A 56342-nucleotide genomic window follows, 5' to 3' on the forward strand; every position below is an offset into this window, starting at 1 on the left:
AGATGTAGAGGGACAAGGTACTACCAATAAAGAAACGGGACGAATGGAAATGGATTCGTCTAGACGTAAGAAAAAGAAGATGTAACCAAAACGTTGTATTACATATTACTACAAAAATAAAGCCCGCTTAATAAGCGGGTTTTTACTATTCAGTTACACAACAAGTTATAAAATATAGTAATGTAACAACACTTGCAATACCAAAAATCCAGTCCATCCTAACGAATCCACCTTTCAATTATGTATAGTATCCCTATTTTATCAAATATTGAGGATTTTATGAACTTTAATTTTACGAAGGATTTTATCTTCCTAAAATGCGGTGATTTTGATGAATTTCCGTACTGGGCATTTATCCTTATTTTTTTGCATTTTCTTAATTTCATAGTAAAATTTTTTGCTAGTTTGTGTTAAAATGGCGTTAAGGGTAAATGTGTTGAAAGGGCGTTTTCGTTATGAAAAAATGGTTACGAAAAGCATTAGTCGTTTCATTTTCCGTTTTAACTCTTGGTTTGGTAGCGCCACCACCGGCTCTCACTATGCAGCAGGCGGATGCCGATAAGCCAAGCAAGTTAAATTCAATTAATGATCTAAATGCTGAGTCGAAGCTATATTCCAATTTTGAATCTGATTATGGATATGACAGTAGAAACTTTGTTACATATGCGATGTCACAGGCTGAGACAAAATCCTTCGAGAAATTTGGGAGTAAAATAGGGCCTGTTATTGAAGATGAATTCCGTAGTGCAATTTTGCCTAAAATTGAAAGTGTAATTGAATTATTAGCCGAGCAATATCCAACTGAACAACTTGACCATCTTGAGATTTCAGAGCAACCGTCTGGAGGAAATGGGGAAAAGATTTTCCATATTTTCGATAAAACGTCAGGAAAGGATATTATCCGTTTCCATGTACGAAAGGATCATCCACCACAGGATGGCTATTGGTTTAACTTCCACTATCATACACATCATGATGGATTCCAAACACATCATGCATTAGGTGATATTTATTGGAATAAAAATACTCCGCCGAAATGGCTAAGTTAATAAAAGAGGAAAGGCAATCCAGGAGTGACGATTCGCTCTTATGGATTGTTTTTTTTGTCCGTATTTTATCTTCTTGAAGAACTTACCACTCCTAGTCTAGCAGACTCATATTTCCAAATCTGATATACTATTATTACAAACTAAAAGAAGAGTGCGCTTTAGCATCACGATTTTATTCATAGATTAAGGAGAGCATTCTTATGCAAAAAACGCTTATTCTTACGCTTCTATTTGTCCTAGTAGGCTTTACCTATCATCCTGGTGAAGCGTCTCCTCATGGGGTTCCACTAAAAGATTATCAATCTCTCACACTATATGTTGAAACATCGAATCTTAATAACTACGAAACATTAAAAAATATTATCTTATTACCTGAAACTAAATTTAATGAGTCTGCTGCAGCAAAAATGATTGAGCGTGTGAACCAAATTGACGAACTTATTTTGCAAGGATTGGTTGACAAAGGTGTTGTGCTAAAGCTGTTTACAGGGAATTTAACGGACGAGCCTACGGCAGCCTATTTGAAAGGGGAAAAGCCGCGTGGCTATAGTGAAAATGGACCGACTTGGGACGATGTGCCGGGAATTGGTGGCTCAGAAGTTGTACTAGCTAAAATCGGATCAAGTGAAAAAGGAAAAGGCCACGGGTCCATTAATTTAGAGTTGCATGAATTGGCCCATTCAATTGACAAATTTGTATTTGGTTCGATTAGTGAAGATCCCTATTTTTTAAGTATTTGGAATAGGGAAGTCAACCAATTATTCCCGAATCGTAGCTATTTTAGCGATTATCCTGAAGAATATTTCGCGGAAAGCTTCGCAATGTACTATTTTTCCGATCAGACAAGAGAACAATTAAAACTAGCAGCACCAATGACGCATCAGCTTTTTAATGAATTAAGCAAAACTCAGCAATGAATTCAATTGCTATTTGTAGTAATATAGTAGAATGAAGTTCATGCAAGGAGTGAATCTATTGAAACATGGTGAAAATGAGTACCTAAATCTATTAAAGCATGTTCTTGAAAAAGGTACGAAAAAAATGGACCGAACAGGGACAGGAACGGTTTCTGTGTTTGGCTATCAAATGCGTTTTAATTTAAGTGAGGGCTTCCCTTTGCTTACAACGAAGAGAGTTCCATTTCGTTTAATCGCGAGTGAACTGCTTTGGTTTATTAAAGGTGACACGAATATCAGATATCTACTGAAAAATAACAATAATATCTGGAACGAGTGGGCTTTTAAAAATTGGATCGAGAGCGATGAATACACAGGTCCAGATATGATGGATTTTGGTAACAGAAGTCTGGTAGACACTCAATTTAATGAGTTGTATAAAGCTGAAATGGACAAGTTTAAAACTCGTATTTTAGAGGATGATGAGTTTGCTTCTAAATATGGAGAACTTGGTCCAGTTTATGGGAAGCAATGGAGAGCATGGGAATCATCACGTGGAGAAACCATTGACCAGTTGAAAAATGTCATTAACCAAATTAAAAATAACCCAGATAGCAGACGTCATCTTGTCGTCGGATATAATCCGGGTGATGTTGAATTCATGGCACTACCGCCTTGTCACAGTCTGTTTCAATTTTATGTGGCCGATGGGAAATTGAGTTGTCAGTTGTATCAGAGATCAGGCGATTTATTTTTGGGAATTCCCTTTAACATCGCAAGTTATGCACTTTTAACTCATCTAATTGCATTTGAATGTGGATTAGAGGTAGGGGATTTCATCCATACGATTGGGGATGCCCATATTTACACAAATCACATCGAGCAGGTAAATTTACAGTTAAGTCGTGACCCACGTCCGTTTCCGACAGTAAAATTAAATCCTGCAGTTAAATCTGTCTTTGACTTTGAAATGGATGACATCGAAATCGTGGGATATGAACCACATCCATCCATTAAGGCACCCGTTGCCGTATAAAGCTATAAAGTTATAAAGCATTCCTATTTTAAAGTTCCTAGGGTATAATTTATCCTAGGACTTTTTAGTAAGGAGAATAAATATGATTTCATTACTAGTTGCAATGGATAGAAACCAATTAATCGGTAAGGACAATGATCTACCATGGCGTTTACCTGCAGATTTAGCTTATTTTAAAAGAGTAACGATGGGGCATCCCATTATCATGGGACGTAAAACATTCGATTCAATCGGACGACCCCTTCCAGGACGTGAAAATATCATCGTAACCCGTGACACTTCGTACGAGGCAGAAGGCTGTAAAGTGATTCATTCCATTGAGGAAATTGTAAGTATGAATCAACAAACTGACCAGGAGCTATTTGTTATCGGAGGAGCGGAAATTTTTAAAGAAATCCTACCACACTCAGACCGTCTGTACATAACTGAAATCAATGAGGAATTTAAGGGAGATACCTACTTCCCAACTTTTGATAAATCCAAGTGGAAGGTTATTTCAGAAGAACAAGGCATCAAGGACGAGAAAAATCCTTATGATTATACGTTTTTGGTATATGAAAAAATCCCGCAGAATTAAATTTGCGGGATTTTTTTTATGAGATAAATGGAACATCTACGACATAAAATAGTATGCTAAAAAACATTGCGGCACTTCCTGCTAACACAAACAAATGCCAAATTGCATGGTTATACGGTAGCTTCCTCCAGACATAGAAGACAGCTCCAACTGTATACAGGATTCCACCAGTTAATAACAACATAAAGCCGTTAAACCCGATGCTTTCATATAAAGGCTTAATGCCAACGATGATCAACCACCCCATCAGAATATAGAAAACGGTTGAGAGGATCATAAACTTTTCAACAAAGAAGACTTTAAACACGACCCCAACAATCGCTAGTCCCCATACAATTCCGAAAAGGGTCCAGCCTAACCAGCCTCCTATCGAAACAAGAACAAAGGGGGTATATGTTCCAGCTATTAATAAATAGATCGCTGAGTGATCTAATATCGCGAACACCTTTTTAGCTTTCGGGTGTGTGATGCTGTGTAAAAGCGTTGAGAATAAATACAGCAGTATCATGGATGCTCCGAAAATAGAGAAGCTAACAACATGCCAGACATCCCCATACTTCACCGCAAATATGATTAGCATGACGAGGGCAGGAATACTTAATAAAACCCCGAGACCATGTGTGATGGCATTTGCAATTTCTTCTTTTAATGTTTCTTGTCGAAATGTCATATTTATCACCTCTTGTTACATTTCTTTCTCCAATCATACTGCTAATAAAAAAAGAATACAAATGACATTCGTAATATATTACCCCGTTATTTGTTAAAAAAAGTATTGATAACAAATGGTGGCGGTTTCATTTCAAAAAGTAATACAATATTTAGAAAATTTTACTCCAGATAGGCTAATTCATGTTATAATGAACAAATTAAATCTTCATTACTGTACAGTGTTGTTGTAGAAATAGCGAAGTGAAAGGGGATATGGGACACGTGGCAAACGAGGTAAAACAAAAACTAGATGGGATCCATGTAGAGGATATCATAAAAGCAAATCAAACATTGAAGGATGTAATAATCCATACACCTTTACAAAGAAATGAATTGCTATCTGAACGTTACGAATGTAACTTATTGATAAAACGAGAGGATTTACAAATTGTCCGTTCTTTTAAAATTAGAGGAGCCTATAACCGGATTAAAAATCTTACCGAGCTGGAGTTGAAAAATGGAGTTGTTTGTGCGAGTGCTGGAAACCATGCACAAGGCGTAGCTTTTTCCTGCTTTGCGTTAAAAATTCAAGGTAAAATCTTTATGCCTTCCACGACACCAAGACAAAAAGTTTCTCAAGTAGAGGCTTTTGGACGGGATTATGTAGAGATTATTTTAACAGGTGATACATTCGACGATTCTTATGAAGAAGCGGTAGCATGCTGTGAAAGAGAAAACCGTACATTTATCCATCCATTTAATGATGCCGATGTCATGGCAGGTCAAGGAACAGTAGCTGTAGAAATTTTAAATGATTGTGCAGAACCAGTTGATTATGTATTTGCTGCAATCGGTGGGGGCGGACTTATTTCAGGAATTTCAACATATATGAAGAGCATCTCTCCTGAAACAAAGATTATTGGTGTTGAGCCTGAAGGTGCAACAAGTATGAAGACCTCAATTGCCAACGGGGTGGTTACCACATTGCCCAAAATTGATAAATTTGTTGATGGTGCAGCCGTTAAAACGGTGGGTGAAAATACATTTGAAATCAGTAAAAAGCTTGTTGACGATATTATTCCGGTGCCTGAGGGAAAGGTATGTACAACTATTTTGGACCTTTACAATGAAAATGCCATCGTCGCTGAACCAGCAGGTGCATTATCGATTGCAGCACTTGATATGTACAAAGATCAGATTAAGGGAAAAACAGTTGTCTGTGTACTAAGTGGTGGTAACAATGATATCAGCAGAATGCAGGAAATAAAAGAACGTTCGATGCTCTATGAAGGCCTACAATGCTATTTCATTGTGAACTTTCCACAAAGAGCAGGTGCATTGCGGGAGTTCTTGCTTGATGTACTTGGACCGACTGATGACATTACTCGTTTTGAATACACCAAGAAAAATAACAAGGATAATGGACCTGCATTAGTTGGGATTGAATTAAAAGCTAAGGATGACTACCAAGCACTAGTAAACCGAATGGAGAAAAAAGGGTTCCCATTCCGTGAGTTAAATAAAGAAAATACATTATTTAATTTGTTGATTTAAATTCAATAATTCTACATTTTTAGACAAAGACGAAATGCTTGTTTTCATGTATAATATAAGAAACGGGTGAAAAAGGACTGATAGTTTGCTATTCAAAAGCCTAGAGTTCAAAAATAGTTATGGACATAAGGTAAAAGTAATTGAAATTCCAGTATTAGAGGAAGGCAACACATATCGCTTTATGCTCGATTTTCGCTTACAAGCATTTTTGTCGAAAATCATGACGAAATCAGGTCCAAGTCAAATCTATTCGTTTCGGGAATATTTGAAGACAGTGCTAAAATGGACTGATTATGAACAGATTTTTAAACTAGATTTTTTAAAACATAATGCATAGTTTTAGAATGAGCTGATTTAAAATCTAATACGTCTTGGCGTATTTGCGCCCAGATTTTTTCGAGCATGCTCGAAAAGCTTCCTTTGAAAATCTGTGGCATCCGCCGGAGGCTCAACTTTATTCAATTATTACTTACAAAATTGAATATTAAACATGCATACGTCCCCACTTTCAGAGTGGGGTCTTCTTTTGAATAAAGTTGAACTAAAATCGGCTCTTTTTTTTCTGGTTAGGTATAAATTGTAAGCAACTCCCCGTTAAAATTTGGATAAACTATTTTTATAATAGCTGTACCAGACGTAGGAAGTGAACGTATGACAAAGGTAAAAATCGTAACAGATTCTACAGCAGATTTATCAGAGGAACTAGTAAAAGAACTAGGAATCGAAGTTGTTCCCTTATCAATCACGATTGATGGAGAAACGTTTCTAGACAAGGTGGACATCACTCAACAAGAATTTTTAGCGAGAATGAAGCAATCTGTCGAATTGCCAAAGAGCTCTCAGCCAGCAGTTGGGCATTTCGTAGAGCTTTATGATCAATTAGGTAGTGATGGCAGCGAAGTTATCTCCATCCACATGACAGGTGGGATGAGCGGTACAGTTACTTCTGCTGAGAATGCTGCTAATATAAGCGAATCGAATGTAACCGTGATTGATTCCATGTACATTTCAAGGGCTTTAGCTTTTCAAGTTATTGAAGCTGCAAAAATGGCAAAAGCGGGACAAACGAAAGAGCAGATCGTGAAACGAATCAATGAAATTAGGGAAAACTCAACTTTGTTTGTAACCGTTGATACTTTAGAAAACCTTGTAAAAGGTGGCCGGATTGGAAAAGGTAAGGCATTTATTGGTTCTTTACTGAACATCAAACCAATTGCTTCCTTACAGGATGGGGTCTATACTCCCGTTTCTAAAGTAAGAAGCCATGCACAAATTGTGAAATACCTAAGTAAGAAATTTGCTGAGGATGTAAGTAATAAAACGATAAAAGGTGTGGCAATTGCTCAAGTTGATGCAATAGAACTTGCAACTAATTTAAAAGAGGCCATTAAGAAGCTGACTGGGTATGAAAATGTGGATATCGTCGAAACCACTCCAGTGATCAGCACCCACACTGGCCCAGGTGCAATTGGGTTTATGTATTACGCGGAATAGTACAAAGAAGACGTGTGAAATTTCACACGTCTTTTTTAGATTTCAGGCTGTGGAGTTGGTGTTGGGTTAGCATAGCCTTCTTTATATGTTTCATCAATCATAGCTCGAATTTCACTTGGTGATTTCCCATTTGAATATTCAAGCACGGCTGTAGCTGCGATTTCTAAGCAAACGTTACACTTTGTACCGTGGTCGTCCCATACAACTGCATCGCCTTTATTCTCATGAACAAAGCAATCATAATTATCGCGATGTCCAACAGAATCAGCACAACCACAATAGCAAGGCATTGTTTCGAGTAAATCTTTGTGCATTGCTGCAGCTGTATATATTGTCACTAATTCCTCTGACTTATCATCTAAAAAGGACGGCATTACATCAATTGAGGCAGTTTCCTCACGGATATCACCGATTACATGGTCTTCACCTTGGGATTCATGACTATCTCCATTTTGGGAGCAACCAACCATTCCAAACATGAGGATAAGCATGAGAAGGACAGATAATTTTTTCATTCCAAACAACCTTTCCAATGTCTATGTAAGCCCATTTTAACATAATCCATGTCCTTAAAATATCTGTTCACCGTTTTGTCAAAGAAAAAAGGATATCGAAATCGATATCCTTACTCTTCTTCAGATTCTTCTTCTGATAAGTCTAATTTTTCTCCACCAATCGAGATGTAAGAGAAAATATCTAAATCTGGCTTTGCTTTTGCCATACCTTGAATGTATGGTGTGATCGTGTCTTTAAAATCCTTACTTACACCTAATTCCTCACAGTGTCCATAGACATACATTTTTTTATCATCAAAGAAAAACGAGATATAGCCAAGTGCTTTTTTATCTTGATTGACTATGTTTAGTATTTGACATTCTTCCTTGATAACCTCTGGAGAAACAAAAATTTGCAAAGCTCAACCTCTCCTTTATCATATTAGGTAAACTGAAGTTTTTTGAACAGGGAATCATTTGTTTCTTTATTAGGTTTCTTCTTTTTAACATGAATTAGGAGCATACATAAAAGCCCAACTACAAGTGTTAAGGATGCAGTTGTTAAAAACATACCGGCTCTTGACCAATTCATTAACCAACCGTAAATAGGTGGACCAATGGCCACTCCCAAGAAGCGAACAGACCCATAAAGAGAAGTAACAAATCCTCGCTTTTCTGATGATACAGAGCCCGTTATAAAGCTGTTTATACAAGGTAATACAAGCCCAGTTCCAATACTGCTGATTGCCAAAACGGCAATAAACGGAATCAAGCTCTCAAAAAAGACTAATAATGCAAACGATACAGTCATGAGTATAAGTCCAATGATGATAAGCTTTTTCATCAAAGGCATCTTTTTACCAATTTTACTACCTGTAATATACGATGTTGTTGTCATGCATAATAATGGAATTGCTAATATGGCTCCTTTAAGTACACCATCAGTATCATACGTTTTTTCTAATACATCAGATAAGTAAAAGAGAATCCCAAAAAGCGTGAATAAGCAGGTTGCTCCAGCTAAATATGCCGTGAATAACCATCTACCTTCATGTTTAAACACCGAAAACAATCCGCGCACATATTTTTTAAGTGGGGGTGGTTCTTTCTTTTGCTTTTTCTCTTTAACAAAGAATATCGTGAGAAATACGGAAATTAAGCAAAAAATAGGGAAAGCAAAAAAGGCAGCATACCAAAATAGCAACGCTAGAAGGGAACCGATAATAGGTGATATAACCTTCCCAAAGCCATTTGAAGCCTCCACGAGTCCTAAAACTCGGCTTTGTTTTCCCCCTTTAAATAAATCTCCAGTAAGCGCCATTGCGATAGGTGCTGTTCCTGCCGCACCGATACCCTGCATAAGCCTACCAGCCATGATCCAAAAATACGGATTAGAAAACCACGCGGCTGCAGCACCAGCAAGCAATCCACCTGTACCGTAAAGAATTAATGCAGGTATAATCACCGCTTTCCTAGAAAAACGATCTGAGAAATAGCCAAGTAATGGGATTGAAATCGCCGCTGCAACTGAGAATGTTGTGATTACAAGACTCACCTGAAATTGGCTGATATCTAGCTCTTTTTGCATTTGTGGTAAAACAGGGATGAGCATCGAATTACCAAGTACCAGGATTAGTGGGATAGAACTAATCGCAACAATTGTCATTGCTGAGTTTTTTTGATTTGACAAGTTTTTGCATCTCCTTCTTTTACGGTATGTAAAAGGCTGGATGAACTTCATCCGTTCCTCTCTTGTCATTGTCGTTAAAATCAATTATTGCCTTACTATTTTTTCAATATCTCACGAAACCTATTCTGTAAGTAGTTTCCAAATGAACAGTGCCCAGAAAAGCCCAATCTATACACCCTTTACCTATTTTTGAATAACATATCAACTGTAAGAAGATGGGTATATGTAATAAAAATAGAACAGAAGCCTAAGAAGAATTGGGCAAATGTAGTGAGGATTTTTTATCCTTACGCTGGACTAAGGAGGAGTTATTCCTATGAATTTTTTAGATGTTCCTTTACGAACACAGGGAGAACGAAGCTATGGACTTACGTCAATCGCTGATTTTGGTACGCCATTAGGTCAATTAGAGGCTTATTTACAGGATTATCATTCCTATATCGATATCGCGAAAATTGGGATTGGCTCCGCTTATGTGACCCCAAACCTACAAGAAAAAATCAACCTCTATAAAAAATACAATGTCATCCCTTATTGTGGCGGAACCCTTTTTGAAAAATGCTTTGCGCAAGAGAAACTTGACGAATATGCAAAAAGCCTACAAACGCTAGGGATTGAATGGATTGAGATTTCAAATGGAACAATTGACATCCCACTTCATAAGAGAATTTCATTAATCAAAAAACTAAAACAACATTTTAATGTCATTGCAGAGGTTGGTTCAAAAGATCAAGATAAAGAAATGCCCTTATCTGAGTGGGAACATGAGATTAATTTACTGCTGGCAACGGGTTGTAAATATGTCATAACTGAGGGGAGAGACTCAGGGACAGCAGGTATTTACAATCGTTCAGGCAACGTCAACATGGATTTAATTAATCAAATTTCCCAAAATATTGACGTAAATAAGGTGATATTTGAAGCACCGACTCCTAAGCAACAAATGTTTTTTATTAACCAGTTTGGAGCGAATGTCAACCTCGGAAATGTGAAATTACAAGATGTACTCGTTTTAGAATCACAAAGACTCGGACTACGAAGCGAAACATTTTTCCTGGGGGAGAAGACATGGAACTTACCTTAATCAGGCATCTTCCAACTGAATGGAACGAAAAAGGAGTTCTCCAAGGGAGCAAGGATATTCCCATTTTAGAGCTAACTGACGCAAACAAAAAGGCAATTGAAAACAATAAAGAATTGTTAAAACCAACATACTCATTGATTTTAACGAGTGAATTGACTCGCACCCAACAAACAGCAAAGGGCTATGGGTATGAGAGTTTTGAAATAGAGCCACTATTAAATGAGCTTAATTTTGGAGAATTCGAAGGGAAAGAAAAGAAACTTCTCATCGAAACGTATAAAAATGAGTGGTTTACACGTCCAGGTAAAATTATGCTTGGGGAAAAGATTTCGAACCTGGAGAAGAGGGTGCACTCATTTTTACAAAAATACAAGGATTTTGAGTCGATTTTAGTATTTGGTCATGGTTCCTGGATTCGAGCATGTGTTTCCTATCAAAAATTCGGAACCATTAATAACATGAATCAGCTAGAGATAAAAAACAATCAGTTGCTAACGATCAAGGTCCGAGAGGAGGAACACAAGATTGGGCGGCATCACATATGAAAATTGGAATGAGGAAAGTGTAAAGGACGTTGTAAACAACAACAAAGATTATTACGACATTTTAAAATGGGCTTATCGAACGTATGCAGCAGAAGACATTGTCTACGCATGTAGCTTTGGAGCTGAGGGTATGGTCCTCATTGACTTGATTTATAAGGTTAACAAGGAGGCAAGAATTGTCTTTTTAGATACAGGACTTCATTTCAGAGAAACCTATGAACTCATTGATAAGATCAAAGAAAAGTATCCAACTCTCACTATTGAACTAAAAAAACCGGCCCTAAATTTAGCGGAGCAGGCAAAAGAGCATGGGGATGATCTATGGAAAACGAATCCTAATTTATGCTGTCAGATTCGAAAAATTGAACCTCTACATGAAGTTTTAACATCTACCAAGGCTTGGATTTCAGGACTGCGGAGGGAGCAGGGTCCAACCCGCAAAAATACGGAATACCTGAACAAGGATGAAAAATTTAAGAACATAAAAATCTGTCCGCTTATTCATTGGACTTGGGACGATGTTTGGACCTATATCAAGTTGAACAATCTACCCTACAATGAGTTACATGACAAAGATTATCCAAGTATTGGGTGTGCACCTTGTACAAATCAAGTATTGAATGGAGATTTGCGTTCAGGAAGATGGGCCAATTCTGATAAGACAGAATGCGGTTTACATGTGAAATAACGAAATAGGTAATGGAGGTTTTTAAAGTGTCATTAAGTACACCGCATGGCGGTTCGCTGGTAAATCGTTTCAATCCAACTTTAAACGTTGAAGAAATCGATAAACAAATTGAACTGAGCAACATGGAGTTAAGTGATTTGGAATTAATAGCAGTTGGGGCATATAGTCCGCTTGAGGGATTTGTAGGTAAAGAAGACTATGAGTCGATTCTCTACTCAATGAGACTTGCAAATGGTTTGCCATGGTCTATTCCTATCACATTGGCGGTAGATAAGGCAACGGCAAAAAAGATTTCAATCGGTGAAAAGGTTCGATTAGTGCAAAATAATGAGGTTTATGGGGTCATAGAAGTGACCGAAAAATATGTGACAAATAAAGAAGTTGAAGCTTTTAAGGTGTATCGAACGACGGAAAATGCACATCCGGGTGTTAAACGTTTGTATGAAAGGTCAAGTGTTTATATTGCCGGTCCGATTCATATGATAAAGCGTCCAAAAAAGGAAAAGTTTGAAACATTTTACTTGGACCCAATCGAAACAAGAGCGGTGTTTGAACATCTTGGTTGGAAGAAAGTAGTCGGATTTCAAACACGTAATCCAGTACACCGGGCACATGAATATATTCAAAAATCTGCATTAGAAGTTGTAGACGGATTATTCTTGAATCCCTTAGTCGGGGAAACGAAGTCGGACGATATTCCAAGTGATATCAGAATGGAAAGTTATATGGTTCTCCTAGAAAAATATTATCCGAAGAACAGAGTGTTTTTATCAGTATTTCCGGCTGCGATGCGTTATGCAGGTCCAAGAGAAGCGATTTTCCATGCTTTAGTTCGGAAAAATTATGGCTGCACTCACTTTATAGTCGGTCGGGATCATGCAGGAGTGGGAAATTACTACGGAACGTATGATTCACAAACTATTTTTAGTCATTTTACAGAAGATGAGTTAGGAATTTTGCCATTGTTTTTTGAGCATAGTTTTTTCTGTAGAAAATGTGGGAATATGGCGTCCGCAAAAACATGTCCTCATAGTAAAGAAGACCATGTCATTTTATCGGGCACAAAGGTACGTGAAATGCTTAAAGCGGGTAAAAAACCACCAAAAGAATTTAGTAGACCAGAAGTAGTCGAGGTCCTCATTAGAGGAATGGTAGAACAATACTCAAAGATTTAAGGTGGGGAATATGGGCGAAGAACAATATATTATATGGCATCAATCAACGATCACGAAGAATGAGCGACAACAAAAAAATCAACATAAAAGCTGTGTAATTTGGTTTACTGGACTATCAGGTTCAGGTAAATCATCATTAGCAAATGCCCTCGACAAAGAGCTTTTCTCACTAAATGTACAAAGCTACGTCCTTGATGGTGACAATATTCGTCATGGATTAAACGCCGGACTGGGATTTAGCAAAGAGGATAGGAAAGAAAATATACGTAGGATAGGTGAGGTATCAAAGCTATTTGTTGATAGTGGGCAAATCGTTTCAACAGCATTCATTTCACCGTTTCGAGAGGATCGCGATCAGGTGAGAGCCTTGTTTCCTGACGGAGAATTTATCGAGGTTTATGTGAAATGTCCGATCTCTATTTGTGAAAATCGTGATCCAAAGGGTTTATATCAAAAAGCAAGGAATGGAGAGATATCCGAATTTACCGGAATAAGCTCTCCATACGAAGAACCCAATCATCCAGAGTTGATTATAGAGACAGATAAATTAGCCATTTCACAATCAGTTGGAACGATTATTAACTATTTAAAAGATAGGGAAATTCTGTTGAAGTAAGAAAGTACATTTGGCTTTCTTACTTCATTTTTTTCGCCAACCCATTGATGGTGTATTGATAAAAGAAGGAGCTCTAAGATGATAGATTAAGTCAATGATATTTGTTGATACTGTTTGGCATATAATCGCATAAAAAACGATTGGGATATCGATTACTGTTGCTGTTAATAAGAAAATGAAAAAATTTAGCCAAAGCATGACTTTACCAGGAGACCAATCATTGTATTGTGCAATCATTAATGTTGGGATCACCATTCCGCCACTGGATGAACCACTTCGGATTAAAAGTCCGACACCAATACCAAAAATCACTGCCCCACTTAATAGGTCAAGCCAGAAGAAAGGGGTTAAGAATGATCCAAGCGTAGATACATAACTCACTGTCACCGAAGTGATCGTCACGGCAATCATCGTTTTTACCGTCCATGAAAACCCAAAGTATTTTAAAGCAAGAATTAAAAAGGAGAAATTGACAATCCAAAGGGATATGCCTAAAGGCAAATCGACCCAATGATTCATTAGTATCGCAAGCCCCGCAGCACCACCGGAAGGAATATTATGAGGAAATAAAAATAAGGACATACCGAGCCCCTGTAGAAATGCGCCGATTACAATACATATGTAGGTAATAATAATTTTAGGCATTTGAATAAAAACCTCTCCAACCAGTAAAATAAAACCTCATAACCGTTAACCTCCCAAAACTCACTCTCCTTGTCCATTTTATGATGACAAGCTGTTTGATATGTTCGAAAATTGTTCACAGCTATTTTGTTGTAAGTTTGTCATATATTCTTTAAAATGAGATATTGAATGGAAAAATGACGAATGTAGGTGAAAACGTGAAAAGAATAAAATTTTTTGTTATGATCGCCCTTATTTTTATTTTAGCAGCGTGTGGAAATAATGGTATCTCAAATCCCTTGAATTATGAGGTTTCCGATTTCTCCTATGTAAATCAAAATGGCGAAGATTTTAGCCTTAAAGATTTAGAAGGAAAAGTATGGATAGCGGATATGATCTTTACACAGTGTGACACAGTTTGTCCACCAATGACTGCACATATGGCAAAACTTCAAGGAATGGTTAAAGAAGAGGGGCTAGATGTTGAATTTGTTTCCTTTTCAGTTGACCCAGAAGTTGATACGCCTGAAATGCTGAAGGAATATGCAGAAGGCTATTCGGATGATTTATCAAACTGGCATTTGTTAACTGGATATACATTAAATGAAATCACAGTTTTTGCAAAAGACAGCTTTGCAGCCTTAGTCGCAAAACCAGAAGGTGAAGACCAGGTGGTGCATATGACTAAGTTCTATTTAGTAGACCAAAATGGAACAGTGTTAAAGGATTACGATGGAGTTTCAGATACTCCATATGAAGAAATTATTGCAGACATCAAAAAAGTACAATAGTTTGATTGAACAAGGACTCCTGGCTCGGAGTCCTTTTTGCTTACGCCCTCAGTCTTCCGCAGACTCGACTCCGTCAACAACGATGGTTTCAAGCTCTTTCCAGAACAGTTCGTGACTGGTGAAGGTCATACAGCCACTTGAGATTTGTTCAGGGAATTCTTGTTTTGAATCCTGTTGTTTTTCATGATCTTTTTCCATTTAAATGACTTCCTTTCAAATATAATTGAATGTACATAGTTTTTTTAAAATGGCCTACTTTTATCTTGCCTTACTTTTCCAAAATAATTTTCAACGAAAATAGAGAAAATGAAATTGTAAATGATTGTTAAGGGGATGCATCCATGCTCGCAAAAATGAAGTTGTGCGTGATTACCATTTGGACAATTCTTGATCCGATTTATTATGGACTTACAAGACTTACATATGTAGAGGATAAAGAGATTTTGCGGGTTAAAGTAACAAAATATAAAGGACGTTCATGCGTTCTTGCTGATGGAACCGAAATTAAGAAAAATGATTTATTAATAAAAATTCATTTGCATAATGTGATTTTGCTTAGAGAATTGATTGGACTTCAAGGAGAAACATCTAAGGCTAGAATGATTTACAAGCAAGTGAAACAGGCATTGCCAGGAGTTGCCGGGTATTTACAAAACCACCCAAAAAGGAATGAGATAAAAGGACTAATTGGTATTACAGCATTAAATAAAGGTAGCAATCGACTAGGCTTTGAAACAGTAGCGATATCGAACAAAGTCTATCTGTGGTTTAAATTAATTGTATTTCTTCCCTTGTATGGTATGGCAGTTTCAAATATGTCAGCGCAAAGTATCCGCAGACATCCAATGTATTTATTTATGTCTAAAAATACATTGTTTAAACTTTATTCAGAAGGGTCTCCAACTCCATAAGCGGGATGAATGTAGAATAGTATAAAAATTTGTGTGAGGCATATTTGATTTGTATCGATAGGTATCCATTCATTACCACTGCTTTTTTCGAATTCTATTATCTATAATGGAAGGAGAAAAGGTGGTGTTTTTTTGTGAAAATCTTTATTGCTCTTATCGCAATCTTACTCGTTTACTATTTTCTTAGAAAAGCTAATAAAAATACGTATAAAGTGATTGTTAACAAAATTTCTGTAAACCCAGAACAACAATATGTAAACCCAACACAAGTGAATGTTCTCCACCTATCAGACTTACATCTTGAAAATCTATCGATTACTCCTGAAGAATTATACCGACAAGTGAAACATGAAAAAATTGACCTAATAGCCATAACTGGTGACTTCTTGGATCGTCAACGCAGTATTCCAAAACTCGTTCCGTATCTAGACATACTAAATAAGATTGCACCTTCACAAGGTATTTATGCTGTGTTTGGAAATCATGATTATTTTTTACGAAAGAAAAACTTTGAAAAACTAAAACAGTTGTTAGAGGACCATGGGGTGAGAACGTTTCAAAATGAAAATGAGTCACTTCTTATTCATGGTCATCGATTGAATTTGATTGGGATTGATGACTTTAGTTCGAAACGGAGTAGTCTAGTAGAGTCTTATTCATCATTAAAAGCGGGGTATAATCTTGTGTTAACTCACGACCCAAACCTTGTCTTGCAAATGAAGGGGTATCATTTTGATTATCTCTTATCCGGCCATTTTCATGGTGGACAAATTTGTTACCCGAAGCCGTATCATTTGGTGAAAATGGGGAAACTTGTTAGAATGAAGATGATAAAAGGTTTTCATACACATGATGGAAAACCGTTTTATATTAACGAGGGATTAGGACAAACAGGGGTTAATATTCGTGTTCGAAGTAACCCTGAAATTACCATTCACACGCTAACGCTCGGAACAAAAGATGCAGCGGAACAACAAGCAATTTAAAGCGAAGACGTCCAAATAGACGTCTTTTTTCATCATCTATTTAATGAATTGGCCAAACTTTTATGAAGATTGGAATTATTACTTTGAATAGAAGATATTTCAATGAAACATGAATCCTTGAAGGTTTTTTTACGTATGCTATAATACTAAACTTGTAGACAACAGTCTCCGAAAGAAATGTGGTGAGCAAGTTGAAAAATCCGATATTATCCATTATTATCACTAGTTTATTATTAAGTGGTTGTTCAGGTGGAATAGCTGCAACAACGACAGGTACAGCCACCAGCGAACATGATACAGGCCTAACTCCAAAGAGTGAAGTACCGGATGATTTTATCCCTAGAGAACTTCGTATTGCATCAATCGGCGATTCATTAACAAGGGGTGTCGGTGATGAAACAAAGCAGGGGGGCTATACTTCATTGCTGGAGGAAAAGCTTCTTAATGAAAAAGATGTAAAATCGGTTACTCTTCAGAATTTTGGTGTGAAAGGTCATAAAACAACTGACCTTCTAAATCGATTGCAGAATGAGGAAGTACAAGAAGGAATTGCGGATGCTGACATCATTATCATTACCATAGGTGGAAATGATATAATGAAAATTGTGAAAGAGAACCTTTTTGATTTATCATTACATGTGTTTGAAAAAGAACAGGCTAAATATGAGGTCCGTTTACAAAAAGTCCTCGAAAATATTAGAAACCATAATAGTGAAGCCGAAATCGTACTGGTTGGGCTGTACAATCCGTTTGGTTGGTTTATTGACCTTTCTACGGAAATTAATACAATTGTAGACAATTGGAACGAAGGTAGTGAAAGAATTCTTTCAACATTTGACCATACTAAATTTGTAGTCGTAGACGATGTTTTCAGTCAAACGAGTGATAATCTTTTATCAGAAGATGAGTTTCATCCAAACGCAAAAGGGTATGAAATAATGAGTAAGAGGATTTTTGAAGCAATCATAAATGAGTGATTTCCTTCGTAGAGGGGGTCTTTGATGAAGGTAAAAAATAAATGGAAGTTTCTTTTTCTCACACTGTTAGCGGTTAATCTCGTGTGTGTGCTTATCTTTTTCGGTTTGCTTTTCGCACCAAATAAAGAAGTGGCCCCGAAGGAAAATGTCGTATCCTCGAATGATGTAAATCTGTCAGTCGAAACGAATAAAGAGGATTTAACGAGAGTAATCAATAACTTTTTGAAAAAAGAAGCAAAGGATAATCCTCTAAATTATAAGGTTTTGTTAACGGAGCGGGTGATGCTTCTTGGAACGATTACTGTATTCGGGAAAGAAATTGATATGGTTATGACATTTAAGCCTGAGGTAATTGAAAATGGGGATTTACTTCTACAACAGGAGGCCTTTACCGTGGGTCAAGTGAGCCTTCCCGTTTCCTTTGTACTTAGGTATATTAACGACTATTATAATCTTCCAGAATGGGTTCAAATTGATTCCAAAAAACAAGATATTTATGTCTATTTGTCCGAAATGAAAATGAAGAGCGATATGAAGGTAGCAGTCGAAACCTTTAATCTAAGCAAGGACGAGTTACGGTTCAAGTTGCAAGTTCCAATAGACTAGTAAGCAAACCAATGATTGGTTTGCTTTTTTTTATATTTTTATACTTGAATGAGTACAATCCGTAACATCATATCTATGTAAAGGAAGGGTATGAATAAGGGAGGGTGGGGGATGGCCGATCCAATAGTTACGAGGTCATTAGATGAGATTCGATTTTGGTCTAGAATAATGAAGGAGCACGCTTTGTTTTTGAGTTTGGGTTTTACGTATGAACAACAACAATTAATTAATGAAGCAAAGAATTTTATTACAGTGTTTGAAAGAATTGAGGAAAAGCTAGCTCGGTTTTCGGTTAATTCGGAATTACGGCAAGTCAAAGCGTTTAATAATGAAGTGTACCAAGCTGCAGCTTCAATATGGGCATATAAAAGAAAGGTATTAGGGCTAACTTTACGTTGTGAGATTAGAACAAACAATTACCCTTTGTTAGTTGACCATATTAGTAGGGAAGCAGCCTATTTTGCTAATCGGTTAAAGGAACTTAATCAAGGAATTCTTGCACCAAAACCAGAAGCTGTTATTCAGGAAAATGTTTTCTTCCTTAGAATCATGGCTGATCATGCAAAATTTATCGGACATTTGTTGGATCCTTCGGAAAGAAAGCTTGTTGACCAGGCCAGAGAGTTCAGCCATGACTTCGATCAATTGTTATTCCAAGCAATTGATTTAGATTCAATGCGACCACAGTCGGAAACAAAACCAATTTTAACTCAGTTTTTAGATCAAAATAGGGTATCAGTTGCTTCATTAAGAGATTTTAAGAAAACAGCGAGGGAGCTAATTGAGGCTTGTCGCATAAAAAGTAATATTCATCCTTTGTTGGCTGATCACACATTTAGAGAAGCGGAAAGGTTTTTAGAAATCATTGATTTATTTGAATCGAGTTTAAAAAGAAATAAATAACGTTGTAACAAGGTAAGAGCAAATCGATGTTGATTTGCTCTTTTTTTACTTTTATAAAGGAGTGGAGCATTTTTTTGTGGAAGTAGTATGGATATAATATTAGTTACAGAGGTATTTTTATGAAAGGTGAGCTGTTTTATGATTTCTGAGATAACATCAAAAATGCGTATTGATAAGTCGACAAGTGAGGTGTTTGAAGCTTTAGTAGATCCAGAAAAAATCGGGAACTATTGGTTTTCAAATAGTTCAGGTCGATTGGAAGAAGGAAAGAAAATTACATGGCTTTATCAGGAATATAATGCAGAATTAACAATAAAAGTAGTAGAGGTAGAACAAGATAAAAGGATTGTGTACAAATGGGGAGAAGGTGAGTATGAAACGACAGTTACGTTTTTACTTGTGGAAGAGAAAAATGGAAGCACAGTGTTAGAGGTAACCGAATCAGGTTTTAACACCAACGACCCTGAAATCGTAAACATTCTTTTAGGTCAAAAAGAGGGGTGGATGTATATGCTCGCCTGTTTGAAGGGATATTTGGAAAATGGTATATCTACGCTTAGAGGTTCTTTGATTCATTAGGAAATCCAATTTGTGTTATGCTAGTATAATGATATACATAATTTATTGGGGGTAATAAGATGGCTCTACCACATTTTGAGGAGAACTTGAAAAAGTATGCGAAGCTTTTAGTAGCTAACGGACTAAATGTACAAAAAGGTGATTGGGTTAAGATGACAATCACGGTAGATCAGGCTCCACTTGCTCGCCTTGTGACAAAAGAGGCATACGAATTAGGGGCTGAAAAGGTTATTGTAAAGTGGTCTGACGATGAAATTACAAAAGAACACTATCTGCACCAGCCGCAAGAGGTATTGACTGATATTCCTGAATACGAAATTCAAGAATCAGATGATCATGTTCTCAATCATAAGGTATGCCGACTTTCAATCGTCTCAAGTGATCCAGGCTTTCTAAGTGGGGTTGAACCTGCAAAAATCTCTGCTTATCAAAACAAAGCTGCGAAAGCATTCAAAGTACAACGGGTCGCAACCCAAAACAATGAATTAAAATGGACAGTTGCAGCTGCTGCTGGAGCAGGGTGGGCGGCTAAAGTATTCCCGGACCTTTCAACAACTGAGGAAAAGGTGGATGCACTTTGGGATCAAATTTTCAAAACTTGCCGAGTGTATGAGGAAGACCCTGTTGCTGCATGGGATGAGCATACAAAAAACTTGAATGAAAAGGCAGCCAAGTTAAATGAAATCCAAATTGATTCGTTGCACTATCGAGCACCAGGTACGGATTTAAAACTTGGTTTGCCAAAGAATCATATTTGGGAAAGCGCTAGAAGCTATAATCCAAAAGAAGAAGAATTTATCGCAAATATGCCTACTGAAGAGGTGTACACGGCTCCAGATACACGCCGTATGGACGGTGTAGTTCGAAGCACAAAACCATTAAGCTATGCAGGCACTTTAATTGAAGGTATTGTGGTTCATTTTAAAGATGGTAAAATCGTCGACATCTCCGCAGAAACGGGAGATGAAATTATGAAGAAGCTCGTATTTGATAATGAGGGTGGAACAGGTCTAGGAGAGGTTGCATTAGTACCAGATCCATCACCGATTTCTCAGTCAGGTATTACTTTCTTTAATACGTTATTCGATGAAAATGCGTCAAATCACCTTGCGATTGGTGCAGCGTACCCTACAAATCTTCAAGGTGGCACGAAAATGAATGAAGACGAACTAAAAGAAAGTGGCTTAAATGTTTCAACTGTGCATGTCGATTTTATGATTGGTTCAAGTGATATGGATATAGATGGCATTAAACAAGATGGTACAATCGTTCCGATTTTCCGAAAAGGTGATTGGGCTATATAAGAATGTAACGAGGTCCAGGAGAAAGCTGAAAAAAACATTTTCTCTTGGGCTTTTTATTTTGACTTGTATTTATTGGTGTTTGTCCAATTCTTCTTCAACTAAGGCATCTAATCTCTCAATCATTCTCTTCGCTTTGTCCTCGTCAATATCACGATAGTGGTGAAGACCACCTTCTTCTTCATCGAGTTCATCCGCAAGTTTTGTGATGGCTTGGAGTGGCGTACGCTTGATGAAACCTTCTTCGATATAGGAGTCCGTGTGGAATAGTATCGCATACGCAATTTCTTTGGCATACTTCGGATTTTCACCTAAACGAATCAATAATTTATGAGCACGTTCTGCCCCTTTAATGGCATGAATGTCATTTTCCTTGTACATGCTATAATCCCATTTTCCATTCTTATACCATGTATAATGCCCCATATCATGTAGCAAAGCTGCCTTTGTAGCAAGATCTACAGAAACATTTTGCTGCTTGGCCATTTTGAATGCATGGTAAGCACAAGCAATGGCGTGAGCCTTCCCAGAACGAGACAGGTATTTTTGTGCAATCCTATGATTATAAACTTCCGTTAACGTAACATATCTCATTTTCAGGCCTCCCAAAAAAGATAAATTTTTAGAATCTTATCATGTATGAAAGATATTATCAAGACAGAAACATCCAATTTGATTCGTAATGGGTGGAAGAACAAAGCGAAAGTGTTAAAATGGTTGTATTACGTGAGTGTGGTGATTTGTTTTGTTTTTAAGGAGTGTAAAATTAATATCGGAAAAAATACATAATGAGCGGGAATATCCTTTTTCGATACCAAGTATTAGAGGTCTCGAACAACTTGATTTTTATGAACCTGTTACGTTTTTTGTAGGTGAAAATGGGTCGGGAAAGTCCACTTTGCTTGAGGCAATTGCTCACCAGTGTGGGTTTAATAGTGGGGGAGGTGGAAGAAATAATTCCTACAATTTTGAAGATGCGACCCCAGCCTTAAGTGAGTATATTCGACTCTCATGGATGCCAAAGATCAATCAGGGCTTCTTTTTACGAGCAGAAAGCTTTTTCCACTTTGCCTCTTATTTGGATCAATTGGCCGAGGAGGATCCTACTTTTAACTATGAAGGATATGGGGGAAAGTCCTTGCATCAGCAATCCCATGGTGAGTCGTTTTTATCTCTATTTTTAAATCGGTTTGGTGATCGAAGTATTTATCTTTTGGATGAGCCTGAGGCTGCATTATCTCCAGCGAGGCAGCTTGCCTTTTTACGTGTGATACATGATCTAGCAAAAGGTGGAGATGCACAATTCATAATTGCAACCCATTCACCGATATTACTGGGATATCCGGGGGCTCAGATTTATAATTTTGATGCAACACCAATTGAGCAAATCGAATATGAAGAAACTGAGCATTATCAGATCACGATGGGATTTTTAAATCGGAGAGAACGGTATTTGGACGAGTTGTTTAGAGAAGATGAGGAAGAATAGGTGAATTTGATTTACAAGCCGAATGTAAGATTTAAAAAAAGACTACCAAACTGGTAGTCTAAAATAAACTAATAATCGCACCGCCAATTGCACCTGTCACCACTACAATCCAAGGTGGTAGTTTCCAATAAACAAGCATGCTGAACAAAATGGCTGCGAATGCAAAATCGATGGGTGCAAACACAGTGCTGGTCCAAATCGGGTGATAGAAAGCAGAAATCAATATTCCAACCACTGCTGCGTTAACTCCCATAAGTGCTCCTTTAATTTTAGGGTTGCGGCGTAAAGAATCCCAGAACGGTAATGTTCCTAAAATGAGTAGAAAAGCTGGTAGAAAAATAGCCACCGTTGCAAGTAGTCCACCTTGCCATCCATTTATCACAGCACCAAGATAGGCAGCAAATGTAAACAGTGGTCCGGGAACGGCTTGTGCTGCTCCATATCCAGCAAGGAATGCTTCTTCATTTAACCATCCTGTTGGAACAAATTCACGTTCTAACAATGGTAATACAACATGCCCGCCACCGAAAACAAGCGAACCTGATCGGTAAAAGCTATCAAACATTGCAATCCATTCCAAAGAAGTAACTTCTCTTAAAATCGGTAAAAGAATGAGCAAACCGAAAAACAATGTCAAACAGAAAGCTGCGAATTTACGAGATATTGGGAACTGTAAATTGGTAGTCTCGCTATCTGTTTGATTTTTAAATAAGATAAATCCTAAAATGGCTGCTATGAGAATAACGCCTATCTGTGTAAAGGCAGTCTGCCATAGTAAAGTTCCAACTAAAGCAAAAAGTGCAAGTGATTTTCTCTTTAAATCTGGCGTGAGTTTTTGTGCCATTCCAAGAATTGCATGTGCCACAACGGCTACGGCCACCAATTTTAATCCATGAATCCAGCCAGCAGTTCCGATATCCAACCCTTGTAGGATTACCGCAAATAGAATGAGTGCAATGACAGACGGGAGAGTGAACCCTAGGAATGAAACAATTCCACCGAGTACTCCTGCACGCATCACACCAATACCAATTCCGACTTGGCTACTAGCAGGGCCAGGCAAAAACTGACACAAAGCAACTAGGTCTGCATAGGTCTTTTCATCCATCCATTTACGGCGACGGATATATTCTTCGTGAAAATAACCTAAGTGTGCCACAGGTCCCCCAAAAGATGTCAAACCGAGTCTTGTTGATACAACAAGAATTTCAAGTAAATTTTTCATGTTTTCCCCCTCAACTAATCCTTAATTTCTTTAAAAAGCTCATAAGCTTTGTTCCGAGCTTCGATAAGAACGGAATTTCCTTTATCGGTTGTGGTATAATACTTTCTAATTTTTCCTTCTACATTTTTTTCTTCTTTTTCTAATAGACCATCTGACTCCATGCTGTGGAGGATCGGGTAGAGTGTACCCGAACTTATGACATATCCATGCTCTCTAAGTTCCTCGAGCATCCATGCTCCAAAAATAGGGTGTTCTTTTGCATGGTGTAAAATATGAATCTGGATGAATCCAAGAAAAAGCTTCCTCAATATTTTATCTTCCACTATATTTACCACCAATCCTGTTGATATAGAAAACCAATATCGGAAATCGATATCGAAATTATAGCATGTAAAAGAGGATACCTAAAGTCAAAAATGGAAATTTACAAAACCTTAACAATCTGAAACCTTTTTACTAGGCTATACGTATAACAAACTAACGAAAGGATGTGGGGGATATGAGCAAATATTCAATTTCAGAGTTTATAAAAAACACAGAGCAAGAAGACAAAGGTGAGGGATTGTTTGAGTTAGAGACTCCTAGAATGCTTGAAGTCAATTTGAATGGGATGATTTGGGCAAAAGCGGGGTCAATGGTTGCCTATAATGGAAAAATCAAGTATGAAAGAGAAGGAATCCTGGAGCATGGCCTTGGGAGCATGTTTAAGAAAGCGTTAACAGGAGAAGGGGCGTCGTTAATGAAAGCAAATGGGCAAGGGAAACTGTACTTGGCCGACAGCGGGAAAAAAATTATCATTCTGCAGCTACAGAACGAATCAATCTATGTAAATGGGAATGATCTTCTTGCCTTTGAACCATCCTTGAAGCATGAAATAAAGCTTATGAAGCGGGTTGCGGGTATGATGGCTGGTGGATTATTCAATGTTCGCTGTGAGGGGAGTGGAATGCTTGCGATTACGACTCATTATGAGCCACTTACATTGCGGGTAACGCCAGGAAAACCAGTTATCACAGATCCGAATGCAACAGTTGCTTGGTCCGGAAATCTTCACCCTGAGTTCCAAACGGATATTTCGTTTAAAACATTTGTTGGCCGTGGAAGTGGGGAATCGATTCAAATGAGATTTGAAGGTGATGGCTTTGTCATCGTTCAGCCGTATGAAGAAGTTTATATGCAGCAATCGAATAGCTGATAATTGAAAAGAAGCATAAGAGGAAAACTCATGCTTCTTTTTTTATGCTTTGAATCTTCTAATTTAAGGTCTCCACAAGACATCGACGAGTTCACGTTTGAATAGATTTGTGTCGATGTTACAAGTTTCGGAGTCTAAGCCATATTGCCAGCCCCATGCAAGTGAGCCTTCTGGAGCACTCGGATTATATTTTGGTGATTTGGCTTCTACTGTTATTCCTACACTAGGGGCAGCCGTCCAAATATAGTTCTGTTCAAGGATGGCGCCGTTGCTTTTTCCGGCCTCTTGATAGGCTTTAAACAAAGCTTGTTCAGGGTCAAATACGCCATAAATCCCAGATTTATACGGTGAGCCTTCAATTGTTTCAAACCATCCTTTAATAAACTCTGAATCAACTGGGTAGGTTGGTTCAATGTCAGCAAATATAGCAACTCCTTTTGGGATACCAATTTCACCTGCTAGTTTAATTGCTTCCTTTGCATGCGCGACCCCATTGTCATAACCTGTTGCTTCATTAAAATGATTGTAGATTGGTAAGATAAAATCGCCTTCAGCATGGATAATCTCCACTTGTTCTGCTGTAAGACCTACTGAGATTCCTTCGCGCTCGCCAAGATAACGACCAAATACAACTGGGTCACCAAAATTCTCTTTTACACAAGCATAAAAATCTTTTGTCGTTTCACTTGCTGAATCAATTCCCCAAACAATCACTGGGAGTTCATCGCTAGGCTTTGCTTTTTCATTGTTGTTTTGTTCTTCTTGTTCTTTTTGTTTATCTTCTTCTTTTTGCTTATCTTTTTCACTTTGTTTTTCTGAATCTGTTTGCTTTTCAGTTTCATTATTCTTTTCTTGATTTTGTTGTTCTTGCCTTTCAGCCGGTGGTGGTTTTTTCTTATCAGTATTGGAAGGAGGGGGAGTTGTCGGTGCTTCGGTCGTTGGGTTTGATGTTACGGGTTTTGTTTTGTCTTCAGTTATATAGAAAAACACCGCACAGCTTAAAAGGAACCCGATGATTACGGATATTAGTATATTAAATCCTTTCTCTGTCATTTTATCACCTCACCTTTGTCACCTTTTATATATATGTAAGGTGACAGTGTGCGGTGTGGGCTTGGGATTAAATCGAGATGTCCGATACGGAGCTTTTATACGTAGCTTGGTGAAGCTGCATTATATACCTTATACTTATTAGAAAAATCTCAAACACGATTAGCGTTAAAATGAGCCAAATCCCAAAAGATAGGACAAAATGCCGGATGTGTAAAATAATGGCGATATCTGTTTGGAGACGGAATGTAAATGTATCAAACATGGCAAAGGTAAATATCCGGCTCCACTGGGTGACATCGTAAATAAATATTCCTTTTTTTATTCCAAAATGTTTAAGTCGTGAATAAAGCCGGATGATCTCAATTGTCTCAACAAGTAAGTAAATAGCAAAGACAATCATCCAGACCGTGACGATGATAGTAGGATCGACATTTCCGGATACAATACAGGCAATTCCAGAAATGGACAAGGCCCCGTGGAGAATACAGTTTGTGTTATTCCAGTCATCCTTGATGGACCAGCCTTTTCGGATGTATCTTTTACCGATAAAATAAACCCCAACACAATAGAAAAGGAAACCGATCATAAGCAAGCTTGTGTTCAAGTAGGTTGGAACTTCAGGATATATGGTGTTTAATAAAAGTATTATAGACTGTGTACTAACAGTGGTTAATAATACAATCCCGTGAACCTTATGGTAGGAGCTGGTTTTATGGATTTCGAAAAAGGCTACTATCGATATAATGATATAAAATAGCCAGAAGCCGAAGTTCACAAGTGAGATGAGCATCGCGGGAATAAACCAATCATTATAAATGTAAAGTAAAATTCCAGAAATGGAGGAAGCGGCCACCCATGTTCCAATCCCAAATCGATTGATAGGATTTTGGAGATGGATCTCCCTGAATTTTCCCTTCCAAATGGTCATTCCTAAAGAAAAAAGAAATGACAACCATAGTGTAATATTGATCATCACTATAATTTCACCATAAACATCAAAGCCTGTTGTGAAATAGTTGGATAAAACCCCACGTGTCATAATTCCAATCGCCATTACCGCGGCTAAAGTTGAAGTTTTAACGAAAAAATTGGTGTGTTTTATGTAGATAAATCCGATTAATATGAGCAGTAGCCATAATAAAAACAATATAATCACCTTTTAAATCTAATTAATTACGAATCTATGTTACCATGTTATGCCTGAATAGGAAAAAGATCCGTTCAATGGATGAACGGATTTATGTTAGGCATTAGATTCCGGTTTTAATGCCAAAACCGACAAGGATTAAACCGGTGGATTTTTGGAATGCTTTATTGAATTTGGGATTGTTGAACCATTTTTTTGCGTAATCAAGGATTGATACGAGGAGTAAAAACCAGACAATGGCAAGGATGGACATAATAAGGCCCATTATGATTAATTGTTGGTTTATGTTCTCGTTCAAATCAATAAACTGGGGCATGATTGTGATGTATACGAGAACGGTCTTTGGATTAAGTATGTTACTAAGCAACCCTTGCAAAAATGAGTCCTTATGATGTTTTTTTGTAGGTGTAACTTGATTCTTAGCTTGTTCTTGAAGCTCATTCAATGACAAGGCGCTTTTGGTGAAGAAGCTTTTTATTCCTAGATAGATTAAGAAGGCAGCACCTGCATATTTAATAAAACTAAACAAAAATACTGACTTCGCAATTACAACGGATAACCCAAGAACGGCAATAAGTGTCCAAAAAGCGAGTCCCATAGACGTTCCAAGTAGGGTATAGCGACCAGCTTTTGGACCGTATGTAAGTGTGTTTTTGATGATTAACATCGTATCCACCCCGGGAATTATAACCATCATAGCTGCGATCGGTAAGTAGGCAATTAGGTTATCCATTATCTGTAGACCTCCATGTTGGTTTTAGTGACTACTACAGTAACTACTTTCAAAAATATTGTAGCAGATATGATTGGAATGCATCAATACTTTTTGTTAATATATTAGTTACAAAGGTAGCGACTATTATGGAGGAACGAAATTGGATAATATTTTTGATACATTAAAAAATTTGCATTTTACGGAGTATGAGGCGAAGGCATATTTGAGCTTACTGGAAGAATCACCATTAACAGGCTATGCGGTAGCAAAAAATTCTGGTGTACCTCGTTCGAAAATTTATGAGGTATTGGACAATCTAGTTATGCGTGGGGATATATTGGTTAGTCCGGGTAATACCCCGCAATACACGCCGGTACCTGCGAAGGAACTGATTCGACACCGTCGTACGAAGGCAGAGGAAAATTTTGATAGGGCAGAGAAGTTTTTCGAAAACTTTGAGCGCTCGGTTCATGACCGTGAAAATATTTGGAATATCACAGGGGATACAGAAATTCTGGATAAAGTGCGGACATGTGTCGAATCAGCTAACAAACGAATTTTGTTAGAAGTATGGAAAGAGGAGTATGAGTTATTAGCAAATGATTTAAGAGCAGCAGCCCAAAGGGGTGTAAATGTAACAATTATTGCGTACGGAGAGGTTGAATCTGATTTTGCCAATGTGTATTTACATGATATGAGCCTTGATATTACGGACGAATATGGCGGTAGATGGCTCGTATACAGTGGTGATGATTCAGAGGTCGTAGCTGGAATCGTGTCTTTAGGTAAAGATAGTCGCGCAGCGTGGACGATGCATGTTGGACTAGTCATGCCAATAACGGAGGTCATCATTCATGATTTATATTTGATGGAACTGTTAAACAAGCATCGTGATATTCTAGAAGAAAGCTTCGGTAAAAACCTAATTGACCTACGTCACAAATTTTCAATCCACCCGGATTTCAAAAAGCATTATGTGAAGTAAAATGGTTATGAAGCGTTGGTCTTGGATCAGCGCTTTTTTATTTGGAATGGAGAACTTGTTTATGGAAAGGGATATGGATAAAAAAGGAAAAAGTCATAGTATAACGGCCGGATAAGGTGTTGGTTTTGGATGAAACTGGAAGAGGCCGTGGCAAAAAGATGAAATATGGTATTAGCATTAGATAAAACTGGAAAAAGTGTAGCGTAAAGATAAAATATGGCAAGAGTTCTGGACGAATTTGGAATAACTCATAACATAAAGACCAATAAGGCATAATTTTTGGATAAAAAAGGAAAAAGTCAAGTAAAATCGTCCTTTGGGGACCTGAAAAAGTCCCCGCGGTTCGCTAATTACTCATCCTTTTTATCCCTAACTGAGGAGATCCCGTGGAGTGTGTTTTTGATGAGGTCTTCAGAAATCATAGTAGCACCAGTGACAAGGATAGCTTGTACAACGGATTGAATAATGAAGCCATAGTAAAGAAGACAGGCGATGGTGGCGAAACCTAATTGAATCCATCTGTGGGTCCACTGTGGAATGAAAGGAGTATCTTTTAGGATAAGCCCAATGAAATAAAGAACAGGAATTAAAATAAACGCATCTTGCCGAATATAAAATTTTAAATTGAGATCCATTTTTTCACCTTCAACATATCAAATCCCTTTTAGGATAAATTATTCCAAAAAGAAGGTATTGGTTAGTGTGAAAAGGATATTTTAAATTTTTAGAGAATTATTTGACTATAACCCTATCAATATAGTATTACTAAATAGAAGGATGATTGAAAGCGATTTCCAAAATTTAAATACAGTCAGCCTGTCCTTCTCTTATTCAGAATGATTTATTTTTTATGCAAGTAAATATGTTTTGAAATTGGAGGAAGTAAATATGTCGAATATTCCATCTATCCTGAAATCCTTAAGGATACCTGTTATCGGTTCACCCATGTTTATCATTAGTAATCCAAAGCTTGTGATTGAACAGTGTAAGGCAGGGATTGTAGGGTCGATGCCTGCACTGAACGCTAGACCAGCCTCCCAACTGGATGAATGGTTGGCAGAGATAACTGAGACACTAGCCGATTACAATGCGAAAAATCCTGACCGCCCGGCAGCTCCATTTGCTATTAATCAAATCGTACATAGGTCAAACAATCGGCTTGAACAAGACATGGAGCTATGTGTGAAATACAAGGTACCGGTTATTATCACTTCCTTAGGGGCTCGTGAAGAGGTAAATGTAGCAGCTCATAGTTATGGAGGAATCGTTTTACATGACATCATTAATAATAAGTTTGCCCATAAGGCAATTGATAAGGGGGCAGATGGCCTAATTGCCGTCGCTTCAGGTGCAGGCGGGCATGCAGGTAGCAAGAGTCCATTTGCTTTAGTTCAGGAAATACGTCAGTGGTTTGATGGTCCATTAGCTTTAGCAGGATCCATTGCAACTGGGAAGTCCATATTAGCGGCTCAAGCTATGGGAGCAGATTTTGCCTATATCGGTTCACCATTTATAGCAACACATGAGGCACGAGCAGCAGAAGACTATAAGCAAGCCATCGTTAATTGTAATTCGGATGACGTTGTGTACAGTAATTTATTTACGGGAGTTCATGGAAACTATCTAGCACCATCCATTCGTGCAGCAGGCTTAGATCCTGACAATCTTCCTGAAAGTGACCCTTCAAAAATGAATTTTGGTGGAGAAGGGAAATCAAAGGCTTGGAAGGATATTTGGGGAAGTGGTCAAGGCATAGGTGCGATTAATGAGGTGACAAGTGCTGGTAAGTTTGTTGATAAACTCCATCACGAATATATAGAGGCAAGAGAAAATTTATTGAAGGCAAGCCAAGTATTTGCTTAGTGAGATAAATTTATTGTGGTGCTTATTCCTAGTTTGATTTTTTGTAGGAGTAAGCCCTTTTTACTTCATGCTTGTTTGAGGAAGGAGGAATTACAGTGGACATAGCTCGGCATAACAGAAATGCTTGGGATAAGAAGGTAGAAGAGGGTTCTAGATATACTCAATCTGTGAGTAGTGAAGTAATCGAAAAGAGTAAAACTGGCGAGTGGGAAATCACCGTTACAACTGAAAAATCAGTCCCTAGACACTGGTTTCCGAAATCGTTAGATGGATTGAAAATTCTTTGCTTAGCTTCAGGTGGGGGACAACAAGGGCCCGTTTTAGCCGCAGCTGGAGCAGACGTAACCGTTTTTGATCTATCTAAAAAACAATTAGAACAAGATGAAAAGGTAGCAAAACGTGAAGGATTAGCGCTAAAAACAGTACAAGGCGACATGTCAGACCTTAGTGAATTTGAAGATGAATACTTTGATATAATCGTACACCCTGTTTCTAATTTATTTGTTAAAGATGTACGCCCTGTCTGGAAGGAAGCATCTAGAGTTTTAAAAAACAATGGTATTTTGATTACTGGGTTTACGAATCCTTTACTCTGGATCTTTGATGAAAATCAAGAAAATAAAGGGATTCTAGATGTTAAGCATCCTATACCATCTTCAACCCTGGATTATTTACCAAAGGATGATGTACAAGATTATATCAATTCAAATCAAACAATCGAATTTGCCCACACCTTGGAAGACCAAATTCAAGGGCAAATTGATGCTGGGTTTGTTATTTCAGGTTTTTATGAAGATGATTTTGGTGGAAAAAGATTATTAGATAAGTATATTAAAACATTTGTTGCTACACGAGCAATTAAGTTAAAAGAAACGCTCAGAGACTTCTGAGCGTTTGTCTATATGAATCTATTTTATTTCTTAGCGAGTACCCCTCGTTTCAACACGTGTTTTCGTTGGTCCCCATTTAAGTAAGCTGTAGCCAGTGCAACTAAGAGCAATATACCTGTCACTGTGAAAAGCATTTGTGTAGGAAATAGGCCACCTAAAACCCCTCCGATAAGCGGGCCAATCATACCTCCAATTTGATTTGCAGTTTGACTTAGGCTGAAAGCTCTGCCGCGGAAATCTTCTGGCGTAATTTTGACAATAAGCCCATTTAAAGCAGGGAAGATCGCACAGAAGAAGACTCCATAGATGAAACGAATAATTGAGAAGCCCCAGATTTGGGTAAAGACAATCTGAGCTAATGTGCCAATTCCGGCTCCAAGTAGCCCAATGAATAAAATCCTATTGAACCCCACCTTGTCCGCCCATTTTCCCCACACAGGTGCAAACAATGCACTCGCAAGACCAGGTAATGCAATTATAAAACCGGTCAGTAATGTTGTATAACTTGAGTGACTTGCGATATCGGCGATGTATAGTGGTAGAATCGGGTCTATAATCATTGTAGAGCAGCTAACCATTAAGGTCAGAATCAATACAAGGAAAAAAGGGCGATTGTCGATTGCGATTTTAAAATCCTTGATAACGGAACCTTTTTCTTTGTTCGCTTTGAAGTTCTCTTCTTTTACGAAAAAGATAATTAACATGGTTGCCAATAAGACAATGATTCCCGCGCTTGCAAAGGCCCAGCGATTCCCCCAGAGTTCAGCTAAACCGCCACCCAAGAGAGGTCCTATAATCATCCCAGTTGCTGCTGCCGATGAAATCATGGAGAGCGCATACCCAACTTTTTTTGTTGGAGTGTTTGTACCGACAAGTGCAATCGAGCCTGGGATAAACCCACTCAATAAACCTTGCATGATACGTAAGCCTAAGATTTGATAAGGATTTGTAACAAATGCCATTAACGTATAAACGAGAAAAAGGGCAAAGCCAGCCCTTACAATCATTGGTTTACGTCCGTATTTGTCGGCAACTCTTCCCCAAAACGGTGTCGCAAATGCACCTGCAAAAAAGGCGGCCCCATAGATTAGCCCTGACCATAATTCAGTGTGGTCATGTACCCCGATTTCTAACAAAAAGATCGGTAAAAACGGGATAACCATTGAAAACCCCGAAGCGGTAAAAAAGACACCAATCCAAAGAACCCATAAATTTCGTTGCCAATTCGGCATGATTTTTTCCATCTCCTAAAAATATACTTGTTTTTTTAATAGATTTATAGTACCACAATTGCAGATTATTTTCATTAACGAAACTTTCGGTTTGTGAAATAATTTTGAAGTTAAAAAAATACTCAGAGCTCCTGAGTATTTTTAGTGAGGAAAATAAATATGTAAGGTGTGTGCTCCATTTATTAATTGAAAAAAGTCACGAAAATCGGGGAGGATCTCAATTGTTTGATAGTTCATTAATAATATCGTTTGTTTCACTTCATTGTCTTTTATGAAATGGAGAGTATTATCCTCGACTCGTAAGCAAGAAAAAAAGAACCCATTACGTTCAATTAATTGTTCATCCTCATACCAATTTATAACTACCTGTTGATTTGTGTACTCCATGAGTTTGTGTAGCACTTCATTATTTTTTCTAGTCGCGAAAAACATCACTACGATCACCTCAACTTGATTATAGAGCTTGTAAATAAGCGAGAGGATGATATTCTTTCACATGAAAAAAGGCCCCAAAAGGTTTGTTTCATTTTGATTAAGATTTTTCAGTATAATTACAAACTGGCCATTAATATTAAAAAGACGTTTACAAATCAAAGACATTTGCATATAATTCCTCCTTGCGATGCTATAATACAATAACAAAAGTTTGGAGGTATTGTGATGGCTACCAAGCGAGAGTATTATTTTGATAACGCAAAGTTTATCTTAATATTCCTTGTTGTCTTTGGGCATTTTATTCAGCCTTTTATAGATGATCATAAAATCATCATGACAATTTATCACTTCGTATATTCCTTTCATATGCCTGCTTTTATATTAGTTTCGGGATATTTTGCAAAGGGATTTAGGAAGGAAGGATATATTAAAAAGACGGCAAAAAAACTGTTGATTCCCTATTTGATTTTTCAGCTTATCTATACAATTTATTATTACTACCTATATAATGGTCAATCACTTTTATTTGAGCCATTTAATCCACAGTGGTCCCTTTGGTTTTTAATTAGTTTATTCTGTTGGAATGTGATGCTGTATGCGTACACGAAACTACCGATGAAATGGTCGTTGACTATCGCAGTTTTAGTGGGGATAGGTGTAGGATATATTCCTTTTGTGGAAAATTATCTAAGTTTATCAAGGACATTTGTCTTTTTCCCATTATTTTTACTGGGTTTTTATTGTAAAAGAGAGCATTTCACAGCTTTGAAACGCCCGGCTGTTCAAGTGGGATCAGGTATTTTGCTGTTAGCTATATTAATCGGCTATTATTTCGTGCCAGATTTCAACACCGGTTGGTTGCTTGGCTCAAAGTCGTACGAGACGTTATCTCAGGAGAATCTTGGGGGACTCATTCGTTTAGCAGTCTACCTGGTTTCAATTGTTATGACAGTTGCCTTTTTCTCACTTTTACCGAAAAGACAATTTTTCTTCACTAGCTGGGGTACACATACATTATATGTTTATTTGTTGCACGGCTTTGTCATTAAATATTTCAGAAGTAGCGAATGGCTTGACGTAATTAACGATACCGGAAATATTGCAATATTAGTGATGGCATCACTCATCTTAACATTATTGTTGTCAACGAAAACAATACGAGCGATTACTCAGCCGTTAATTGAACTTCGAATCTCCATCATCAAGAGGTTCTTTAATGTCAAACAAGAAGGCTACTAAATAAAAGGGACGTTTCTCTTGGTTCGGTCAGTACCGTAAACCCAGGAGAAACGTCCCTTTGATGTGTTTACCCTTTGTAATTTTCGGCTCTTTTTATAAAGGATTGTTCGTCTTCGATCAGTCCACAGACTCCGCATTGTACCTTGATTTCTGGTCCACGGTATGGGACATGGAAGGGGTCAAGGTTTTCTGTGTATTCTTCCATAACTTCACCACTTTGGGGATCCATTTTAACGGATTTAGGTACTTGTTCAATAATATTGAATCTTGAACGATTGGTTTTACAATTTGGACATAAATAAGGACTACTCATTCTTACACCTCCTATTTTTTACTGTTTCCAATTAAGAAAATACTATGAGCGGATTTTTTTGAACAGACGGCAGAAGTGATATAATGAAATAAAGCAAATAGAGAAAGGAAGAGGGTACATGGAAAATACACACGAAAAAGTGGAAAAAGCAACCTTCGCCGGTGGCTGCTTCTGGTGTATGGTAAAGCCGTTTGATACACAGCCAGGAATCATTGAAGTTGTCTCAGGCTATACAGGTGGTACGAAAGAAAATCCTACATATGAAGAGGTTTGTTCGGATACAACTGGACATTATGAGGCTGTTCAAATTACATTTAACCCAGACATTTTTCCTTATGAGAAAATAGTCGAGCTCTTTTGGCAGCAAATTGATCCAACAGATGCGGGTGGTCAATTTTTTGATCGGGGTGATTCCTATCGCACAGCAATTTTTTACCATACAGAGGAACAGAAAAAGATTGCCGAGGAATCAAAACAAAAACTTGCTGACAGTGGAATTTTCACAAAACCGATCGTGACACCGATTCTTCCTGCAAAGGAATTCTACAGAGCAGAAGAATATCATCAAGATTATTATAAAAAGAAGCCTGAACACTATAATCGATATCGCAAAGGTTCGGGTAGGGACAAATTTATTAGAACCCATTGGGCTGCGAAGGAATTTGATGAGGCTAAGAAAAGTCTGACAGATATGCAGTATTACGTAACACAAGAACAGGGGACAGAACCGCCGTTTCGAAATGAATTTTGGAACAACACAACAGAAGGCATTTATGTTGACATTGTGTCTGGTAAGCCATTGTTCAGTTCATTGGATCAATATGATGCAGGATGCGGCTGGCCAAGCTTTACAAAAGCGATTGATTCGAAGGAAATCGTTGAAGAGCTTGATACTTCTCATGGTATGATCCGTACTGAGGTAAGAAGCAATACAGCCGATTCCCATCTTGGCCATTTATTCTATGACGGACCAGGTCCAACTCGTATGCGTTATTGTATAAACTCCGCAGCACTTCGTTTCATTCCGAGGGAAGATCTTGAAAAAGAAGGCTATGGGGAGTACGCGAAACTCTTTAACTAAATTGGGAGAATGCATGTCTATACAGCATGTGTGAGAATATGACTATTTTCATATTTGTTGGTTGACTCTGGTAATCTGCGATGATATGATGAAATAGACCATTTTGTTGCGTTATATAAGTTTAAAGAAAAGAAAGAACGATAATTTCATTTTAGAATCAGGCTATTCTTCTGAAGTTATATGTCAATTTGTTTTAGATTTATGTAAGTGTACAATGGTTAATTTTTCAATGCACAAATGGTTTGTGTGTTCATTTTAGGAGGCATATTTCATGCAAAATGGTAAAGTAAAATGGTTTAACAGCGAAAAAGGATTCGGATTCATCGAAGTACAAGGTGGAGACGATGTTTTCGTACACTTCTCAGCAATCCAAGGCGATGGTTTCAAAACTTTAGAAGAAGGTCAAGAAGTTTCTTTCGAAATCGTTGAAGGTAACCGTGGACCTCAAGCATCTAACGTAGTTAAATTATAATCTAACCTATAAATAAGATTTCAAAAACAGTCCTACTGATGTAGGGCTGTTTTTTTTATGGTTTGATTTTGGCGGATGTGGGTCAGGGGGACAGGTCCCTTGTCCCACCTGGGTTCGTGCTTGGTTGGAGGATTTGTGGGTTTGCTGCAAACCGGGCTTAGCGGTACATGCTAGGATGTCAAAGTTATGAGCATGTACCGTGAGAGAGGATTAGGGGGTACCAGCTAGGGTGAAAACGAGTAGAGCGTGTACCGCAAGAAAGGTTTCGCGGTACATACTGGTGTAGAAAACGAGTAGAGTATGTACTGCAAGAGAGGTTTCACGGTACATACTGATGTAGAAAACGAGTAGAGCGTTTACTGCAAGAGAGGTTTCACGGTACAAGCTAGGTTGAAAACGAGTAAAGCGTGTACCGTAAGAGAGGTTTCGTGGTACAAGCTTGGTTTAAAAAGATTATAATCAGTGATACAGATATAGCGAAACATGCTAGTGTGCTAGAAAAGTATTTAGCATATATTAAAGTCTTTTACTTGGAATTAAGCTTTATCGTACCCTCACTGATTGTTATGCAAACGCCTGAGGGTACGAATAAGAGCGAATCGTACCCTCACTGGAAGTAATGCAAATGCCTGAGGGTACGAATAAGAGCTAACCGTACCCTCACTGGAAGTAATGCAAATGCCTGAGGGCACGAATAAGAGCGAATCGTACCCTCACTGGAAGTAATACAAATGCCTGAGGGTACGAATAAGAGCTAACCGTACCCTCACTGGAAGTTATGCAAATGCCTGAGGGCACGAATAAGAGCTAATCGTACCCTCACTGGAAGTAATACAAATGCCTGAGGGTACGAATAATAGTTAATCTTACGAACCTGGTGTAATAATTAGGATAATTCCTGTTTAACCAACTCGATAAAGTTTTTAGCAGGAGTCGAGACATAGTGATGCTCAAGCCAGATGACTCCTAAGGAAGAAATCAGGTTAGCATCTTTAATCGGTGCGGAGTAAAGAGTGTTGTCCCCGTACACATCAAAAACGGATTTTGGCACTATCGTTGCGCCCATTCCTCCTTTAACCATCTCCATCAATACATGCATATCTGAGCATTCCGCAATACTCATAAATTGAAGTTTTTGTTTTGAGAAGGCTTCATGAATGATATTATAACTCCCCAAACCTTCCGTACTTGGAATAATGAGTGGCAATTGTGAGATCATTTCTAGCGAAACCATATCCGTTTTCTGCTTACTCACAAAAACAAAGGGCTCACTAAGAAGGTGTTCATATATGAAACCACGATGTTCAAGCGGTAGCCGTACAAATGCCATTTCAATCGCGCGTGATTTAACCATTTCCGCTAAATAAAAAGAATCGTTTTGAACAACTTTAATCGAGACGAGTGGGTATTTTTGGTGGAAGGCGCGAAGCATCTCCGAAAACCCAGAAACAGACAACGTGTTTAATCCCACCGCTAGTACACCTCTTGTACCTTCTTCAGTTTCTTGGATTTCATTTTTAATTTCCTCAACACTGTTCACGAGATGCAATGCACGTTGATAGAGAACTTCGCCTTTATCCGTTAACGCCATACTTTTGCCATTGCGCTCAAATAATTTAACTCCAAGCTCTTCTTCCATCTGCTTTAGTAGCATGCTAAGAGGCGGTTGAGACATATGAAGCCGATTGGCAGCTGCTGTAATATTTTTTTCTTCAGCGATTGCAATAAAATAACGTAACTGCTTAATATCCATCATATTTCTCCTTCTATATAAAAAATATATAGTTTCTATACATATTATATATTTTCCGAATGGTAGAAGTCTATGTTATGATGAATATCGTTTTTAGTGGACGTTAGAAAGGTGATTAAAATGGAACGTTTTTTTAAATTACAACAACATGGTACGACAATTGGAAAGGAATTTTCGGCAGGATTCATTTCATATATAACAGTTGTCTACATTATTATTGTCAATGCAACAATCCTCGCTGTGGCGGGAATTCCGATGGAAGCGGGAATCATTGCTACCATTTTAACTAGTTTCATAGGATGTGTAGTGATTGGGTTATGGAGTAATACACCGATTCTCCTCATTCCTGGAATGGGACTTAATGCGATGTTTACCTATACCATTGTGCAATCCGGTGGATTTACATGGCAGGAAGCATTAGCAATGGTATTTGTAGCAGGCCTAATTTTCGTGGTCATTGCTTTTACACCATTAGCAAAAGTGATTACTTCCTCAATCCCGGCTTCTTTAAAAGAAGCCATTACGATTGGAATTGGAATTCTATTGATTTTAATTGGGTTTGACAATGCAGGGATAATTACGAGCTCTGAACACACTCTGCTTGCTATCGGTGATTTAAGTAGCCCAACAGTGATTATAACTTTTATTGGTTTGATCATCACGGTTTTATTATTTATTAAAAATGTACCTGGTAATTTATTATTAAGTATTTTAATTACATCGGTATTAGCAATTTTATTTGGAGGATCAAACGTAGAGGGAATTTCCTTATCTACACCAGATTTCAGTGAATACTTTGGTGTGTTTGGTCAATTATCTTGGGCACAAGCAGGGAATATCATTTTCTGGCTAACTTCAATTTCACTTGCAATGGTGCTAGTATTTGAAAATATTGGTTTAATACATGGACATACGAACATGTTAAAACGTCCTGAGAGTAGTAAAAAATCACTTCAGGCTACAGCCGTTTCTGTATTATCTTCTGGAGTTTTTGGAACGAGCCCAACGGTTGCCTCAGTAGAATCAGCTGCTGGAATTACGGCTGGTGGAAGAACAGGACTAACAAGTATTGTAACAGGGGTTATGTTTTTAGTTTCCATTTTATTTATTCCAGTGATAAAAATGGTACCAGCAAGCGCGGTTTCACCGATTCTAATTTTAATCGGGGTTTTGATGCTGCAAAATATTGTGAACATTTCTATGGATGATTTCACTGAGAGCTTTCCGGCACTTTTAATTATCGTGTTAATACCATTAACATACAGCATTGCGGACGGAATGGCGATTGGATTTATTATGTACCCAGTCATGAAGCTATTGATGGGGAAAGGAAAAGAAATCCATCCGGCGCTTTATATGATTGCGATATTATTTATTAGTAATTTTGTAATTCAATATGTGTACTAAAAAATAGCAGTCCTTTAAGGGCTGCTATTGTTGTTGTGCCATAAAAGTTGTTTAAAACATACCATTTTCATTTAGGGATTTCTCTGGTAGGGGTTGTCCGATATCCCATAATTCAACGACCTTGTCATTTTCGAAACGAAAGATATGTACAACTGCTGCACCACACTCATCAGGATTTTGCATGATATGGGAGTAGACAGAAACCTTGTCTCCTTCTTCTATGGCAAGTTTCACCTCAAAAATCTTATGAGGGTTCTGGACTGCATTTTCTTCCATAGCGAGCATGAGACTTTCTGCATCGCCACGAAAATAGGGATTGTGGTGACGGAAATTAGAGCCAATGTATTGTTCGTATGCAACTCGAACATTCCCTGATACTATTAAATCTAGAAAAGACAGTGCTTTTTCCTTCAGGGTGGAAGTTGTTGTGATTTCCTGTTCGGTACTCATGTTAATCATCCTTTTTTAAAAATTATATGTGTTGAATAAATCGGTGTCAATTATTGGAACTCAAATGAACAGGTTGTATGATATACTTTTAAAAAAGCTCGATAAGGAGAGAGAGTCGCTTGGGAATATCTTTTGAAGTAATAAGAACCATCCATGTACCTCAATCGGTTGCATACAGAGGATTACTGGACCTTGATGCCGCTCAGCACTGGATGCAAGGATTAGTGAAAATAGAGCGCTTAGATGAGGGGCAAATGCGTGAGGGAAGTCAGTGGAGGGAAACAAGAACGATGTTTGGGACAAAAGCTACTGAACATTTTGAAGTTGTTGAACTTAATGAACCAAATAAAATTGTGCTCCGCTGTGATGGTACAAAAGGAACAACTGGAAAAGGAGAATATATATTTACATACCTACTAGAGTCATCCGGAAATCAGACAGTTGTTACATTGCATGGTGAAATCAAGGGGTTGACAGGTTTTGCAAAGTTTTTTGGTAAGTTAATGGCAGGAACCTTTAAAAAAGCAAGTGCCAAAGATTTAGATGCATTGAAAAGCTATCTTGAGAGATAAGTGGAAAAGATTATTCAATATGCTGAATAACATTTTTTATTTTTTCCGATAATGGTGAAGGTGTAACAGTATCAGAGGTAGAATTACATAATGTTGGAAAAAATAATGAAAATGTAGGTGGATAACATGGGAAGAATCGTTCATTTTGAAGTACATGTCGATGACATGGAGCGTGCAAAAAAGTTTTATGGTGAAGTTTTTGGCTGGAAATTTGAAGATTGGACGGACTATGCGGGGATGCCTTATTTCGGGGCTGTAACAGGGGATGCAAATGAACTTGGTATTAATGGTGCTCTGATGCAAAGACAAGGTCCTCCTCCTGGAGCAAACCAGCCTTTGAATGGCTATGCCTGTACAATGGGTGTGGCTGATTATGATTCTACTGAACAGAAAATTATAGCTAGTGGTGGGAAGGTTGCATTGCCTAAATATGCACTTCCAGGTATGGCTTGGCAGGGATACTATATTGACACAGAAGGAAATTTATTTGGGATTCATCAACCTGATGAAAATGCAAAGTAGATTTTAACAAGTCCCTCAATTAATAAAGCCTTTTGCCCAGTAATAGTAATGGGTGAAAGGCTTATTAGTGTAATATGTATGTGTTTAGCGATGCTGATCGAATAGAATTTGATTGCCGTCCGGATCTTCTATGACAAAATGAGCTGGTCCTTCACTTGATTCATCTGCTTCAGTCAGCATTGTCATTCCTTTTTCTTTTAGCTGCTTTTGGATATCACGAACGTCTGTAAACGAATCGAGATTTTGTGCGTTTTGATCCCATCCAGGGTTAAAAGTGAGAATGTTCTTATCAAACATCCCTTGGAATAAACCAATTACAGTATCTCCATTTTTCAAGATAAGCCAATTTTGATTAATGTCCCCACCTAATGTCTGAAAACCTAGATTTTCGTAAAATACCTTTGATTTGTGGATGTCTTTTACATTTAAACTGACAGAAAATGCACCAAGTTTCATTTTTCCCCTCCTAATTATGGTTTAATTTAACTATAACGGAGTAAATTTAAATTCACAAGATTCACAATGGGTAACTAACTAAAATTATTAATAAAAAAGGGGATCTATTTGTCAATACTTGAAGGTAGTTCTAGAACATAATGAGAGGATGAACAAAGTGACGTATGAAGAAATTATGGTAAAACTTGAGGAATTAGGTTCCGAGCAAATAAAGCAAATTTACAAGAATCATGGTGTAAGAGAGCCGCATTTTGGAGTTAAAATAGGGGATTTGAAGAAGCTTGTCAAGTTTGTTAAGAAGGACCATGACTTGGCGTTAAAATTATATGATTCTGTTAATCATGATGCCATGTATTTAGCGGGCCTCTCAGTTAATCCAAAGATAATTTCGAAGGAGACGTTGCAAGATTGGGCGACTAAAGCATATTGGTATATGGCTGCAGAATATACTGTTGCACAAGTAGCGGCTGAGAGTGAGTTTGCACTCGAATTGGCAAGGGAATGGATGAACTCTGAGGAAGAAATGATTGCGGTTTGTGGATGGAGTACATACTCAAACTATTTATCAATCACACCAGATCAAAAACTAGATATCGCAGAAATAAGAAAGCTGTTGAATCAAGTGAAGAGCACGATCCATGAAGAGAAAAATCGGGTTCGCTATGTGATGAATAGCTTTGTTTTGTCTGTGGGTACCTATGTAGCGGAACTAAATAATGAAGCGAAGCAAGTCGCAGCACATATTGGCAAGGTGCATGTAGATGTGGGGAATACAGCATGTAAAGTTCCTCTTGCGTCTGATTACATAAAGAAAGTAGAACAGAAAAATCGAGTCGGTCTGAAGCGGAAGACTTGTATTTGTTAATTTCAAAACATTGTTCATAAACATGATTGAAGGTGAAAAGTGTGGGACAGGTAAGAACAATTAAAGAGGTAGACCAATATATTTCGGAATTACCAGAGGATATGCAGAACATCACAACTGCTTTAAGAAAAATCATACTAGATGCATCTCAAAACTTAGTCGAGGAATATAAATGGTCAATGCCGAATTACACCTACAATGGATTGGTGTGCTATCTTCAGGCCTCTAAAAAACATGTGAATTTCGGTTTTCACAGAGGTGTTGAACTTCAAGAAAAGGATACAAATCAATTATTACAAGGGTCAGGCAAAGGGATGAGGCATATTAGGATTAAAAAACTAGAAGAGATCCAACCTGATGTTTTTAATGAATTCATTAAGGTTGCGATGGATTTGAATGAGAAATAAAGCGTAAGGGAGAGGGCTAAGGCTCTGTCCCTTTAATTTTTGGTCAAGGGACTTGTCCCTGTGTCCCGATATCTAAATTTTTGATAAATTCAAGCAATAGGATTGACAGTTCCGCACTACTCTTATTAATATTATGTTATATAGACGAAGGTATACAAAACGTAATGCGACTGATTTTGTATAGAGGAGTGGGGAGTTTGAAGCTAAGAGCAAAGAGAAGTGAGCTAGTGGAAGTAGCAAAGGGGAATATACCTGCTGATTTGTATATTAAAGGCGGGACAGTCATTAATGTGTATTCTGGTGAGTTTTTAAAGCTAAATGTGGCTGTATATATGGATAGTATCGCGTATGTTGGAGAAAGTGAAGCGATGGTTGGAGAACATACGAAGGTCATTGATGCTAACGGAAAGTATGTGGCTCCCGGGTTCATTGAAGCACATTCTCATCCTTGGGTTGTCTATAATCCTATTAGCATAACAAGTAAGGTGTTGCCACTTGGTACAACCACATCGGTCAATGATAATCTATTTTTCTATTTACATATGGGAGCGAAAGGCTTCAAGGACATGGTTTATGACTTAAAATCCTTGCCCGGAAATTTCCTTTGGCTTGTAAGACTTGTTTCACAGGCGGACTATCCGGGTGAACGTGAGTGGTATAATCACCAAGATATTCAAGAACTACTTGCATTGGAAGAAGTGGTTGGTTCAGCGGAAGTAACACGCTGGCCGCTCCTTTATAATGGAGATCCGTTTTTACTAGAAACAATGGATTATGTAAAAGAAATCGGAAAGGTTTCCGACGGCCATACTTCAGGCTGTTCGTATGAAAAATTAAATGCGATTGTCGCTTCAGGAGTGACAGCTTGCCATGAAGCAATTACGGCGAAAGAGGCATTAGACCGTCTTCGATTAGGAATGTGGACGACATTACGAAACAGTTCGCTTCGACCAGATTTAGAAGAAGTGATTAAAATGATTACAGAAGGTAACGTCAACACAAGTAGAATTGTAATGACAACTGATGGTCCACATCCTGGCTTTATTGAAAGAGAAGGATTTGTTGATGGACTTGTTCGTCAAGCAGTTGAACTTGGTGTTCCAGTGATGGATGCGATTCAAATGGTGACAATCAATGCAGCGACGTACCTTCGCCTTGAAGATTACATTGGGGGCATTGCTCCGGGAAGAAAGGCAGACATTCTCCTACTTCCTGACCTAGTTGACTTCCGCCCTGACTTAGTCGTTGCGAGCGGTGAGGTTGTTGCAGAAAATGGACAATTATTGGCATCGATGCCAGAAGTAGACTGGACAAAATACGTGGTAAGAGAAGCATTTGAATTCCCGAAATCTGTTCTTGAAAATCCAGAACTCTATCAATATCCACATCCGGATGAAAATGAACCACTACCAGTTTCTTATTTTAAGAGTAATGTCATTACCGCTAGGAAAGATACCATCATTCCATCTGTGAATGGTTTTGCGGACCTTTCAGGTCATGAAGGTCTAATGTATTCAGCATTGATTGATCGTAGAGGAAATTGGGTCAGTAGAGCAGTCCTGGAAAGATTTGCAGTTACCCTTGATGGGATGGCTTCAACGTACAATACGACGACGGAACTACTTGTTGTTGGAAGAAACCCTCAAGCGATGGCAAAAGCAGCATCACGATCCCAAGAAATTGGTGGGGGTATTGTCATTGTGGATGGTGATGAGATCATCCTTGAAATTCCTTTACCACTTACAGGTATGATGACTACGAGCCCATCATTCGATCAAGCAGTCCAATATCATGATGAATTGCTTCAAACTTTGCAGGAACGAGGATTCCCATTCCATGATATACTTTATACCTTATTGTTCTTAACCTGCGACTTCCTTCCAGGATTACGCTTGGTACCATATGGGCTTTATGAAGTGAAGAAGGACGCTATTTTGTTAAAGGCTGAAACGTTCGGGACACAGGTAACGAAGTAGTGAAAATAAGCAACCTACAAACAATGAAATATGAATGTTTGTAGGTTGCTTTGTGTTTGGGCTAATGATTCTGAAACTCATCAACAAGAAACTTTAGCAGAGCTCTTACCGCGAAAGACTGGTATCTATCTTTTTTGGTAATAACAACAAGTTCCCACATGGGTGGTGATTCGAGTGGAATCCTGTTTATTTGAGTTTCATCCATTTTTGAATATATGGATTTTGGTAAAAGAGTAACCCCCAGTTGTGCAATCACAAGTTCCGTTATCAAGTCCCATTGTGAACTCACATAAGCAATTTTAGGAGTGAATCCAGCATTTTGACATTGTTGAATAATCAAATTATGTAAAGCAAATTCTTGATTAAAGAGAATAAAAGATTCATTTTCTAGTTGTTCAAGTTTTACAGAATTCTCATTCGATAATGGGTGTGTGGGATGAGTGAAAAGCATAAATTCTTCTTTGATAAAGGGGGCGACCAAAAATTTATTGTGATCGGTTGGATTTACTACAATACCCACGTTTACTTGCCCATCATCTACCAAATGTTCTATACGCTTGGCACCAAGTTCGATTAATTCTAACGACACTTGCGAATGTTGATTTCCAAATTTCTGCGCAATGGTTGGAAAGAAGAGTGTTCCAATTAAGGGGGGGATCCCAATTTTTATATTTCCGGTAGGTAGATTTATAAGATCGTCTAATAAGGTATGAAGTTCATTTGTGGCACCTAAAATTTTAGTTGCTTGCTTATAGACAAGTTTACCAGCATCAGTCAATACTAATTTTCGAGTTGAGCGTTCGAATAGTTCAACGTTAAGATCAGTTTCTAATTTTTTAATGGATTTACTTAGGGTTGGTTGAGAGATGTAGGTGTTAACTGCTGCTTTTGTAAAACTACCGTAATCAACAACTTCCATAAAATAGCGTAAATCTTTTAGCTCCATAGTAGCCTCCTTTTATTCCGTTTTGTAATAAAGATTATTCTTATTATTCATTTTACGGATAAATGGGATTGTTGTAAAATTTTATTAAGAAGATATTGAAAATTATGAAATAAAATACAGAGATTCAAATATCGTATTTCAGGAGGGGAAATAAATGAAAACTATATTTACAAGCTTTGAAGGAGCTGTAAGCGCTATCAAAGACGGGATGACCTTAATGGTAGGTGGCTTTGGCCTTGTTGGAATTCCTGAAAATCTAATCATTGGCCTACGGCAGGCGAATATAAAGGATTTAACAGTGATTTCGAATAACTGTGGAGTAGATGATTGGGGACTTGGAATCCTTTTGCAAAATAAACAAATTAAAAAGATGATTTCCTCTTATGTGGGGGAAAACAAGGAGTTTGAAAGACAGGTGTTAAGTGGCGAATTGGAGGTTCAGCTAGTTCCACAAGGATCATTAGCGGAGAAAATTCGGGCTGGTGGAGCGGGCATTCCAGCATTTTATACCCCAGCAGGAGTTGGAACGCCAATTGCTGAGGGACGTGAAACAAGAGAGTTTAATGGAAAAGAATACCTATTAGAAGAAGGATTAACCGCTGATTTTAGTTTAGTTAGAGCATGGAAAGCAGATAAATTAGGAAATTTAGTCTATCGACAAACAGCACAGAACTTTAATCCAATCATGGCTGCAGCCGGGAAATATACGATTGCAGAGGTAGAGGAGATTGTAGAGGTTGGCGAACTCGATCCTAACGAAATTCACACACCGAGTATTTATGTTCAAGGACTTATTGTAGGTAAGCATGAAAAACGAATTGAACGTTTAACAGTAAGAGATTAGGGGAGGTAGAACGATGTCGAATTACGTGAGAGTGAAGATTGCACAAAGGGCAGAACAGGAAATTCAGGACGGAAACTATGTGAATCTGGGAATAGGGATGCCAACAATGGTGGCAAATTATATTGCAGGGAATAAACATGTGGTTTTACAATCGGAAAACGGATTATTAGGAATTGGACCATATCCTTCAAAGGAAGAGGTTGATCCTGACCTTATCAACGCAGGAAAAGAAACTGTCACGGCAATGAAGGGTGCTAGCTTTTTTGGCAGTGACGAGTCTTTTGCGATGATTCGCGGTGGACATATTGATATCGCAATCTTGGGCGGGATGGAAGTGGCAGAGAATGGCGATTTAGCCAACTGGATGATTCCCGGAAAGATGATTAAAGGGATGGGTGGCGCCATGGACTTAGTTCACGGTGCCAAAAAGACGATTGTCATTATGGAACATGTGAATAAACATGGTCAGCCTAAAATATTAAAGAAATGTAGTCTACCACTTACAGGTCAAAAAGTAGTAGATCGCATTATCACAGATCAAGCGGTTATTGATGTCACAGAGAATGGCTTAAAATTGGTTGAGGTGGCAAAGGGGTATAGCGTTCAAGATATAGTTGAAACTACTGAAGCTGAATTGATCATAGCAGATGAAGTAAAACTTGATGCATTTTAGACATATGATTAACGCAAAAAGGATAAGGCAACCCCTTATCCTTTTTCTGATATTTTATATAAACATTCCGGCAATCGCAGCACTTAGTAAGGAAGCAAGCATTCCAGCAGCAACTGCTCGTAATCCCAATTTTGCAATATCTGAGCGTCGGGAGGGTGCTAGTCCACCTAATCCACCAAGCAGAATGGCCATTGAACTTAAATTTGCAAAACCGCATAATGCAAAACTGACAACGATGACCGTTTTTTCAGTTAGCTCGGGAATTTGAGGGGCAAAATAAGAATAAGCCACAAATTCATTTAGTACAAGCTTCTGACCTATAAAGCTACCGGCCGTAATTGCTTCTGACCATGGTACACCCACGGCAAATGCAATCGGTGAAAAAATGATTCCTAAGATGCTTTCAAGACTTAAAGCGTTATAACCAAATAGACCCCCAAGTCCACTTAATATCCCGTTTATTAACGCAATGAGTGCAATAAAGGCGAGTAACATGGCCCCAACATTTAAAGCAAGTTGTAAACCATCACTTGCACCTCGAGCTGCAGCATCGATTACGTTAGTAGAATCAGAATCTTTTTGCATTTCATAATCCTTTATGTTGGAATGCTCGGTCTCAGGCATAATAATCTTTGCTAATATAAGTCCAGCAGGTGCAGCCATGAAACTTGCAGCTAAAAGGTATTCTAAGGGGACACCTAAGAGGGCATACCCTACAAGGACAGAACCTGCAACCGAAGCAAGTCCACCTGTCATTACAGCAAATAGTTCCGAGTTGGTCATATTAGCTAAGTAAGGACGAATGACCAAAGGTGCTTCTGTCTGGCCAACAAAGATATTTGCAGCCGCCGACATAGATTCAGTCATCGAGGTTCCTAATAACTTAGATAATGCTCCTCCGATGATCTTGATGAACCATTGCATAATCCCAAGATAATAAAGGATTGAGATTAAAGAAGAAAAGAAGATAATAATCGTTAACACGTGAATGGCAAAAATTACTCCAAATTCATCCGTATTTGAAAGCGATCCAAATAGAAAAGAAATTCCTTCATTAGCGTAGTTAACAATATCCTGAACTCTCATTGAAACCCATTTAAGTGCCGCTCTTCCTGTCTCCCATTTTAAAACAATAAAAGCAAAACTCAATTGGATTAGTAATCCAATCAGGATTGTTCGAGGATTAATACTACTCCTGTTGCGTGATAATAATAAGCCTATCCCAAGTACTACCAAGATTCCGAATATCCCCCAAAGTATGTTCATTAAATCACCTCTAATGGTAGATTTATCATCTTTGGTAAAGAATATACGAATTAATGCTTGTCTTTAGATAGGCTTTTTGCATTATTTTCTTTAGTGAGTGACAGCGTCTAAATTGTACGGCTGATCATACCCTGCATATCCTGGAATGGACCATACGCCGATTTTTGCATTTTTCGCTTGCTCCATCGCGGCAATATAATCGTCGAGATACTTTTTGTCTTCATAAATATATCTTACTGTTAGAAGACCTTCTTTTAACATTGTTTCTTGAATGTTTTCACCTGTTGGCAAGAACCCATAGACAAGTAATCGGTCGTATTTATCGCGACTATCTCCTTTACCTAACTCAAGAACAATTTCTTTTCCTTCCACTAAATCATTTAAATAGTCACGCGCTTCTTCTGCATATGGCATTGGTCCGCCTTTAATTTCACTAGAATCTACAAGTAAAAATCTGAGGGACTCTTTTTTTCCATTTACAATCGCCTTACAAGTGTCTCCGTCATAACAAGATTCTACTTGAGCTGTTACAACTTTGTCTTCATTAACTTCATCGGGGAGCTTTGTAAGGACTTCAGTTAGATTTTCAATTTCTCCAGCGAACTCAGACGCATTACCAACTGCATCCCTGATTTCCTCCAATTCCTTTGAACCCAAGATTTCACTAGCTTGCTCAACCTTGTCGGCTAGTTCCTGGATTCCTTTTACATCAATGGTATCTGAACAAGCGGATAGGAACTGTATACTTATTAATACTAATAATGTTTTTACTATACTCTTCATTGTTTCTCCCTTTGCTATCTTATCTATGTTACTAAATTAATCATATGTAAGATCACGAAAATTTCAAGGGTTGAATTTACCGAACAATATAGAAATGGTCTTTTTTTAAAAGTCACAAAATATACATTTGCATACAATAGGGGGGTATCGTACACTCTAGTTATAAAGAAAAACGAAATGAATAAATTCACGATACATTCTTAATGGGCTTACATATCCTGCTTTTTTCAAAAATTAAAACCTACTATGCCTATTCACGTAAATAAAAAAGTTTATTTGCTAATTTTTATCAATCTTTTTAATTGACTTTAATACTATAGGGGGGTATAGTAATAGTATAAAGAAAAGGAAGTGATTGATTTGGATAAATTTTTACATGAGCACCCGAGTCAACCAAGAACAAAAGATGAAAAACAAGCTATAGTTAACCGCTTAAAACGAATCGAAGGTCAGGTTCGTGGCATTCAGAAAATGGTTGAAGAAGATCGTTATTGTGTAGATATTTTAGTACAAATAAGTGCCATCCAATCTGCATTAAAACAAACCGGGTTTACAATTACGGAACGCCATATGAAACATTGTGTCAGTGATTCAATTAAGAATGGGGAAGGTCAAGAAGCGATTGATGAGTTAATGACTGTTTTAAAGCAGTTTTCGAAATAAGGGGGTATAGACGATGAGTGAGGCACAGCGTGCAATGCAACATACAACACTTGGTGTAACGGGAATGACGTGTGCAGCCTGTTCCAACCGTATTGAAAAGCAGTTAAATAAAATGGATGGGGTGGAAGCGCAGGTTAATTTAACAACGGAAAAAGCAACCGTTAATTATGACCCGGAAAAGACCTCTATTGAAGATATTACAAAAAAGATTGAACATATCGGATATGGCGTTGTATTGGAAAAAACAGAACTCGATGTTTTTGGGATGACATGTGCGGCCTGTTCTAATCGGATTGAGAAGGTTTTAAATAAACAACAGGGTGTTAAGCTGGCAACGGTCAACTTAACAACTGAAAGTGCTGCTATTGAATATAATCCAGGTATGATTGATGTCAAAGACCTGATTGAGAAGATTCAAAAGCTAGGCTATGACGCGAAACCAAAGGCGGAAGCTGAGGAAAAACAAACTTACAAAGAAAAAGAGCTTCAATCTAAAAAAACGAAATTAATTATTTCGGCCCTGCTTTCAGCGCCATTATTAGTTACGATGCTCGTTCATCTATTTGGAATGAACGTACCGGCTATTTTTATGAATCCATGGTTTCAATTTGCGTTAGCGACACCGGTTCAATTTATTATCGGTTGGCAATTTTATGAGGGTGCTTATAAGAACCTTCGAAACGGTGGAGCCAATATGGATGTGCTTGTCGCATTAGGTACAAGTGCTGCGTATTTCTACAGTTTATATGAAGCGATGAAAACAATTGGGAATGCACATTATATGCCACATTTATACTTTGAAACGAGTGCCGTTTTGATAACATTAATATTATTCGGTAAGTTTTTAGAGGCAAGAGCAAAGAGTCATACAACAAATGCGATTTCTGAATTGTTGAATCTGCAAGCGAAAGAAGCACGCGTGATTCGGGATGGAAAAGAAGTCATGATTCCAGTTGAAGACGTTGTTGTTGGAGATCGTGTACTTGTAAAACCAGGTGAAAAAATACCTGTAGACGGTATCGTTGTAAAAGGAAGAACGTCTGTTGATGAATCAATGCTTACAGGTGAATCGATTCCAATTGAAAAAGATCCAGGTGCAAAACTAATTGGATCTACAATTAATAAAAACGGCGCTATTGAAATGGAAGCAACAAAGGTTGGGAAAGATACAGCTCTTGCATCCATCATTAAAGTTGTGGAGGAAGCGCAAGGCTCAAAGGCGCCAATTCAACGTCTTGCTGATGTGATCTCAGGTTATTTCGTTCCAATTGTTATTGGTATAGCAATTTTAACCTTTATTATCTGGATTGCTTTTGTGGAGCCAGGACAATTTGAGCCTGCATTAGTCGCAGCGATTGCCGTACTCGTGATTGCATGTCCGTGTGCTTTAGGTCTTGCCACTCCGACATCCATTATGGTTGGAACAGGAAGAGCAGCTGAGAGCGGGATCTTATTCAAAGGTGGAGAACACTTAGAACGTACACATCAAATTGAAGCGATTGTTTTAGATAAAACCGGAACAATCACAAAAGGTAAACCAGAAGTTACTGATTTTACGGGTGACGATGAAGCCTTGCAATTATTAGCTAGTGCGGAAAAAGGTTCAGAGCATCCACTTGCAGAGGCAATTGTTGCCTATGCAACAGAGAATGATATCGAATTTTTAGAGGTTGACGATTTTAGAGCCATACCCGGCCATGGTATCGAAGCAAGAATTTCTGGTAAACACATTCTTGTGGGGAATCGAAAATTGATGATGGATCATCTTATTATTACTACTGGATCTGAAGAGCAACTGGTTCAATTTGAAACACAAGGAAAAACAGCTATGTTGATTGCAATTGATGGCGAATATAGCGGAATGATTGCCGTGGCTGATACAATTAAGGAAACTGCGCCAGAAGCAATTAAGCAATTAAAAGAGATGGGTATTGAAGTCATCATGCTAACGGGTGATAACGAAAGAACTGCACAAGCAATTGCGAAGCAAGTTGGTATCGACCAGGTAATCGCACAAGTGTTACCTGAAGAAAAAGCAGACAAAGTGAAAGAGCTTCAGGCTAAAGGTAAAAAGGTTGCCATGGTTGGGGATGGTGTAAATGATGCACCTGCTCTTGTCACAGCGGATATCGGGATAGCCATTGGCACAGGTACAGAAGTAGCAATCGAAGCAGCTGACTTAACAATTCTTGGCGGGGAGCTATTGCTGATTCCGAAAGCCATTAAAATTAGTCATCAAACGATTAAAAATATCCGTCAAAACCTATTCTGGGCTTTCGGATACAATGTAGCTGGTATTCCGGTCGCTGCGATTGGATTACTTGCACCATGGATTGCCGGTGCTGCAATGGCATTAAGCTCAGTAAGTGTTGTTTCTAACTCACTTCGTTTAAAACGAGTGAAATTATAAGAATAGTGCTCGGCTTCGGCAGACGATTTTTGGTCTCGAGCCGATTGGGATAGTACTAGACACTCTTCCATTAAAGGAGGTGAAAACATCATGGAAAAGAAATCATTAGACGTACAAGGCATGTCATGCGGTCACTGCAAAGCAGCAGTCGAGGGCGCATTGAAAAACTTAGATGGCGTATCAGCTGCTGAAGTTCACTTAGAAACAGGTAAAGTAGATGTTACTTACGATGAATCTAAAGTAAGCGTAGATGCTATGAAAGAAGCAATTGAAGAAGAAGGCTATGATGTTGTAGCATAATATTACATTATACAGTAAGGGAGTTCGTGGTTAGACATGAACTCCCTTTTTGGTACAGTGGAGGGGAATGATGAACAAATTGATGGAGAAGTTGCAGGGTTTTTTGCCTGTAAGAGCGTATGATCAAGTTTCGGAGGATGAAGACGAAATTTTTGATATTTATGATACAAGTACAGATGAAGTTATCGGAAGCTATTCACTGAATGAAAAGGGAGAGTTAGTGAGCTATTCGTTAGTGGATGATGCACCTGAGGGAACGCTCAAGAAAGAAGAATTAACGGAGATTGCGAAAAAATTCGTTGACACCTTTTTCCCAGGGCAGCAAGAATACGAGTTTTCGGGAATCCTAGATTTAGATAATCCCTACATGGTGACGTATGAAAAAAGAGATGAGAAGTATGGTTTGTTTATACATAGCACTGGTTTTTCAATAACGATTTCGACTTCAGGTCAAATCATGAGTTTTTACAGTACAGATGAAGACTATGAGATTCTTTATTCTGATATCGTTGTCTCTGAAGAGAAAGCTTTGGAAACATACATCGAAGGTCTAGACCTCGAGTTGAATATTCAACAATTTGATCATGAAGTTTATAAAAATGGAGATAACAATTACCACCTATCTTACAGTGTGATTGAGCAGATTATGGAAATCCCTGTTGACGGATCAGATTCTCCAAGTATAAGAGAAGAGTATCCAACAGATTTGACCATAGTAAAACGAGAGTCCCCTGTTCAGGATGTATATGAACTTGTCAGTCTAACAACTGATTATACACTTTTAGATAAGCAGGTAGAGGGTGGGAAACTTGTTGAAGTTTGGTCCAAGCAAGACTCTGTAGATTCGTATTCTTTTGATATGGAAGAAGAGTCCAATCATGTGATAAGGTTTTGTTTTGATGAGAAAACAGGGTGCCTTTTACACGTTAAAAATGGAGAAGAACATGATAATAGTGGGGAAGAAATTGGCTTAGAGAATGCGCAAGAGCGGGCAATGAGTTTGTTGTTTAAACAGTTTCCTGATGCTCATGAACGATTTAGAATCGAAGTCTTTGAAACGGAAAACGATGAATTCGAAGATGTATTTGAGGAAGATATTGAAGGGTTTGAGGGAGAAGAAATTGAGCTTGAAGAAGATTTAAATGAAGCCGAAATGTTTGATGAAGAGTTCGAGGATTGGGAAGAGGAATACATAGAAGTTGAGGAAACCTACACCTTCTATGTTCATTTATTCCATCAAGGTCTGCGAGTTAATAACCATGTGACAGTAATCCAGGTTGGTAGATATACAGGAAAAATAACTCATTTCAACTTGGACGTACCATCCCTTAAAATATATAGTAATCTATCGATCAAACCCGATATTTCAGTTGATGAGGCAAAAGACATCTATAAAAAACATTTGAAAATGGAACGAATGTTTATCCGTGAGTATGATGAAGACGGGAAGTCCATTTACACCCTTGCTTATGTAGCAGATTTTCCAGATACAGTTGGTCACGTCCGTGCAATTGACGCAACCAGTGGGGAAGCGATGTATGTGGATGTTGGTGACGCGACGTTTATTAAGTGATTTTTGTTAAGCAGTCTCTAGGGTTGCTTTTTTGGTTTATTCAGGTGTTAAAATCAGTTTACATACATTAGGGGGGTATAGTAAAATATGAATATAAATAGTCTATAAATTTAGAGTGATATATACCTACCGGGTGTATTAAAATAGGGGTGTGTTTATGATGGGTGACGATGTGAAAAAAATAAAGATTGCCATAAATGGAGGCATTGGATTTGGTGCAAAGTTGAATGCAAAGCAACTTGTGGCCATTTCTAAATATATGAATGAAGATGAGGAGCTTGAGTTGACGACATTCCAGCAACTCTACATCGAAATTCCTGAAGATCAAAAGGAAGATATCATTGAAGAATTTGAGCGGGTAGGATTAGCTTGTTATCCAGTTGGAAATTTCGTTAAGAGTTTAAGAACGTGCAATTTTTGCAAAGGGGAAGAAGAAGAGGGCATGCCGGTTGCAAAAGAGGTTAATCGCCGTATTGCTGGGAAGCCAGTACCATTTACGCTTAAAGTGGCATATACGGGTTGTCCGGTTGGCTGCGGTGAGCCGTTGGTTAACGATATCGGGATTATGAAAATGAGAGACCACTATGATTTATATGTTGGTGGGAAAGCAAAAGGAAAGGATGCTGAGGTAGGTACCTTATTGCAGGAGAACCTCACACCAGACGAGCTCTATGATTCTATCGAAAAAATCATTTCTACATATGCAGAACAGGGGAAAAAGCGGGAGCAATTTTATAAATTTGTTAAGCGAATAGGGATAGACCAACTCATTAGCTAAAATAATGGCACAGTGTACCTCTACTAATTAACTGTATAAAAAGAATGTTCTTTCATTTATACTTGGAATATATTTAGGAAATATGGAAGTGTTGTGAATGAATGATTATTTAATGTCAGATTGTACTCAATGTTTTGGATTATGTTGTGTAGCCCTACCTTATGGTAAATCATCAGATTTTCCCTTTAATAAAGAAGGTGGAGAGCCATGCCGTAATCTATGCTCAGATAACCGTTGCAATATTCATGAGGGATTAAGGAAAAAAGGGTTTCGTGGATGTGTTTCTTATGAATGTTTTGGAGCTGGTCAACATGTCTCACAGACCATCTATAAAGGGCGTGATTGGAGAGACAATCCAGAGCGAGCCGGCGAAATGTTTGAGGTTTTTCCCCTTGTTCAACAACTTCATGAAATGCTTTGGTATCTCAACCAAGCTTTAAATTTGAAGGAAACTCAGTCATTTCATTTTAGTTTGCAAAACCTGTACAACGAAACGTTACAATTAACGGAGAGTTCTCCTGAAGAAATTTTACAAATTGACATTTTCTCTCATCGAAGTAAGGTGAATGAATTTTTGCTGGAAACTAGTGAATTGTACCGAAAAGATTTAACTGGAAAAAAGAAAGAGAAACAAAAAAAGAAGGGTCTCGATTTCGTAGGAGCCAATCTAAAAGGCGCTGATTTACAGGGGGCTAACTTTCGAGGAACTCTACTAATAGCAGCTAATTTGAGCCATGCTGATTTAAGAAAAGCTGACTTTATTGGAGCTGACCTTAGGGATGCAGACTTAAGTCATGCGAACCTAACTGATGCTATTTTTCTAACACAATCTCAAATAAGTTCAGCTAGAGGAAATGTACATACAAAAATACCAAACTTTTTACATAGACCAACTCATTGGCTATAATAAACTTGCTTGGGACAGGTAACTGTCCCATCTATTTTTTTATCACTGGTTTCACAACAGAATCAGCCCGATTGTATTTGATTATTTCGAGGAGTTGTTCTGCCATGAATTGCGGACTGTACTTTAACCCGCCATTAATCCATTCAACGACCATCCCTAATATTGCATATGCTTGGTAATTTGCGTGAATCTCTCTATCAATTTTAGAATTGGTGAGTGCATCATGCAAG

At 38.0% G+C, this 56342-nt stretch carries 66 protein-coding genes (2 of these 66 running past the window's edge); 43 read left to right on the forward strand and 23 right to left on the reverse strand.

Annotated features, from left to right (window positions below):
* The 5 genes from CKK03_RS11995 to CKK03_RS12015 form a co-directional block, all read left to right on the forward strand.
* A protein-coding gene (locus CKK03_RS11995; protein ID WP_099362815.1) for a YuzL family protein crosses the window boundary here: on the forward strand, nucleotides 1-85 show its 3' portion. Its footprint begins 47 nt before the window's first position; the window shows 85 of its 132 coding nt (coding positions 48-132); the start codon falls outside the window, past its left edge; the stop codon is at nucleotides 83-85.
* Between the two features lie 370 nt (nucleotides 86-455).
* Entirely contained in the window at nucleotides 456-1049 is a 594-nt protein-coding gene (locus CKK03_RS12000) for a YpjP family protein (protein WP_099362816.1), read from the forward strand.
* A gap of 200 nt (nucleotides 1050-1249) precedes the next feature.
* Nucleotides 1250-1966 carry an anthrax toxin lethal factor-related metalloendopeptidase gene (locus CKK03_RS12005; RefSeq protein ID WP_099362817.1) on the forward strand — a complete coding sequence of 239 codons (717 nt, stop codon included), beginning with the start codon at nucleotides 1250-1252 and terminating at the stop codon, nucleotides 1964-1966.
* A gap of 58 nt (nucleotides 1967-2024) precedes the next feature.
* Nucleotides 2025-2981 (forward strand): thymidylate synthase, encoded by a 957-nt coding sequence (locus CKK03_RS12010; RefSeq protein ID WP_099362818.1) that lies wholly within the window; start codon nucleotides 2025-2027, stop codon nucleotides 2979-2981.
* 82 nt (nucleotides 2982-3063) lie between these two features.
* Nucleotides 3064-3558 (forward strand): dihydrofolate reductase, encoded by a 495-nt coding sequence (locus CKK03_RS12015; RefSeq protein ID WP_099362819.1) that lies wholly within the window; start codon nucleotides 3064-3066, stop codon nucleotides 3556-3558.
* 16 nt (nucleotides 3559-3574) lie between these two features.
* Here the strand turns inward: CKK03_RS12015 and trhA are convergent, their stop codons facing one another.
* On the reverse strand, nucleotides 3575-4228 hold the full coding sequence (trhA, locus tag CKK03_RS12020; protein WP_099362820.1) for a PAQR family membrane homeostasis protein TrhA: 654 nt from the start codon (nucleotides 4226-4228) through the stop codon (nucleotides 3575-3577).
* Nucleotides 4229-4491: 263 nt separating this feature from the next.
* Between trhA and ilvA the strand changes: the two genes are divergently transcribed.
* From ilvA to CKK03_RS12035, 3 genes are all read left to right on the forward strand, one after another.
* Nucleotides 4492-5763 (forward strand): threonine ammonia-lyase IlvA, encoded by a 1272-nt coding sequence (gene ilvA, locus CKK03_RS12025; protein ID WP_180271236.1) that lies wholly within the window; start codon nucleotides 4492-4494, stop codon nucleotides 5761-5763.
* 85 nt (nucleotides 5764-5848) lie between these two features.
* The gene (locus tag CKK03_RS12030; protein ID WP_099362822.1) at nucleotides 5849-6100 is read left to right on the forward strand and encodes a DUF2535 family protein; all 252 of its coding nucleotides are present in this window, start codon (nucleotides 5849-5851) and stop codon (nucleotides 6098-6100) included.
* A gap of 314 nt (nucleotides 6101-6414) precedes the next feature.
* Nucleotides 6415-7257 carry a DegV family protein gene (locus CKK03_RS12035; RefSeq protein WP_099362823.1) on the forward strand — a complete coding sequence of 281 codons (843 nt, stop codon included), beginning with the start codon at nucleotides 6415-6417 and terminating at the stop codon, nucleotides 7255-7257.
* Between the two features lie 35 nt (nucleotides 7258-7292).
* On the opposite strand, the gene CKK03_RS12040 is transcribed toward CKK03_RS12035, so the two are convergent.
* The 3 genes from CKK03_RS12040 to CKK03_RS12050 form a co-directional block, all read right to left on the reverse strand.
* Complete coding sequence (locus CKK03_RS12040; RefSeq protein ID WP_099362824.1) at nucleotides 7293-7772, reverse strand: PCYCGC motif-containing (lipo)protein; 480 nt, start codon at nucleotides 7770-7772, stop codon at nucleotides 7293-7295.
* Between the two features lie 110 nt (nucleotides 7773-7882).
* A complete protein-coding gene (locus CKK03_RS12045; protein WP_099362825.1) occupies nucleotides 7883-8170 on the reverse strand; it encodes a hypothetical protein in 288 nt (95 codons plus the stop codon).
* A gap of 23 nt (nucleotides 8171-8193) precedes the next feature.
* Nucleotides 8194-9417 (reverse strand): MFS transporter, encoded by a 1224-nt coding sequence (locus CKK03_RS12050; RefSeq protein WP_245864104.1) that lies wholly within the window; start codon nucleotides 9415-9417, stop codon nucleotides 8194-8196.
* Between the two features lie 340 nt (nucleotides 9418-9757).
* Here CKK03_RS12050 and CKK03_RS12055 point away from each other — a divergent pair, with 340 nt between their 5' ends.
* Genes CKK03_RS12055 through cysC form a run of 5 tightly spaced genes read left to right on the forward strand, consistent with a single transcriptional unit; the run spans nucleotide 9758 to nucleotide 13549 of the window.
* The gene (locus CKK03_RS12055) at nucleotides 9758-10525 is read left to right on the forward strand and encodes a phosphosulfolactate synthase (RefSeq protein ID WP_099362827.1); all 768 of its coding nucleotides are present in this window, start codon (nucleotides 9758-9760) and stop codon (nucleotides 10523-10525) included.
* Nucleotides 10510-11070, forward strand: coding sequence for a histidine phosphatase family protein (locus tag CKK03_RS12060; protein WP_099362828.1), 561 nt, complete (start codon nucleotides 10510-10512; stop codon nucleotides 11068-11070). Before CKK03_RS12055 ends, CKK03_RS12060 begins: the two co-directional genes overlap by 16 nt.
* On the forward strand, nucleotides 11051-11758 hold the full coding sequence (locus CKK03_RS12065) for a phosphoadenylyl-sulfate reductase (RefSeq protein WP_099362829.1): 708 nt from the start codon (nucleotides 11051-11053) through the stop codon (nucleotides 11756-11758). Before CKK03_RS12060 ends, CKK03_RS12065 begins: the two co-directional genes overlap by 20 nt.
* A 26-nt stretch (nucleotides 11759-11784) precedes the next feature.
* Entirely contained in the window at nucleotides 11785-12933 is a 1149-nt protein-coding gene (gene sat / locus CKK03_RS12070) for a sulfate adenylyltransferase (protein ID WP_099362830.1), read from the forward strand.
* 10 nt (nucleotides 12934-12943) lie between these two features.
* Entirely contained in the window at nucleotides 12944-13549 is a 606-nt protein-coding gene (gene cysC / locus CKK03_RS12075; RefSeq protein ID WP_099362831.1) for an adenylyl-sulfate kinase, read from the forward strand.
* A 24-nt stretch (nucleotides 13550-13573) separates the two neighbouring features.
* On the opposite strand, the gene CKK03_RS12080 is transcribed toward cysC, so the two are convergent.
* On the reverse strand, nucleotides 13574-14194 hold the full coding sequence (locus CKK03_RS12080; protein ID WP_099362832.1) for a YitT family protein: 621 nt from the start codon (nucleotides 14192-14194) through the stop codon (nucleotides 13574-13576).
* A gap of 176 nt (nucleotides 14195-14370) precedes the next feature.
* On the opposite strand from CKK03_RS12080, the gene CKK03_RS12085 reads away from it, so the two are divergent.
* Nucleotides 14371-14964, forward strand: coding sequence for an SCO family protein (locus tag CKK03_RS12085; RefSeq protein ID WP_099362833.1), 594 nt, complete (start codon nucleotides 14371-14373; stop codon nucleotides 14962-14964).
* A 48-nt stretch (nucleotides 14965-15012) separates the two neighbouring features.
* Here the strand turns inward: CKK03_RS12085 and CKK03_RS23710 are convergent, their stop codons facing one another.
* On the reverse strand, nucleotides 15013-15162 hold the full coding sequence (locus CKK03_RS23710) for a hypothetical protein (protein ID WP_180271237.1): 150 nt from the start codon (nucleotides 15160-15162) through the stop codon (nucleotides 15013-15015).
* Nucleotides 15163-15305: 143 nt separating this feature from the next.
* Here CKK03_RS23710 and CKK03_RS12090 point away from each other — a divergent pair, with 143 nt between their 5' ends.
* From CKK03_RS12090 to CKK03_RS12120, 7 genes are all read left to right on the forward strand, one after another.
* Complete coding sequence (locus tag CKK03_RS12090) at nucleotides 15306-15875, forward strand: YkoP family protein (RefSeq protein WP_099362834.1); 570 nt, start codon at nucleotides 15306-15308, stop codon at nucleotides 15873-15875.
* Nucleotides 15876-16009: 134 nt separating this feature from the next.
* On the forward strand, nucleotides 16010-16861 hold the full coding sequence (locus CKK03_RS12095) for a metallophosphoesterase (RefSeq protein WP_099362835.1): 852 nt from the start codon (nucleotides 16010-16012) through the stop codon (nucleotides 16859-16861).
* 191 nt (nucleotides 16862-17052) lie between these two features.
* Nucleotides 17053-17838, forward strand: coding sequence for a GDSL-type esterase/lipase family protein (locus tag CKK03_RS12100; RefSeq protein ID WP_180271238.1), 786 nt, complete (start codon nucleotides 17053-17055; stop codon nucleotides 17836-17838).
* A gap of 24 nt (nucleotides 17839-17862) precedes the next feature.
* The gene (locus CKK03_RS12105; protein ID WP_099362837.1) at nucleotides 17863-18444 is read left to right on the forward strand and encodes a YpmS family protein; all 582 of its coding nucleotides are present in this window, start codon (nucleotides 17863-17865) and stop codon (nucleotides 18442-18444) included.
* 111 nt (nucleotides 18445-18555) lie between these two features.
* Nucleotides 18556-19347 (forward strand): DUF2935 domain-containing protein, encoded by a 792-nt coding sequence (locus CKK03_RS12110; protein WP_099362838.1) that lies wholly within the window; start codon nucleotides 18556-18558, stop codon nucleotides 19345-19347.
* A gap of 138 nt (nucleotides 19348-19485) precedes the next feature.
* Nucleotides 19486-19926, forward strand: coding sequence for an SRPBCC family protein (locus CKK03_RS12115; protein ID WP_099362839.1), 441 nt, complete (start codon nucleotides 19486-19488; stop codon nucleotides 19924-19926).
* A gap of 59 nt (nucleotides 19927-19985) precedes the next feature.
* Nucleotides 19986-21230, forward strand: a complete 1245-nt coding sequence (locus tag CKK03_RS12120; protein WP_099362840.1) for an aminopeptidase — start codon at nucleotides 19986-19988, stop codon at nucleotides 21228-21230.
* Between the two features lie 69 nt (nucleotides 21231-21299).
* On the opposite strand, the gene CKK03_RS12125 is transcribed toward CKK03_RS12120, so the two are convergent.
* A complete protein-coding gene (locus CKK03_RS12125; protein WP_099362841.1) occupies nucleotides 21300-21821 on the reverse strand; it encodes an HD domain-containing protein in 522 nt (173 codons plus the stop codon).
* A 151-nt stretch (nucleotides 21822-21972) separates the two neighbouring features.
* Here CKK03_RS12125 and CKK03_RS12130 point away from each other — a divergent pair, with 151 nt between their 5' ends.
* Entirely contained in the window at nucleotides 21973-22716 is a 744-nt protein-coding gene (locus tag CKK03_RS12130) for an AAA family ATPase (RefSeq protein ID WP_099362842.1), read from the forward strand.
* Nucleotides 22717-22774: 58 nt separating this feature from the next.
* On the opposite strand, the gene CKK03_RS12135 is transcribed toward CKK03_RS12130, so the two are convergent.
* The gene (locus CKK03_RS12135; RefSeq protein WP_099362843.1) at nucleotides 22775-23941 is read right to left on the reverse strand and encodes a chromate transporter; all 1167 of its coding nucleotides are present in this window, start codon (nucleotides 23939-23941) and stop codon (nucleotides 22775-22777) included.
* A 14-nt stretch (nucleotides 23942-23955) separates the two neighbouring features.
* Nucleotides 23956-24264, reverse strand: a complete 309-nt coding sequence (locus CKK03_RS12140) for a PadR family transcriptional regulator (protein WP_099362844.1) — start codon at nucleotides 24262-24264, stop codon at nucleotides 23956-23958.
* Between the two features lie 176 nt (nucleotides 24265-24440).
* Here CKK03_RS12140 and CKK03_RS12145 point away from each other — a divergent pair, with 176 nt between their 5' ends.
* Nucleotides 24441-25136: an AIM24 family protein gene (locus CKK03_RS12145; RefSeq protein ID WP_099362845.1), complete on the forward strand. Its 696-nt coding sequence runs from the start codon at nucleotides 24441-24443 to the stop codon at nucleotides 25134-25136.
* Between the two features lie 63 nt (nucleotides 25137-25199).
* Here CKK03_RS12145 and CKK03_RS12150 read toward each other — a convergent pair whose 3' ends face one another.
* From CKK03_RS12150 to CKK03_RS12160, 3 genes are all read right to left on the reverse strand, one after another.
* Nucleotides 25200-26189, reverse strand: a complete 990-nt coding sequence (locus CKK03_RS12150) for a glycoside hydrolase domain-containing protein (RefSeq protein WP_099362846.1) — start codon at nucleotides 26187-26189, stop codon at nucleotides 25200-25202.
* A 67-nt stretch (nucleotides 26190-26256) separates the two neighbouring features.
* Nucleotides 26257-27336 (reverse strand): TDT family transporter, encoded by a 1080-nt coding sequence (locus CKK03_RS12155; RefSeq protein ID WP_099362847.1) that lies wholly within the window; start codon nucleotides 27334-27336, stop codon nucleotides 26257-26259.
* Between the two features lie 103 nt (nucleotides 27337-27439).
* Complete coding sequence (locus CKK03_RS12160; RefSeq protein WP_099362848.1) at nucleotides 27440-28069, reverse strand: homoserine/threonine efflux transporter; 630 nt, start codon at nucleotides 28067-28069, stop codon at nucleotides 27440-27442.
* A gap of 142 nt (nucleotides 28070-28211) precedes the next feature.
* Here CKK03_RS12160 and CKK03_RS12165 point away from each other — a divergent pair, with 142 nt between their 5' ends.
* Nucleotides 28212-29036 carry a TrmB family transcriptional regulator gene (locus CKK03_RS12165; RefSeq protein ID WP_099362849.1) on the forward strand — a complete coding sequence of 275 codons (825 nt, stop codon included), beginning with the start codon at nucleotides 28212-28214 and terminating at the stop codon, nucleotides 29034-29036.
* 350 nt (nucleotides 29037-29386) lie between these two features.
* Here CKK03_RS12165 and CKK03_RS12170 read toward each other — a convergent pair whose 3' ends face one another.
* Nucleotides 29387-29671: a phage holin family protein gene (locus CKK03_RS12170; RefSeq protein ID WP_099362850.1), complete on the reverse strand. Its 285-nt coding sequence runs from the start codon at nucleotides 29669-29671 to the stop codon at nucleotides 29387-29389.
* A gap of 253 nt (nucleotides 29672-29924) precedes the next feature.
* On the opposite strand from CKK03_RS12170, the gene CKK03_RS12175 reads away from it, so the two are divergent.
* A complete protein-coding gene (locus tag CKK03_RS12175) occupies nucleotides 29925-30899 on the forward strand; it encodes an NAD(P)H-dependent flavin oxidoreductase (RefSeq protein WP_099362851.1) in 975 nt (324 codons plus the stop codon).
* 95 nt (nucleotides 30900-30994) lie between these two features.
* Nucleotides 30995-31789, forward strand: coding sequence for a class I SAM-dependent methyltransferase (locus CKK03_RS12180; protein ID WP_099362852.1), 795 nt, complete (start codon nucleotides 30995-30997; stop codon nucleotides 31787-31789).
* A 23-nt stretch (nucleotides 31790-31812) separates the two neighbouring features.
* Here CKK03_RS12180 and CKK03_RS12185 read toward each other — a convergent pair whose 3' ends face one another.
* Together CKK03_RS12185 and CKK03_RS12190 are read right to left on the reverse strand one after the other, a co-directional pair.
* Entirely contained in the window at nucleotides 31813-33021 is a 1209-nt protein-coding gene (locus CKK03_RS12185; RefSeq protein ID WP_099362853.1) for an MFS transporter, read from the reverse strand.
* Nucleotides 33022-33162: 141 nt separating this feature from the next.
* Nucleotides 33163-33453 carry a hypothetical protein gene (locus CKK03_RS12190; protein ID WP_099362854.1) on the reverse strand — a complete coding sequence of 97 codons (291 nt, stop codon included), beginning with the start codon at nucleotides 33451-33453 and terminating at the stop codon, nucleotides 33163-33165.
* 228 nt (nucleotides 33454-33681) lie between these two features.
* On the opposite strand from CKK03_RS12190, the gene CKK03_RS12195 reads away from it, so the two are divergent.
* The gene (locus CKK03_RS12195) at nucleotides 33682-34695 is read left to right on the forward strand and encodes an acyltransferase family protein (protein ID WP_099362855.1); all 1014 of its coding nucleotides are present in this window, start codon (nucleotides 33682-33684) and stop codon (nucleotides 34693-34695) included.
* 67 nt (nucleotides 34696-34762) lie between these two features.
* On the opposite strand, the gene CKK03_RS12200 is transcribed toward CKK03_RS12195, so the two are convergent.
* Complete coding sequence (locus CKK03_RS12200) at nucleotides 34763-35008, reverse strand: DNA alkylation repair protein (protein WP_099362856.1); 246 nt, start codon at nucleotides 35006-35008, stop codon at nucleotides 34763-34765.
* A gap of 118 nt (nucleotides 35009-35126) precedes the next feature.
* Between CKK03_RS12200 and msrA the strand changes: the two genes are divergently transcribed.
* Entirely contained in the window at nucleotides 35127-36089 is a 963-nt protein-coding gene (gene msrA / locus CKK03_RS12205) for a peptide-methionine (S)-S-oxide reductase MsrA (RefSeq protein ID WP_099362857.1), read from the forward strand.
* Nucleotides 36090-36360: 271 nt separating this feature from the next.
* Nucleotides 36361-36561 (forward strand): cold-shock protein CspD, encoded by a 201-nt coding sequence (gene cspD / locus CKK03_RS12210; RefSeq protein ID WP_077618477.1) that lies wholly within the window; start codon nucleotides 36361-36363, stop codon nucleotides 36559-36561.
* Nucleotides 36562-37447: 886 nt separating this feature from the next.
* Here the strand turns inward: cspD and CKK03_RS12220 are convergent.
* Nucleotides 37448-38314: a LysR family transcriptional regulator gene (locus tag CKK03_RS12220; protein ID WP_099362859.1), complete on the reverse strand. Its 867-nt coding sequence runs from the start codon at nucleotides 38312-38314 to the stop codon at nucleotides 37448-37450.
* 120 nt (nucleotides 38315-38434) lie between these two features.
* Here CKK03_RS12220 and CKK03_RS12225 point away from each other — a divergent pair, with 120 nt between their 5' ends.
* Entirely contained in the window at nucleotides 38435-39721 is a 1287-nt protein-coding gene (locus CKK03_RS12225) for an NCS2 family permease (protein WP_099362860.1), read from the forward strand.
* 51 nt (nucleotides 39722-39772) lie between these two features.
* Here the strand turns inward: CKK03_RS12225 and CKK03_RS12230 are convergent, their stop codons facing one another.
* Nucleotides 39773-40171 (reverse strand): nuclear transport factor 2 family protein, encoded by a 399-nt coding sequence (locus CKK03_RS12230; protein WP_099362861.1) that lies wholly within the window; start codon nucleotides 40169-40171, stop codon nucleotides 39773-39775.
* Between the two features lie 119 nt (nucleotides 40172-40290).
* Here CKK03_RS12230 and CKK03_RS12235 point away from each other — a divergent pair, with 119 nt between their 5' ends.
* Entirely contained in the window at nucleotides 40291-40743 is a 453-nt protein-coding gene (locus CKK03_RS12235) for an SRPBCC family protein (RefSeq protein WP_099362862.1), read from the forward strand.
* Between the two features lie 126 nt (nucleotides 40744-40869).
* A complete protein-coding gene (locus tag CKK03_RS12240; RefSeq protein WP_099362863.1) occupies nucleotides 40870-41265 on the forward strand; it encodes a VOC family protein in 396 nt (131 codons plus the stop codon).
* A gap of 84 nt (nucleotides 41266-41349) precedes the next feature.
* Here CKK03_RS12240 and CKK03_RS12245 read toward each other — a convergent pair whose 3' ends face one another.
* Nucleotides 41350-41721 carry a VOC family protein gene (locus CKK03_RS12245; RefSeq protein ID WP_099362864.1) on the reverse strand — a complete coding sequence of 124 codons (372 nt, stop codon included), beginning with the start codon at nucleotides 41719-41721 and terminating at the stop codon, nucleotides 41350-41352.
* 157 nt (nucleotides 41722-41878) lie between these two features.
* Here CKK03_RS12245 and CKK03_RS12250 point away from each other — a divergent pair, with 157 nt between their 5' ends.
* The 3 genes from CKK03_RS12250 to CKK03_RS12260 all read left to right on the forward strand — a co-directional run bounded on the left by CKK03_RS12250 (nucleotide 41879) and on the right by CKK03_RS12260 (nucleotide 44969).
* Entirely contained in the window at nucleotides 41879-42586 is a 708-nt protein-coding gene (locus CKK03_RS12250; protein ID WP_099362890.1) for a DNA alkylation repair protein, read from the forward strand.
* A 41-nt stretch (nucleotides 42587-42627) separates the two neighbouring features.
* On the forward strand, nucleotides 42628-42993 hold the full coding sequence (locus tag CKK03_RS12255) for a DUF1801 domain-containing protein (RefSeq protein ID WP_099362865.1): 366 nt from the start codon (nucleotides 42628-42630) through the stop codon (nucleotides 42991-42993).
* Nucleotides 42994-43157: 164 nt separating this feature from the next.
* Nucleotides 43158-44969: an adenine deaminase C-terminal domain-containing protein gene (locus tag CKK03_RS12260; protein WP_425432862.1), complete on the forward strand. Its 1812-nt coding sequence runs from the start codon at nucleotides 43158-43160 to the stop codon at nucleotides 44967-44969.
* A gap of 61 nt (nucleotides 44970-45030) precedes the next feature.
* On the opposite strand, the gene CKK03_RS12265 is transcribed toward CKK03_RS12260, so the two are convergent.
* The gene (locus tag CKK03_RS12265; protein WP_099362867.1) at nucleotides 45031-45915 is read right to left on the reverse strand and encodes a LysR family transcriptional regulator; all 885 of its coding nucleotides are present in this window, start codon (nucleotides 45913-45915) and stop codon (nucleotides 45031-45033) included.
* Between the two features lie 154 nt (nucleotides 45916-46069).
* Between CKK03_RS12265 and CKK03_RS12270 the strand changes: the two genes are divergently transcribed.
* Together CKK03_RS12270 and CKK03_RS12275 are read left to right on the forward strand one after the other, a co-directional pair.
* A complete protein-coding gene (locus tag CKK03_RS12270; protein ID WP_099362868.1) occupies nucleotides 46070-46759 on the forward strand; it encodes a CoA transferase subunit A in 690 nt (229 codons plus the stop codon).
* Between the two features lie 13 nt (nucleotides 46760-46772).
* Nucleotides 46773-47432, forward strand: coding sequence for a 3-oxoacid CoA-transferase subunit B (locus tag CKK03_RS12275; RefSeq protein ID WP_099362869.1), 660 nt, complete (start codon nucleotides 46773-46775; stop codon nucleotides 47430-47432).
* A gap of 54 nt (nucleotides 47433-47486) precedes the next feature.
* Here the strand turns inward: CKK03_RS12275 and CKK03_RS12280 are convergent, their stop codons facing one another.
* Together CKK03_RS12280 and CKK03_RS12285 are read right to left on the reverse strand one after the other, a co-directional pair.
* Nucleotides 47487-48698: a NupC/NupG family nucleoside CNT transporter gene (locus tag CKK03_RS12280; protein ID WP_099362870.1), complete on the reverse strand. Its 1212-nt coding sequence runs from the start codon at nucleotides 48696-48698 to the stop codon at nucleotides 47487-47489.
* A gap of 90 nt (nucleotides 48699-48788) precedes the next feature.
* Nucleotides 48789-49481: a thermonuclease family protein gene (locus CKK03_RS12285; RefSeq protein ID WP_099362871.1), complete on the reverse strand. Its 693-nt coding sequence runs from the start codon at nucleotides 49479-49481 to the stop codon at nucleotides 48789-48791.
* A gap of 360 nt (nucleotides 49482-49841) precedes the next feature.
* Here CKK03_RS12285 and CKK03_RS12290 point away from each other — a divergent pair, with 360 nt between their 5' ends.
* The 6 genes from CKK03_RS12290 to CKK03_RS12315 all read left to right on the forward strand — a co-directional run bounded on the left by CKK03_RS12290 (nucleotide 49842) and on the right by CKK03_RS12315 (nucleotide 56112).
* Entirely contained in the window at nucleotides 49842-50144 is a 303-nt protein-coding gene (locus CKK03_RS12290; protein WP_099351538.1) for a metal-sensing transcriptional repressor, read from the forward strand.
* 13 nt (nucleotides 50145-50157) lie between these two features.
* Nucleotides 50158-52554 carry a heavy metal translocating P-type ATPase gene (locus tag CKK03_RS12295; RefSeq protein ID WP_099362872.1) on the forward strand — a complete coding sequence of 799 codons (2397 nt, stop codon included), beginning with the start codon at nucleotides 50158-50160 and terminating at the stop codon, nucleotides 52552-52554.
* Between the two features lie 90 nt (nucleotides 52555-52644).
* Nucleotides 52645-52854: a copper chaperone CopZ gene (copZ, locus tag CKK03_RS12300; protein ID WP_099362873.1), complete on the forward strand. Its 210-nt coding sequence runs from the start codon at nucleotides 52645-52647 to the stop codon at nucleotides 52852-52854.
* A gap of 70 nt (nucleotides 52855-52924) precedes the next feature.
* Nucleotides 52925-54427, forward strand: a complete 1503-nt coding sequence (locus CKK03_RS12305) for a YcdB/YcdC domain-containing protein (RefSeq protein ID WP_099362874.1) — start codon at nucleotides 52925-52927, stop codon at nucleotides 54425-54427.
* Between the two features lie 160 nt (nucleotides 54428-54587).
* The gene (locus tag CKK03_RS12310; protein WP_099362891.1) at nucleotides 54588-55205 is read left to right on the forward strand and encodes a nitrite reductase; all 618 of its coding nucleotides are present in this window, start codon (nucleotides 54588-54590) and stop codon (nucleotides 55203-55205) included.
* 97 nt (nucleotides 55206-55302) lie between these two features.
* The gene (locus tag CKK03_RS12315) at nucleotides 55303-56112 is read left to right on the forward strand and encodes a pentapeptide repeat-containing protein (RefSeq protein ID WP_099362875.1); all 810 of its coding nucleotides are present in this window, start codon (nucleotides 55303-55305) and stop codon (nucleotides 56110-56112) included.
* Nucleotides 56113-56143: 31 nt separating this feature from the next.
* On the opposite strand, the gene CKK03_RS12320 is transcribed toward CKK03_RS12315, so the two are convergent.
* Nucleotides 56144-56342, reverse strand: the 3' end of a protein-coding gene (locus CKK03_RS12320; RefSeq protein WP_099362876.1) for a TetR/AcrR family transcriptional regulator. It continues 410 nt past the right edge of the window; 199 of the gene's 609 nt are visible here — the last part of the coding sequence; its start codon lies beyond the right edge, outside the window — the gene reads right to left on this strand; the stop codon is at nucleotides 56144-56146.

The sequence above is a fragment of the Fredinandcohnia onubensis genome, assembly GCF_002734215.1.
GTDB lineage: Bacteria > Bacillota > Bacilli > Bacillales > Bacillaceae_L > Ferdinandcohnia > Ferdinandcohnia onubensis.

What these genes read in the sequence shown, in the direction of transcription:
- CKK03_RS12160 (WP_099362848.1), bottom strand. Translation starts at nt 28,069, where the DNA reads ATGGATAACCTAATTGCCTACTTACCGATCGCAGCTATGATGGTTATA.
- CKK03_RS12260 (WP_425432862.1), top strand. Translation starts at nt 43,158, where the DNA reads ATGCGACTGATTTTGTATAGAGGAGTGGGGAGTTTGAAGCTAAGAGCA.
- CKK03_RS12305 (WP_099362874.1), top strand. Translation starts at nt 52,925, where the DNA reads ATGAACAAATTGATGGAGAAGTTGCAGGGTTTTTTGCCTGTAAGAGCG.
- CKK03_RS12015 (WP_099362819.1), top strand. Translation starts at nt 3,064, where the DNA reads ATGATTTCATTACTAGTTGCAATGGATAGAAACCAATTAATCGGTAAG.
- CKK03_RS12040 (WP_099362824.1), bottom strand. Translation starts at nt 7,772, where the DNA reads ATGAAAAAATTATCTGTCCTTCTCATGCTTATCCTCATGTTTGGAATG.
- CKK03_RS12110 (WP_099362838.1), top strand. Translation starts at nt 18,556, where the DNA reads ATGGCCGATCCAATAGTTACGAGGTCATTAGATGAGATTCGATTTTGG.
- CKK03_RS12135 (WP_099362843.1), bottom strand. Translation starts at nt 23,941, where the DNA reads ATGAAAAATTTACTTGAAATTCTTGTTGTATCAACAAGACTCGGTTTG.
- CKK03_RS12195 (WP_099362855.1), top strand. Translation starts at nt 33,682, where the DNA reads ATGGCTACCAAGCGAGAGTATTATTTTGATAACGCAAAGTTTATCTTA.
- CKK03_RS12150 (WP_099362846.1), bottom strand. Translation starts at nt 26,189, where the DNA reads ATGACAGAGAAAGGATTTAATATACTAATATCCGTAATCATCGGGTTC.
- CKK03_RS12280 (WP_099362870.1), bottom strand. Translation starts at nt 48,698, where the DNA reads ATGAACATACTTTGGGGGATATTCGGAATCTTGGTAGTACTTGGGATA.
- CKK03_RS12090 (WP_099362834.1), top strand. Translation starts at nt 15,306, where the DNA reads ATGCTCGCAAAAATGAAGTTGTGCGTGATTACCATTTGGACAATTCTT.
- msrA (WP_099362857.1), top strand. Translation starts at nt 35,127, where the DNA reads ATGGAAAATACACACGAAAAAGTGGAAAAAGCAACCTTCGCCGGTGGC.
- cysC (WP_099362831.1), top strand. Translation starts at nt 12,944, where the DNA reads ATGGGCGAAGAACAATATATTATATGGCATCAATCAACGATCACGAAG.
- CKK03_RS12050 (WP_245864104.1), bottom strand. Translation starts at nt 9,417, where the DNA reads ATGACAATTGTTGCGATTAGTTCTATCCCACTAATCCTGGTACTTGGT.
- CKK03_RS12185 (WP_099362853.1), bottom strand. Translation starts at nt 33,021, where the DNA reads ATGCCGAATTGGCAACGAAATTTATGGGTTCTTTGGATTGGTGTCTTT.
- CKK03_RS12245 (WP_099362864.1), bottom strand. Translation starts at nt 41,721, where the DNA reads ATGAAACTTGGTGCATTTTCTGTCAGTTTAAATGTAAAAGACATCCAC.
- CKK03_RS12105 (WP_099362837.1), top strand. Translation starts at nt 17,863, where the DNA reads ATGAAGGTAAAAAATAAATGGAAGTTTCTTTTTCTCACACTGTTAGCG.
- CKK03_RS12240 (WP_099362863.1), top strand. Translation starts at nt 40,870, where the DNA reads ATGGGAAGAATCGTTCATTTTGAAGTACATGTCGATGACATGGAGCGT.
- CKK03_RS23710 (WP_180271237.1), bottom strand. Translation starts at nt 15,162, where the DNA reads ATGGAAAAAGATCATGAAAAACAACAGGATTCAAAACAAGAATTCCCT.
- CKK03_RS12230 (WP_099362861.1), bottom strand. Translation starts at nt 40,171, where the DNA reads ATGAGTACCGAACAGGAAATCACAACAACTTCCACCCTGAAGGAAAAA.
- CKK03_RS12175 (WP_099362851.1), top strand. Translation starts at nt 29,925, where the DNA reads ATGTCGAATATTCCATCTATCCTGAAATCCTTAAGGATACCTGTTATC.
- CKK03_RS12190 (WP_099362854.1), bottom strand. Translation starts at nt 33,453, where the DNA reads ATGTTTTTCGCGACTAGAAAAAATAATGAAGTGCTACACAAACTCATG.
- CKK03_RS12035 (WP_099362823.1), top strand. Translation starts at nt 6,415, where the DNA reads ATGACAAAGGTAAAAATCGTAACAGATTCTACAGCAGATTTATCAGAG.
- CKK03_RS12310 (WP_099362891.1), top strand. Translation starts at nt 54,588, where the DNA reads ATGGGTGACGATGTGAAAAAAATAAAGATTGCCATAAATGGAGGCATT.
- CKK03_RS12125 (WP_099362841.1), bottom strand. Translation starts at nt 21,821, where the DNA reads ATGAGATATGTTACGTTAACGGAAGTTTATAATCATAGGATTGCACAA.
- CKK03_RS12115 (WP_099362839.1), top strand. Translation starts at nt 19,486, where the DNA reads ATGATTTCTGAGATAACATCAAAAATGCGTATTGATAAGTCGACAAGT.
- CKK03_RS12055 (WP_099362827.1), top strand. Translation starts at nt 9,758, where the DNA reads ATGAATTTTTTAGATGTTCCTTTACGAACACAGGGAGAACGAAGCTAT.
- CKK03_RS12225 (WP_099362860.1), top strand. Translation starts at nt 38,435, where the DNA reads ATGGAACGTTTTTTTAAATTACAACAACATGGTACGACAATTGGAAAG.
- CKK03_RS12220 (WP_099362859.1), bottom strand. Translation starts at nt 38,314, where the DNA reads ATGGATATTAAGCAGTTACGTTATTTTATTGCAATCGCTGAAGAAAAA.
- CKK03_RS12265 (WP_099362867.1), bottom strand. Translation starts at nt 45,915, where the DNA reads ATGGAGCTAAAAGATTTACGCTATTTTATGGAAGTTGTTGATTACGGT.
- CKK03_RS12295 (WP_099362872.1), top strand. Translation starts at nt 50,158, where the DNA reads ATGAGTGAGGCACAGCGTGCAATGCAACATACAACACTTGGTGTAACG.
- CKK03_RS12060 (WP_099362828.1), top strand. Translation starts at nt 10,510, where the DNA reads ATGGAACTTACCTTAATCAGGCATCTTCCAACTGAATGGAACGAAAAA.
- CKK03_RS12270 (WP_099362868.1), top strand. Translation starts at nt 46,070, where the DNA reads ATGAAAACTATATTTACAAGCTTTGAAGGAGCTGTAAGCGCTATCAAA.
- CKK03_RS12315 (WP_099362875.1), top strand. Translation starts at nt 55,303, where the DNA reads ATGAATGATTATTTAATGTCAGATTGTACTCAATGTTTTGGATTATGT.
- CKK03_RS12275 (WP_099362869.1), top strand. Translation starts at nt 46,773, where the DNA reads ATGTCGAATTACGTGAGAGTGAAGATTGCACAAAGGGCAGAACAGGAA.
- CKK03_RS12200 (WP_099362856.1), bottom strand. Translation starts at nt 35,008, where the DNA reads ATGAGTAGTCCTTATTTATGTCCAAATTGTAAAACCAATCGTTCAAGA.
- CKK03_RS12285 (WP_099362871.1), bottom strand. Translation starts at nt 49,481, where the DNA reads ATGAAGAGTATAGTAAAAACATTATTAGTATTAATAAGTATACAGTTC.
- CKK03_RS12120 (WP_099362840.1), top strand. Translation starts at nt 19,986, where the DNA reads ATGGCTCTACCACATTTTGAGGAGAACTTGAAAAAGTATGCGAAGCTT.
- CKK03_RS12080 (WP_099362832.1), bottom strand. Translation starts at nt 14,194, where the DNA reads ATGCCTAAAATTATTATTACCTACATATGTATTGTAATCGGCGCATTT.
- copZ (WP_099362873.1), top strand. Translation starts at nt 52,645, where the DNA reads ATGGAAAAGAAATCATTAGACGTACAAGGCATGTCATGCGGTCACTGC.
- CKK03_RS12000 (WP_099362816.1), top strand. Translation starts at nt 456, where the DNA reads ATGAAAAAATGGTTACGAAAAGCATTAGTCGTTTCATTTTCCGTTTTA.
- trhA (WP_099362820.1), bottom strand. Translation starts at nt 4,228, where the DNA reads ATGACATTTCGACAAGAAACATTAAAAGAAGAAATTGCAAATGCCATC.
- CKK03_RS12170 (WP_099362850.1), bottom strand. Translation starts at nt 29,671, where the DNA reads ATGGATCTCAATTTAAAATTTTATATTCGGCAAGATGCGTTTATTTTA.
- CKK03_RS12145 (WP_099362845.1), top strand. Translation starts at nt 24,441, where the DNA reads ATGAGCAAATATTCAATTTCAGAGTTTATAAAAAACACAGAGCAAGAA.
- CKK03_RS12005 (WP_099362817.1), top strand. Translation starts at nt 1,250, where the DNA reads ATGCAAAAAACGCTTATTCTTACGCTTCTATTTGTCCTAGTAGGCTTT.
- cspD (WP_077618477.1), top strand. Translation starts at nt 36,361, where the DNA reads ATGCAAAATGGTAAAGTAAAATGGTTTAACAGCGAAAAAGGATTCGGA.
- CKK03_RS12085 (WP_099362833.1), top strand. Translation starts at nt 14,371, where the DNA reads ATGACGAATGTAGGTGAAAACGTGAAAAGAATAAAATTTTTTGTTATG.